This window comes from Idiomarina xiamenensis 10-D-4, assembly GCF_000299895.1.
GTDB classification, from domain to species: domain Bacteria; phylum Pseudomonadota; class Gammaproteobacteria; order Enterobacterales; family Alteromonadaceae; genus Idiomarina; species Idiomarina xiamenensis.
Genome location: NZ_AMRG01000003.1, coordinates 172,678 through 230,348, shown reverse-complemented (window position 1 = coordinate 230,348; position 57,671 = coordinate 172,678). Strand labels below are relative to the sequence as shown.

Annotated in this window: 59 protein-coding genes and 1 pseudogene (2 of these 60 only partly in view); 45 read left to right on the top strand and 15 right to left on the bottom strand. The window is 50.4% G+C overall.

Annotated features, from left to right (window positions below):
* The 27 genes from A10D4_RS03625 to tldD form a co-directional block, all read left to right on the top strand.
* Positions 1-491, top strand: partial view of a phospholipase A gene (locus tag A10D4_RS03625; RefSeq protein WP_008487806.1) — the 3' portion only. The gene continues 427 nt to the left of window position 1, outside the view; the window shows 491 of its 918 coding nt (coding positions 428-918); the start codon falls outside the window, past its left edge; it ends in the stop codon at positions 489-491.
* 257 nt (positions 492-748) lie between these two features.
* Entirely contained in the window at positions 749-1,636 is an 888-nt protein-coding gene (locus A10D4_RS03620) for a type IV pilus biogenesis protein PilM (protein ID WP_156812073.1), read from the top strand.
* Positions 1,633-2,238 (top strand): PilN domain-containing protein, encoded by a 606-nt coding sequence (locus A10D4_RS03615; RefSeq protein ID WP_008487804.1) that lies wholly within the window; start codon positions 1,633-1,635, stop codon positions 2,236-2,238. Before A10D4_RS03620 ends, A10D4_RS03615 begins: the two co-directional genes overlap by 4 nt.
* Entirely contained in the window at positions 2,238-2,888 is a 651-nt protein-coding gene (locus tag A10D4_RS03610) for a hypothetical protein (protein ID WP_008487802.1), read from the top strand. The genes A10D4_RS03615 and A10D4_RS03610 overlap by 1 nt, the downstream gene beginning before the upstream one ends.
* The gene (locus tag A10D4_RS03605; RefSeq protein ID WP_008487801.1) at positions 2,881-3,207 is read left to right on the top strand and encodes a thioredoxin domain-containing protein; all 327 of its coding nucleotides are present in this window, start codon (positions 2,881-2,883) and stop codon (positions 3,205-3,207) included. The genes A10D4_RS03610 and A10D4_RS03605 overlap by 8 nt, the downstream gene beginning before the upstream one ends.
* Positions 3,204-4,880: a pilus (MSHA type) biogenesis protein MshL gene (gene mshL, locus A10D4_RS03600; protein WP_008487800.1), complete on the top strand. Its 1,677-nt coding sequence runs from the start codon at positions 3,204-3,206 to the stop codon at positions 4,878-4,880. Before A10D4_RS03605 ends, mshL begins: the two co-directional genes overlap by 4 nt.
* Positions 4,880-5,785: an ExeA family protein gene (locus A10D4_RS03595; protein WP_008487799.1), complete on the top strand. Its 906-nt coding sequence runs from the start codon at positions 4,880-4,882 to the stop codon at positions 5,783-5,785. The genes mshL and A10D4_RS03595 overlap by 1 nt, the downstream gene beginning before the upstream one ends.
* Positions 5,782-6,918: a tetratricopeptide repeat protein gene (locus A10D4_RS03590; RefSeq protein WP_008487798.1), complete on the top strand. Its 1,137-nt coding sequence runs from the start codon at positions 5,782-5,784 to the stop codon at positions 6,916-6,918. The genes A10D4_RS03595 and A10D4_RS03590 overlap by 4 nt, the downstream gene beginning before the upstream one ends.
* A gap of 13 nt (positions 6,919-6,931) precedes the next feature.
* Positions 6,932-8,662, top strand: a complete 1,731-nt coding sequence (locus A10D4_RS03585; protein WP_272942927.1) for a GspE/PulE family protein — start codon at positions 6,932-6,934, stop codon at positions 8,660-8,662.
* Position 8,663: 1 nt separating this feature from the next.
* Positions 8,664-9,881 carry a type II secretion system F family protein gene (locus A10D4_RS03580; protein ID WP_008487796.1) on the top strand — a complete coding sequence of 406 codons (1,218 nt, stop codon included), beginning with the start codon at positions 8,664-8,666 and terminating at the stop codon, positions 9,879-9,881.
* Positions 9,882-9,883: 2 nt separating this feature from the next.
* Positions 9,884-10,339 carry a hypothetical protein gene (locus A10D4_RS03575; RefSeq protein WP_008487795.1) on the top strand — a complete coding sequence of 152 codons (456 nt, stop codon included), beginning with the start codon at positions 9,884-9,886 and terminating at the stop codon, positions 10,337-10,339.
* Positions 10,340-10,429: 90 nt separating this feature from the next.
* Positions 10,430-11,020 (top strand): type II secretion system protein, encoded by a 591-nt coding sequence (locus A10D4_RS03570; RefSeq protein WP_008487793.1) that lies wholly within the window; start codon positions 10,430-10,432, stop codon positions 11,018-11,020.
* A gap of 21 nt (positions 11,021-11,041) precedes the next feature.
* Positions 11,042-11,524: a prepilin-type N-terminal cleavage/methylation domain-containing protein gene (locus tag A10D4_RS14455; protein WP_008487792.1), complete on the top strand. Its 483-nt coding sequence runs from the start codon at positions 11,042-11,044 to the stop codon at positions 11,522-11,524.
* Between the two features lie 85 nt (positions 11,525-11,609).
* Positions 11,610-12,155, top strand: coding sequence for a prepilin-type N-terminal cleavage/methylation domain-containing protein (locus A10D4_RS14450; RefSeq protein ID WP_008487791.1), 546 nt, complete (start codon positions 11,610-11,612; stop codon positions 12,153-12,155).
* A complete protein-coding gene (locus tag A10D4_RS03555) occupies positions 12,149-12,649 on the top strand; it encodes a type IV pilus modification PilV family protein (RefSeq protein WP_008487790.1) in 501 nt (166 codons plus the stop codon). Before A10D4_RS14450 ends, A10D4_RS03555 begins: the two co-directional genes overlap by 7 nt.
* Complete coding sequence (locus A10D4_RS03550; RefSeq protein ID WP_008487788.1) at positions 12,649-13,491, top strand: prepilin-type N-terminal cleavage/methylation domain-containing protein; 843 nt, start codon at positions 12,649-12,651, stop codon at positions 13,489-13,491. Before A10D4_RS03555 ends, A10D4_RS03550 begins: the two co-directional genes overlap by 1 nt.
* The gene (locus tag A10D4_RS03545) at positions 13,481-13,945 is read left to right on the top strand and encodes a hypothetical protein (protein ID WP_008487787.1); all 465 of its coding nucleotides are present in this window, start codon (positions 13,481-13,483) and stop codon (positions 13,943-13,945) included. Before A10D4_RS03550 ends, A10D4_RS03545 begins: the two co-directional genes overlap by 11 nt.
* The gene (locus A10D4_RS03540; protein ID WP_008487786.1) at positions 13,942-18,798 is read left to right on the top strand and encodes a DUF6701 domain-containing protein; all 4,857 of its coding nucleotides are present in this window, start codon (positions 13,942-13,944) and stop codon (positions 18,796-18,798) included. Before A10D4_RS03545 ends, A10D4_RS03540 begins: the two co-directional genes overlap by 4 nt.
* Before the next feature lie 262 nt (positions 18,799-19,060).
* Positions 19,061-20,878 (top strand): SUMF1/EgtB/PvdO family nonheme iron enzyme, encoded by a 1,818-nt coding sequence (locus A10D4_RS03535; protein ID WP_237738522.1) that lies wholly within the window; start codon positions 19,061-19,063, stop codon positions 20,876-20,878.
* A gap of 162 nt (positions 20,879-21,040) precedes the next feature.
* Positions 21,041-22,084, top strand: coding sequence for a rod shape-determining protein (locus tag A10D4_RS03530; protein WP_008487784.1), 1,044 nt, complete (start codon positions 21,041-21,043; stop codon positions 22,082-22,084).
* A gap of 84 nt (positions 22,085-22,168) precedes the next feature.
* Entirely contained in the window at positions 22,169-23,104 is a 936-nt protein-coding gene (mreC, locus tag A10D4_RS03525) for a rod shape-determining protein MreC (RefSeq protein ID WP_008487783.1), read from the top strand.
* Positions 23,101-23,586 (top strand): rod shape-determining protein MreD, encoded by a 486-nt coding sequence (mreD, locus tag A10D4_RS03520; protein WP_008487782.1) that lies wholly within the window; start codon positions 23,101-23,103, stop codon positions 23,584-23,586. The genes mreC and mreD overlap by 4 nt, the downstream gene beginning before the upstream one ends.
* Complete coding sequence (locus A10D4_RS03515; protein WP_008487781.1) at positions 23,583-24,158, top strand: Maf family protein; 576 nt, start codon at positions 23,583-23,585, stop codon at positions 24,156-24,158. Before mreD ends, A10D4_RS03515 begins: the two co-directional genes overlap by 4 nt.
* Positions 24,159-24,207: 49 nt before the next feature.
* A complete protein-coding gene (gene rng, locus A10D4_RS03510) occupies positions 24,208-25,677 on the top strand; it encodes a ribonuclease G (protein ID WP_008487779.1) in 1,470 nt (489 codons plus the stop codon).
* On the top strand, positions 25,677-29,759 hold the full coding sequence (locus tag A10D4_RS03505; protein ID WP_156812072.1) for a YhdP family protein: 4,083 nt from the start codon (positions 25,677-25,679) through the stop codon (positions 29,757-29,759). Before rng ends, A10D4_RS03505 begins: the two co-directional genes overlap by 1 nt.
* Positions 29,677-30,501 (top strand): carbon-nitrogen hydrolase family protein, encoded by an 825-nt coding sequence (locus A10D4_RS03500; RefSeq protein ID WP_040502364.1) that lies wholly within the window; start codon positions 29,677-29,679, stop codon positions 30,499-30,501. Before A10D4_RS03505 ends, A10D4_RS03500 begins: the two co-directional genes overlap by 83 nt.
* Positions 30,494-31,945 (top strand): metalloprotease TldD, encoded by a 1,452-nt coding sequence (gene tldD, locus A10D4_RS03495; RefSeq protein WP_008487775.1) that lies wholly within the window; start codon positions 30,494-30,496, stop codon positions 31,943-31,945. The genes A10D4_RS03500 and tldD overlap by 8 nt, the downstream gene beginning before the upstream one ends.
* A gap of 59 nt (positions 31,946-32,004) precedes the next feature.
* Here the strand turns inward: tldD and yjgA are convergent, their stop codons facing one another.
* Entirely contained in the window at positions 32,005-32,535 is a 531-nt protein-coding gene (yjgA, locus tag A10D4_RS03490) for a ribosome biogenesis factor YjgA (RefSeq protein ID WP_008487774.1), read from the bottom strand.
* A gap of 173 nt (positions 32,536-32,708) precedes the next feature.
* On the opposite strand from yjgA, the gene pmbA reads away from it, so the two are divergent.
* On the top strand, positions 32,709-34,055 hold the full coding sequence (pmbA, locus tag A10D4_RS03485; protein WP_008487773.1) for a metalloprotease PmbA: 1,347 nt from the start codon (positions 32,709-32,711) through the stop codon (positions 34,053-34,055).
* Between the two features lie 51 nt (positions 34,056-34,106).
* Positions 34,107-34,745 (top strand): glutathione peroxidase, encoded by a 639-nt coding sequence (locus A10D4_RS03480; protein ID WP_008487771.1) that lies wholly within the window; start codon positions 34,107-34,109, stop codon positions 34,743-34,745.
* Between the two features lie 9 nt (positions 34,746-34,754).
* Here the strand turns inward: A10D4_RS03480 and mgtE are convergent, their stop codons facing one another.
* From mgtE to A10D4_RS03425, 11 genes are all read right to left on the bottom strand, one after another.
* The gene (mgtE, locus tag A10D4_RS03475) at positions 34,755-36,116 is read right to left on the bottom strand and encodes a magnesium transporter (RefSeq protein ID WP_008487770.1); all 1,362 of its coding nucleotides are present in this window, start codon (positions 36,114-36,116) and stop codon (positions 34,755-34,757) included.
* A gap of 100 nt (positions 36,117-36,216) precedes the next feature.
* Positions 36,217-36,492 carry an HPr family phosphocarrier protein gene (locus A10D4_RS03470; RefSeq protein WP_008487769.1) on the bottom strand — a complete coding sequence of 92 codons (276 nt, stop codon included), beginning with the start codon at positions 36,490-36,492 and terminating at the stop codon, positions 36,217-36,219.
* Positions 36,492-37,337: an RNase adapter RapZ gene (gene rapZ / locus A10D4_RS03465; protein WP_008487768.1), complete on the bottom strand. Its 846-nt coding sequence runs from the start codon at positions 37,335-37,337 to the stop codon at positions 36,492-36,494. The genes A10D4_RS03470 and rapZ overlap by 1 nt, the downstream gene beginning before the upstream one ends.
* The gene (ptsN, locus tag A10D4_RS03460; RefSeq protein ID WP_008487767.1) at positions 37,325-37,801 is read right to left on the bottom strand and encodes a PTS IIA-like nitrogen regulatory protein PtsN; all 477 of its coding nucleotides are present in this window, start codon (positions 37,799-37,801) and stop codon (positions 37,325-37,327) included. The genes rapZ and ptsN overlap by 13 nt, the downstream gene beginning before the upstream one ends.
* Before the next feature lie 3 nt (positions 37,802-37,804).
* On the bottom strand, positions 37,805-38,092 hold the full coding sequence (hpf, locus tag A10D4_RS03455; RefSeq protein ID WP_008487766.1) for a ribosome hibernation promoting factor: 288 nt from the start codon (positions 38,090-38,092) through the stop codon (positions 37,805-37,807).
* 26 nt (positions 38,093-38,118) lie between these two features.
* A complete protein-coding gene (locus A10D4_RS03450) occupies positions 38,119-39,567 on the bottom strand; it encodes an RNA polymerase factor sigma-54 (protein WP_008487765.1) in 1,449 nt (482 codons plus the stop codon).
* A gap of 21 nt (positions 39,568-39,588) precedes the next feature.
* Entirely contained in the window at positions 39,589-40,314 is a 726-nt protein-coding gene (gene lptB, locus A10D4_RS03445) for an LPS export ABC transporter ATP-binding protein (RefSeq protein WP_008487763.1), read from the bottom strand.
* Between the two features lie 16 nt (positions 40,315-40,330).
* Positions 40,331-40,882, bottom strand: a complete 552-nt coding sequence (gene lptA / locus A10D4_RS03440) for a lipopolysaccharide transport periplasmic protein LptA (protein WP_008487761.1) — start codon at positions 40,880-40,882, stop codon at positions 40,331-40,333.
* Complete coding sequence (lptC, locus tag A10D4_RS03435; RefSeq protein ID WP_008487759.1) at positions 40,851-41,414, bottom strand: LPS export ABC transporter periplasmic protein LptC; 564 nt, start codon at positions 41,412-41,414, stop codon at positions 40,851-40,853. Before lptC ends, lptA begins: the two co-directional genes overlap by 32 nt.
* Positions 41,411-41,989: a 3-deoxy-manno-octulosonate-8-phosphatase KdsC gene (gene kdsC / locus A10D4_RS03430; RefSeq protein WP_008487757.1), complete on the bottom strand. Its 579-nt coding sequence runs from the start codon at positions 41,987-41,989 to the stop codon at positions 41,411-41,413. Before kdsC ends, lptC begins: the two co-directional genes overlap by 4 nt.
* The gene (locus A10D4_RS03425; RefSeq protein WP_008487756.1) at positions 41,989-42,966 is read right to left on the bottom strand and encodes a KpsF/GutQ family sugar-phosphate isomerase; all 978 of its coding nucleotides are present in this window, start codon (positions 42,964-42,966) and stop codon (positions 41,989-41,991) included. Before A10D4_RS03425 ends, kdsC begins: the two co-directional genes overlap by 1 nt.
* Before the next feature lie 230 nt (positions 42,967-43,196).
* Here A10D4_RS03425 and A10D4_RS03420 point away from each other — a divergent pair, with 230 nt between their 5' ends.
* The 8 genes from A10D4_RS03420 to murA all read left to right on the top strand — a co-directional run bounded on the left by A10D4_RS03420 (position 43,197) and on the right by murA (position 48,505).
* Complete coding sequence (locus A10D4_RS03420) at positions 43,197-43,790, top strand: TetR/AcrR family transcriptional regulator (RefSeq protein WP_008487755.1); 594 nt, start codon at positions 43,197-43,199, stop codon at positions 43,788-43,790.
* Between the two features lie 117 nt (positions 43,791-43,907).
* Positions 43,908-44,729, top strand: coding sequence for a phospholipid ABC transporter ATP-binding protein MlaF (gene mlaF, locus A10D4_RS03415; RefSeq protein ID WP_008487754.1), 822 nt, complete (start codon positions 43,908-43,910; stop codon positions 44,727-44,729).
* Positions 44,729-45,508: a lipid asymmetry maintenance ABC transporter permease subunit MlaE gene (gene mlaE / locus A10D4_RS03410; RefSeq protein ID WP_008487753.1), complete on the top strand. Its 780-nt coding sequence runs from the start codon at positions 44,729-44,731 to the stop codon at positions 45,506-45,508. Before mlaF ends, mlaE begins: the two co-directional genes overlap by 1 nt.
* 2 nt (positions 45,509-45,510) lie before the next feature.
* The gene (gene mlaD, locus A10D4_RS03405) at positions 45,511-45,978 is read left to right on the top strand and encodes an outer membrane lipid asymmetry maintenance protein MlaD (RefSeq protein WP_008487752.1); all 468 of its coding nucleotides are present in this window, start codon (positions 45,511-45,513) and stop codon (positions 45,976-45,978) included.
* A gap of 11 nt (positions 45,979-45,989) precedes the next feature.
* Positions 45,990-46,652: an MlaC/ttg2D family ABC transporter substrate-binding protein gene (locus A10D4_RS03400; protein WP_008487751.1), complete on the top strand. Its 663-nt coding sequence runs from the start codon at positions 45,990-45,992 to the stop codon at positions 46,650-46,652.
* 2 nt (positions 46,653-46,654) lie between these two features.
* The gene (locus A10D4_RS03395) at positions 46,655-46,948 is read left to right on the top strand and encodes an STAS domain-containing protein (RefSeq protein WP_008487749.1); all 294 of its coding nucleotides are present in this window, start codon (positions 46,655-46,657) and stop codon (positions 46,946-46,948) included.
* 28 nt (positions 46,949-46,976) lie between these two features.
* Positions 46,977-47,234 (top strand): BolA family protein, encoded by a 258-nt coding sequence (locus tag A10D4_RS03390; protein ID WP_008487747.1) that lies wholly within the window; start codon positions 46,977-46,979, stop codon positions 47,232-47,234.
* 11 nt (positions 47,235-47,245) lie between these two features.
* The gene (murA, locus tag A10D4_RS03385) at positions 47,246-48,505 is read left to right on the top strand and encodes a UDP-N-acetylglucosamine 1-carboxyvinyltransferase (protein WP_008487745.1); all 1,260 of its coding nucleotides are present in this window, start codon (positions 47,246-47,248) and stop codon (positions 48,503-48,505) included.
* Between the two features lie 26 nt (positions 48,506-48,531).
* Here the strand turns inward: murA and A10D4_RS03380 are convergent, their stop codons facing one another.
* The 3 genes and pseudogenes from A10D4_RS03380 to A10D4_RS03370 form a co-directional block, all read right to left on the bottom strand.
* Positions 48,532-49,581 (bottom strand): trypsin-like peptidase domain-containing protein, encoded by a 1,050-nt coding sequence (locus A10D4_RS03380; RefSeq protein WP_008487744.1) that lies wholly within the window; start codon positions 49,579-49,581, stop codon positions 48,532-48,534.
* Positions 49,582-49,766: 185 nt separating this feature from the next.
* Positions 49,767-51,130 (bottom strand): annotated as a pseudogene (locus A10D4_RS03375) (DegQ family serine endoprotease).
* Between the two features lie 105 nt (positions 51,131-51,235).
* Positions 51,236-51,670: a Z-ring associated ZapG family protein gene (locus tag A10D4_RS03370; protein WP_008487742.1), complete on the bottom strand. Its 435-nt coding sequence runs from the start codon at positions 51,668-51,670 to the stop codon at positions 51,236-51,238.
* Between the two features lie 125 nt (positions 51,671-51,795).
* On the opposite strand from A10D4_RS03370, the gene zapE reads away from it, so the two are divergent.
* The 8 genes from zapE to sspB form a co-directional block, all read left to right on the top strand.
* Entirely contained in the window at positions 51,796-52,881 is a 1,086-nt protein-coding gene (gene zapE / locus A10D4_RS03365) for a cell division protein ZapE (protein ID WP_040502412.1), read from the top strand.
* Between the two features lie 197 nt (positions 52,882-53,078).
* Complete coding sequence (gene rplM, locus A10D4_RS03360; RefSeq protein ID WP_008487740.1) at positions 53,079-53,507, top strand: 50S ribosomal protein L13; 429 nt, start codon at positions 53,079-53,081, stop codon at positions 53,505-53,507.
* A 17-nt stretch (positions 53,508-53,524) separates the two neighbouring features.
* Entirely contained in the window at positions 53,525-53,917 is a 393-nt protein-coding gene (gene rpsI / locus A10D4_RS03355; protein WP_008487739.1) for a 30S ribosomal protein S9, read from the top strand.
* A 280-nt stretch (positions 53,918-54,197) separates the two neighbouring features.
* The gene (gene petA / locus A10D4_RS03350) at positions 54,198-54,791 is read left to right on the top strand and encodes a ubiquinol-cytochrome c reductase iron-sulfur subunit (RefSeq protein ID WP_008487738.1); all 594 of its coding nucleotides are present in this window, start codon (positions 54,198-54,200) and stop codon (positions 54,789-54,791) included.
* On the top strand, positions 54,791-56,056 hold the full coding sequence (locus A10D4_RS03345) for a cytochrome b (RefSeq protein WP_008487737.1): 1,266 nt from the start codon (positions 54,791-54,793) through the stop codon (positions 56,054-56,056). The genes petA and A10D4_RS03345 overlap by 1 nt, the downstream gene beginning before the upstream one ends.
* On the top strand, positions 56,056-56,790 hold the full coding sequence (locus A10D4_RS03340; RefSeq protein WP_008487735.1) for a cytochrome c1: 735 nt from the start codon (positions 56,056-56,058) through the stop codon (positions 56,788-56,790). Before A10D4_RS03345 ends, A10D4_RS03340 begins: the two co-directional genes overlap by 1 nt.
* An 85-nt stretch (positions 56,791-56,875) precedes the next feature.
* Positions 56,876-57,505 carry a stringent starvation protein SspA gene (gene sspA / locus A10D4_RS03335; RefSeq protein WP_008487733.1) on the top strand — a complete coding sequence of 210 codons (630 nt, stop codon included), beginning with the start codon at positions 56,876-56,878 and terminating at the stop codon, positions 57,503-57,505.
* Between the two features lie 36 nt (positions 57,506-57,541).
* Positions 57,542-57,671 carry the start of a ClpXP protease specificity-enhancing factor gene (sspB, locus tag A10D4_RS03330; RefSeq protein WP_008487732.1) on the top strand. It continues 350 nt past the right edge of the window, so the window shows 130 of its 480 coding nt (coding positions 1-130); the start codon lies at positions 57,542-57,544; the stop codon falls past the right edge of the window.

Genomic DNA, 57,671 nt, shown 5'->3' with positions numbered 1-57,671 from the left:
ATCGACCGAGCTTTTTTTTCGAGTTTGATAAAGTTAATGATGGCTGGTTACCCGATTTCTGGCGCACTGGCTACGAGCATGAATCTAACGGTCAGGCCGGTGAAGAATCACGCAGTATCGATATGTACTATATTCAACCGGCATGGACATGGGACGTGGGCGACCGTGAATTGATGTTTGCGCCGAAGTTCTACGGTTATTTAACCAAAGGTGATGAAAACGAAGATATCGATGATTATCGGGGTTACGTCGATATGCTGGTGCGTTATGGTCATGAAGATGGCGTGTTGGCATCTTTGACCGGGCGTTTAGGTAATGCTGGTAAAGGTAGCTTGCAATTAGATTTGTCGTATCCCATTCGCGAGAAAATTTTTAGCCGCGCTGGCGGTTATATTTATTTGCAGTTATTCCATGGTTATGGCGATAGTTTTTTAACGTACGACCAGAAACAAGATTTACAGGTGCGCATTGGTTTTGCCATCGTTCGTTAAGATAGCTTGTCGCGAGTCGTGGGCTGTTGCTATTTGTGTTAGATCATATCTTTAGCGGAAATATGACTAGCATCAGCCCTATACAATGGCATACAATAAATTAACAATAACTATGCTTTTGGCTTACTTTGGCAACCGGAAATAAGCGCCAATTTAAGCGATTAAGTAATCAACTTTAATGACTTGCTGCTGGGGTTAATATCGGCTTGGCTTTTTTTCTGCGAAATAAACAAAAAAGCAATTATCGTGTCTCGCTTGTGCTGCATCAGCACGAAGTCGCGTTAGTGATCGAGAAAGGTCAGGCGGATAACGTGCAAGTCGTGGTTAACGACAGTGAAGCCTACACAGGTGGTAGCGATGACTGGTTGGCGGCGTTTGCTCGTATTCGCCAACGCTACGCTCGGTTACCCCTCAAACAAGCGCAAGTACACGTGGTATTGGGTAGCGATTATTATCAAGCGGTCGCCATCGACCGGCCTAATGTTGCTGCTGACGAGTTGGCCGCTAGCTTACGTTGGTCGCTGCGTGACTTGGTCTCGTTAGCGCCTCAGCAGATGGTCGTTGATTATTACGAGCTGCCTTATCAACCGCTTAGTAGTAACAAAGTGGTCGCGGTGGTGGCCGATCGGCAGTTACTCATGAGCGTTATCGCTGCGGTTGCCGATGCCGATATGTTACTGCACAGTGTCGGTATCTTTGAGCACGCAGTGGCTGCACTGTTTTTAGACCAAGAACAACCCTTATTGCTGTTTACGCACAGCGCCCCGCAGCAACTGTTATGTCAGATCATTTATCAAGGCAAGTTAACCTTCTCGCGCCAGTTGCGAGCACCGGTTGACTGTCAGCGTTTAAGTGCCGAAGAAATCGAATTGGGTGCGTTGGACGCGCTCAGCATCGAATTGCAGCGATCGATGGATTACGTTGAGAGCCAACTTAAGCTGGCGCCGGTACAGCAAATTTTGGTGATGGTGAGTTGTCCCCAACAAGCACTATTGGTGGATAAGTTGCATCAATTGATCGGTGTAGCGACCCGCTATTGGTCTTATCCGGCCAGTGTTGATGAGTTAGCGGCGGGTGATTATAGCGACGTCGCTGGTTTAGGCGGCATGCGCCAACTACGTGAAATGCTGAGGGTTGAAGCATGAAGCTATGGGTCAACCTCTATCAAGCAGATTTGAAACCGGTAGTGCAGCGTTTAACGCTCACCCGAGTGCTGCTCGCGGCTGCTGCAATTTTACTGTTAGGCATCGTGATTAATACCGCGTTGTCGCAGTGGCTGGCGCATACGCAAGCTCAGGTCACCGAATTACAGCAGCAATTAAAGCGACAGACGCAACAACAGGCCGAGCTGCAACAGCAGTTGGCACAACACACCGGTGACGCCGAATTATTGGCGGCAGTTGCTGATTTACAAACGCGTTTGCAACATAAACAACAGCTATTAACGCAAGTACAGCAATTGCCACAGCAACAGCAATTAGCCTTGGCGCAACTGCTGACCGATTTGGCCAACTTACCGCGGCAGCCGCTATGGCTGACCGATATTCAAGTCAGCGCTGATCAGTTGATACTCATTGGGCGTGCCCAGCAAGCCGCCAGCTTACCGCGCTGGCTCGATAGTTTTGCGCAAGCGCCGAGTTTACAACAACGTCGTTTTGATGTGGTGTCGCTCGACCAAAATCAGCAAGGCGTGCTGCAATTCACGTTGCAAACGCAGCTATCGCAACCGACGTCGGAGGCACCCTAATGGCAACCGATTTACGTCAGCGCTTTGCTCAGTATCAAGCACGTTTCCAACAGTTAGACCGTCGTCAACGGCTGTTATATAGCTTAGTGGCGTTATTGCTAATCGCTGTACCGCTGTTCAGTCGTGGCAGCATACCGCTGTGGCAACAGCAGCAACAACAACAGCAACAACGGGCGCTGTTGCAGCAGCAATTACTCGAGCAGCAGCAAACCACGGCAGCGCTGCAGCAGGCGCTGCAAAAAGATCCTAATGAAGCCTTACAAGCACAACGACAGCAGTTACAGCAGCAGTTGCAAAGCATTGAGCAGCGCTTGCAGCAACAACCTGGCATGGTGCCAGCTAGCCAACGCCGCTTGTTGCTAGGCGCAGTGCTGGATGCCGCCGCGCCGTTAAGCATTAATCGAGTGAACGCTATGCCTGCGCAGGTGCAGATTCAAGCCGGTGACGATAGTGTATTGTATCAACATGGCTTACAGTTGACGGTGCGCGGCGATTACTTTCAAGTGCGAGACTTTTTACGGCAAGTCGAAGCACTGCCGTGGTCGACTCACTGGCGCTCCATCAATTATAAAGTCCTTGATTATCCGCAAGGAGAAGCCGTCATCGAACTTTATACCGTGAGTACGGATAAGGAGTTTGTCGGTGTTTAAACGACTTGCACTACTGTTGAGCATCGCCGCGAGCCTGATCGCGACGCCGTTAGCGGCGCAAGAGCACGATCCGACTCGGCCGCTCGATTTGCCCGCTAGTACGGCAGCTGAGCAACCATTAGAAGTACAGATTATCAAATCTGGGTCGCGGCCCAGTGCGGTGATTTCAGGACAGTTAGTCCGCCCCGGTGATACCATTCAAGGCTACACTGTGGTTGCTATTAATACGCAACAAGTCAGTTTAAGCCGTGCTGGTGAGCGCATAGAACTGAGTGTGTATTCGAGCGTAAAAAACAGCGTTAAGGGTAACGAGGAATGATGATGAAACGGTTGGCTTTATGGCCGGTGCTGGCGCTAGTAGCGTGTACGCAAGTACCCGAGCGACAGCCTAAAGAAGCGCAGCGGATGCTTAATGAAGCAGCCGCCACTGCACAAACTAACGCGCAACAGAAACCGGTTTTGCCCAATTCGGTGCAATCGCAGCTACAGTTGGATGCCGGCGGTTTGTCAAAAGATGCGGCAGTGATGTTAGCGGAACCACGTTTTAACGTGCAGGCGAAAGACGTCAGTGCGAACGCTTTCTTTAACAGCTTGGTGGCCGATACCGATTACAACATCGCTGTGCACCCTAAAGTCGACGGTAGTATTTCGTTGAGCCTAAAAGACGTGACACTGGACGAAACCTTGGCCGTGGTGGCTGACATTTACGGCTATGAAATCCGGCGTAACGGTCGCATGGTGCGCATATTCCCAGCCGGTATGCGTACCGAAACCATGACCTTAGATTATTTAGCCTTACAGCGCTTGGGCATTTCACAAATGCAAGTGTCGGCTGGCGGGGTACGTGACGAAGAACGCAATGGCTACGGTAACAACCGTAATAATAACAGTTCGGTCAGCCAAAACCGCAATAACAACAATTTCTCTAATCCCATGCTGGGCGGTGACAATGGTTCACAGTCCAACCAAGTAGGTAATAGCTTACAGGGCAACGGCTCTAGCATCGCCAGCCAGTCAGAAACCAATCTTTGGCAACAATTGCAGGAAACCCTCGAAGGAATTGTCGGTTCTGGCTCTGGTAGCCGCGTCGTGGTATCGCCGCAAGCGGGCCTAATATCGGTAACCGCCTACCCCGAACAATTACGTGCTGTACGCGAGTTTTTAAGTACTGCCGAGCGGCGTTTGCAGCGGCAAGTGATTTTAGAAACGCGGGTGATCGAAGTTACGCTTAATGACGAGTACCAACAGGGGATCAATTGGGCGCAAGCGATTCGTAATAACACCACCGTATCGTTCACCGGTGATACCACCGGTAACAGCATCTCGTCGGCCATTGGTGGCGTGTTTGGCATCACCTTCCAAGATCAGAATTTTGCTGGCGTGATCAACCTGCTACAAACTCAGGGTAACGTGCAGGTGCTGTCTAATCCGCGCGTGAGTGCTGCCAATAACCAAAAAGCGGTGATTAAAATCGGTGACGATGAGTACTTTGTTACCGATGTCTCAACCACTACCGTGACTGGCACCGCCACTACGACCTCTCCGAATATCGAACTGACGCCGTTCTTTTCGGGGATTGCGTTAGATGTCACGCCGCAAATCAGTGACAACGGTGATGTGGTATTGCACGTGCATCCGACGGTGGTCGAAACCACCGAGCAAGAAAAAGTGGTGCGCTTGAACAACGATGAGTTCGTGTTACCGCTGGCACAAAGTAACATTCGCGAGTCAGACACCATTATTCGAGCCCGTAATGGTGAAGTGGTGGTGATTGGCGGCTTAATGCAAAACAATGTGACCGAGCGCAAATCGAAAGTGCCATTGTTGGGTGACATTCCGGGGATTGGTGAATTGTTTACCAATCGTCAGCAAATTGAACAAAAGAAAGAGCTCATCATTTTGCTGCGCCCGGTAGTGGTTGGTGCCGACACTTGGCGCCAACAAATCGAGCGCTCGAGCGATATTCTGAAGCGTTGGTATCCAGATAATTAATGTATTTAGCACATTATGGGTTGCATGAACTACCGTTCACGTTAACGCCAAATACCAGCTTTTACTGCGATCTAGCGGGTCATCGGGACGCGCTAGAAGTGCTATTAACGGCGCTGAATAGCGGCGAGGGGTTTATTAAGGTGGTGGGTGAAGTGGGTACCGGTAAAACCCTCTTGTGCCGTCAATTGCTGAATGAAATTCCGCAGCACTACACCACTGCATACATTCCTAATCCTTATCTGTCACCTGTCGAGTTGCGGCAGGCGATTGCGCACGAGTTAGGAGTTCAGTTGCCAGACACTGATAACCAGCAACAACTAGCTCAAGCTTTGCAACAGCGCTTGCTGACGCTCAGTGGCGAAGGCCATCCGGTGGTGATTATTTTGGATGAGGCGCAAGCGTTACCGGACGATAGTTTGGAAGCGTTACGGCTGTTATCAAATTTGGAAACCGAGCGCCGCAAGTTGTTGCATGTGATTTTATTAGGGCAACCGGAATTGGATCAACGTTTAGCCTCACCGTCGTTAAGGCAGTTGCGGCAACGCATGAGCTTTTCCTATCAGCTAACGGCGCTCAACTTGCAGGAGACGGCAGGTTACATTTCACATCGCTTACAAGTTGCTGGCTATCGTGGGCCAGCGTTATTTTCGGCAACATTGGTGACGCAGTTACACCGTGCCAGCCGTGGTATTCCGCGATTAATTAATGTGCTGTGCCATAAAATGTTGATGTTAGGTTATGGCGCTGGTCGTTATCGTTTAGGTCATGAAGATCTGAGACTGGCGGTATTAGACACCGATGACGCTAGCTGGCAACGACGTTCGCGTTCGACGGTGCTGATTAGCCTGCTATCATTTTCTTTGATAGCCGCATTTGGCTACGTTTACTGGAGCCATTTGGCATGAGTGTGATCAATAAAATGCTGCGTGATTTAGACAAGCGCCAACAGCAGCCAGGCCAGCAACCGGCGGCAACGGCCGCTGCGCAAATGCCCTCGAGCGGTATCGGTTTATGGTGGCTGGTGATCATCATGGTGGCACTGTTGTTGGCCGTCATCGTCGCTTTTGCTTGGCAGTTAAACAGCGATAAGCCGGTACTGCAGCCGCAAGTTAATAGCGCGCAGCCTGCCTCGCCTGAGCTGGAGCCGACTGCTGCTGTGAATGACGGCACAGCAGCAACCGCGACAGCACTTTATAGTGTGACACCAGCCGTCAGCCCCCAGAATTCGCCGACTGTGCCGGCGGAAGTTGTCGATGATGACCGCCAGCTGCAGACTGAGCCGACGTCGACTAGCGCTGAACTCAATACCCTGGAAGTTCGATCTGAGGCCGAGCAACCGCCAATCATCGAGAAAACGACGACGCCTACGGTAGCTGCTGAGCAATCCCCTCAAGTGAGTCAGTCGACCGAATCACCTAAGTCCGAGCAGATGTCGGTCGAGCAGGTTCAGTTGAGCCCAAATGAGTTGGCCGAAAAGAAATACCAAGCGGCGCTCGATAGCTTACAAAAAGAGCGTCCCGATAGTGCCGAACAATTATTCAAAGATGCACTGGCACTCAACCCTGAGCATATTCAAGCGCGGTCGCGGCTAGCGGCACTCTGGTACGGACGCGGCAACGGTGGTGAAGCGCTGCAAGTGCTGGCGCGGGGGGTAGCGCTGCTGCCACAGCAACCTGACTGGCGTTTATTACAAGCGCGTATTCAGCGTGCGCTGAGCGACGACAATGCGGCGCTGGCTAGCTTGCAGCAGGTGTCGGTAGCGGTAGCACAAATGCCAGATGTGTTTATTTTACGGGCAACGCTGGCGCAGCAGCTAGGTCAGTATCAACAAGCGCTGCAGGACTACCAACGTTTACACCAATGGCAACCGGATGACGCACGCTGGTTGTTGGGAGCCGGGGTTGCCAGCGAATATTTAGAACAACCTGACAGTGCCCTGAGTTATTATCAGCGCGGTTTAGCCGCTCGCGAGTTAAGCCAGTCGTTACAGCAGTTTATGCAGCAGCGGGTGCAACAGTTGGAGGAGCAGGGTGAATAGACCACGCTTAAAAATGCGCTTGGGCGATTTACTGGTGCACGAGCACATCATTAGTGAAGCACAGCTGGGCGAGGCGCTTGCGGCGCAAAAGTCGACCGGCCGTAAGCTCGGTGCCACGCTGATTGAGCTCGGTATGATCAGCGAATCGCAGTTGCTTAACTTTTTGTCGCAACAGCTATCGATTCCGCTGGTTAGTTTACAAGACCGCCGTATTCCCGCCGAAGCAGCGAAACTGCTGCCGGAAGTGCAAGCGCGTCGGCACCGCGCCTTAGTGATTGACGTCAACGATGACAGCGTGCTGCTGGGGATGAGCGATCCGGCCGACTTAGCGGCGTTGGACGCGCTGACGCCATTATTAGCGCCGCGTACCGTTGAATTGGCTGTGGTACACGAGGCCGAGTTGCTGGAAGCCTTCGACCGCATCTATCGACGTACACGCGATATCGAACAATTCGCTAGCCAACTACAAGAAGAATATGACGACGTCAGCGAATTTGAACTGGGGGCGTTAACCTTAGAAGACGGCAGCAGCGAGGCGACCGTTGCCAAGCTGTTAAAATCGATTTTCGAAGACGCCATTCAAGTACGAGCCTCGGATATTCACATCGAACCCGACGACCGTTTGCTGCGCATCCGTACCCGCGTCGATGGTGTGCTGCAAGAGAATGTGCTGGACGAAAATAATATTGCCGCGGCCTTGGTGCTGCGCTTGAAGCTGATGGCGGGCTTGGATATTTCCGAAAAGCGCCTACCGCAAGATGGTCGTTTTGCCATGAAAGTACGCGGCCATCATGTCGATGTTCGTTTATCGACCATGCCGGTGCAGCACGGCGAAGCTTGTGTGATGCGGCTCTTGGATCAGTCGGCGGGCTTATTGACGCTGGATCAAACCGGTATGCCGGCCGATTTAGTCAAACGCGTGCGGCGCTTGATTCATCGGCCGCATGGCATGCTGGTGGTGACCGGTCCGACTGGCTCCGGTAAAACCACCACCTTATACGGTATTTTGAGCGAGCTGAACAAAGCGGAGAACAAAATTATTACCGTGGAAGACCCGGTCGAATACCGTTTGCCGCGCATTTCGCAAGTACAAGTTAACGCCCGCATAGGCTTGGACTTCGCACGCGTATTACGTTCAACCTTGCGGCAAGACCCGGATATTTTAATGGTGGGCGAGATGCGTGACCACGAAACCGTCGAGATCGGTTTGCGTGGCGCTATTACCGGACACTTAGTGTTATCGACACTGCATACCAACGATGCGATTACCAGTGCCATGCGCCTCATCGACATGGGCGCGGCGCCGTATTTGGTTGCCTCGGCATTACGCGGTGTATTAGCGCAGCGCTTGATTCGACGGGTTTGTGACAGTTGTAAAGAAGCGTACCAACCCGACGACGCAGAACGTCAGTGGCTGCACCACCTTGACCCCGGTACCGCCGACGCCAGTTTTTATCACGGCCGTGGTTGTGCGCGTTGTAATCATACCGGTTTTCGTGGCCGGGTCGGGGTATTTGAATTACTCGAATTAGATGAAGCGATGATGGATTGTTTGCGTAATAACGACGCTCATGGTTTCACTATCGCCGCGCGGCGCAATCGACATTATCGAAGTTTAGCGCAAGCCGCACTGACCTATGCTATGACCGGTGTCACCAGCGTTTCAGAGGTACTCTATTTAGCCGAAAGCGTTGAAGAAAGTGACTTGCCATCGGTACCGCAGCGCGTGCTAGAGGACGACTAAGTTGGCTCAGTTCCGTTACAGCGCTCGCGACGCGCAGGGAAAATTGCAACAGGGAACCATGGAGGCGACTGACGAACGCAGCGCCGCTGATAGTCTGTTGCGGCGCGGGATCATGCCATTGACGTTAGAGCCGGTCAGCGAGACAAAGGGATTAGCGCTGCCTAACTTTTTTGCACGACGGGTAAAGCTTGAGAAATTGATCATTTTTACCCGGCAAATGTACTCTTTGACCAAAGCTGGCATTCCTTTGCTTAAAGCCATCGACGGTTTGGCGGAAAATAGCCAAAACAAGCGTTTACGGGTGGTGTTACGCGATATTGTTGAACAGCTCGAGCGCGGGCGTAGCTTATCTTCCGCGATGGGAGCGCATAAGCGGGTTTTTCCGCGTTTGATGGTGGCTATTGTGCATGTTGGCGAGAACACTGGTCAGCTAGAAGAGTCATTTTTGCAATTGGCGACGTACCTAGAGCAAGAGCAAGATACACGCAAGCGCATTAAAGCCGCGAGTCGCTATCCGAGCTTTGTTTTGATCGCCTTGACCATTGCTATCTTTTTATTAAATCTGTTCGTTATTCCGACTTTCGCCAATATGTTTCAGCGGTTTAATGTCGAATTGCCGCTATCGACTCGTATTCTTATTGAAACGTCAACCTTCTTTGAGAACTATTGGGCGCTGATCCTGCTGGCTTTGTTCGCCATTGTGGTGGGTATCCGAAGATATATTGCGGACGGTCAAGGACGGGTGCAATGGGATTACCTTAAACTGCGTATACCGATTGTCGGTAGTATTATTTCGCGCTCCATGATGGCGCGATTTGCGCGCAGTTTTTCGGTCATGTTGTCGGCCGGTGTACCGCTGACACAGGCGTTATCATTGGTTGCTGAAGCAGTCGATAATGCTTGGATGGAAAAGCGTGTGTTAGACATGCGGCGGGGTATCGAACGCGGTGAAAGCCTGACCCGCGTGAGTCGACAAAGCGCACTTTTTACCGCACTGGTGCTACAAATGATCGCCGTCGGTGAAGAAACCGGTCGGGTCGATGACCTGTTAGAAGAAGTCGCGGATTATTATGAGCGCGAAGTCGATTACGACCTGAAAACGTTAACCGCACGTATTGAGCCGATATTGGTCGCGGTGGTGGCTGGCTTGGTGTTGATTGTGGCACAAGGCATTTTCACGCCAATGTGGGATATGATGCGGGCTTACCAAGGGGGCTAGGCGTGCGTACAGAACTAGAAGAACAGCGTCATATGCGCTGGTTGCAGCGCTTGCTGGTATTAACGTTGGTGTTGATCCTGATGGGTATTTTACTCGGTGATTGGTTTACTGATGAGCAGCCGGGTTGGGAAAAGACCGAAGCAGAGTTAAGCATCAATCGCCTACAGCAAAATGTGGCCTTGGTACACAGTGAGTGGATGCGAACCGGGCGTGCCGATAGCGTTGTCATTCAAACTCGCCCTGACGCTGCGGGTGAGCAATTGTCAGTGCAGGTGAACCGCTTTGGTTATCCCGACGCTAATGTCGGTTGCGCTGTGCTTTGGCAGCAGTTGGCTAACGCCGACGACAATTTAGCCATCAGCGCCAGCCTCAGTGATGGCGTCTGCGAATATCGCTTGGGACAAAAGCGTTTGTTTATCTACAAAGCGCGCAGTGGGCAGGTAATACGGCTGAATTAGTGGATAATGTTGTTTAACCTGTTAAGCTAACGTTATAATTGCGGTTTGTTGATGATTATCATCGGCTTTTTGGAAGAAGGATCGAAAACAGTGAGTAAGTATCGGCAACAGGGCTTTACCTTAATCGAACTGATCATTGTGGTGGTGATTTTGGGCTTATTAGCGGCGTCTGCATTGCCGCGTTTTACCAGTGTCACTGCCGATGCCGAGGATTCCGCGTTAGAGGGGGTTGCCGGCGGTTTTGCCAGTGCCGTAGGAATTGTGCGTGCGCGCTGGGAACTGGACGGACGCCCCAAAGGCGATGCCAATGGCGCTGGAGTAGCAGTAGATATTGACGGTGTCAGCGTCAATGTCGATGGTTCGGTAGGTTATCCCGTGAGTGGCAATGGTAATAACGCTGCACATGACGAAAACCTAACCAGCCAAGATTGTAGTACGGTCATGCAGGCTATCTTACAAGGTGCGCCGACGGTGACCGATAACTACGCGCAGTTGGGCGAAAATCGCTATTATGTCGCTCAAGAAAATAATGGTACTAACGACATCTGTGTGTATTATTTGGCGAATACCATTAAGAACTTAACATCGGCGCCCAGTGGCACCGATTATCAATCGGTTGGTAATGCGTTCGTTTACGACCCGCGTACCGGCAACATTCGTATTTTTAGTCATAACGAGTAATCGTTTTTTTGAGGTAATATCATGCGCAAACAACAAGGTTTCACGTTAATCGAACTGATCATCGTGATCGTCATTTTAGGTATTTTGGCGGTGACTGCAGCACCCCAGTTTATGAACTTCTCTAGCGATGCTCGTGCGTCGACGGTTAAGGGGCTGGAAGGTAGTACCAAGGCGGCATCACAAATGGTACATGCTAAGGCTCTGATTTCCGATGATCGCCCTGTCGAAATTGATGAAGAAAATACCACGGTCGAGATTACTGCTGATACCACCTACGCCGCAGCAACTGAAGCCGGTATTGTAGCTGCCTTAGATTTAGGCGGTGATTGGGATAACGTCGTCGCGACAGCCGACGAAGGTAACGTTGAAACCGGTGACCTGCTGATTTATCCAAACAGCGTCACTGAAACTGGTGATGCGACTAGTGCTTGCTTTGTTTATTACCGCGCAGCGACCGCGACGACCAAGCCGGTGATTAGTTCGGTAACCTCGGGTTGCGAATAAGCCTGTTGCGATAACGATTTCGCAAACAAGCTAGCTATCAGTACGCTCGTCACTCCCGTGGCGGGCGTTCAAGTTGGAGGGAGTGATGCGACAAATCAAACCGTATGACTTCTTCCGCTACTGCAAATTTATCCCAAGCGGCGTTAAAGTAACCGGCTTCACCTTGGTTGAGCTATTGCTGATCATCGTCATTTTGGGCATTTTGGCCGTCGGTGCGGCACCGCTGTTAGTCAGTGATCGCAACGTCGACCAGTTAACCCTGCGCGAACAAGCGTTGACCATTTTACGGCAACAGCAATTAGTCGCCATGCAGCAAACCCCCAATTGTGTGCAAGTGGTGATAACGGCCACAGCGCTTGGTGCTAACCAAGGTAATTGCAGCGCGCCGGTACTTACCAATCCAGCTAACGACAGCGTCAATCACGTGGTTATTGACAACCAGAGTCAATGGCAGTTAACACCATTAAACGGCGGAGCGGCGTTGGCGCTACCCGCCGCTTTTCGATTTGATCCGTTAGGACGTCCTCAGGATAGCTGCAGTAATGGCTGCCGGTTGGCTATTAGTCCGCTCGATGGGGCTAGCAGTTATAACCTGTGCGTCGAGGCTGAAGGGTATATTCACTCATGTTAGCGCGCGGCTTCACGCTCATCGAAATCATCGTCGGCATCGTCGTTATGGCGATCATCGGTACCGTGGTCACGGCTGGCATGATGCCGTTGTTTCGGCAAAGTGTTGACCCGTGGCAACAGGTGCGGGCGGCAGAATTAGGACAGAGCTTAATGAACGACATCATGGCACGCAGCTATGATGAAAACTCCGATCGCAGTGGCGGTCAATTGCGCTGCGGCGAAAACACGGCGCCCAGTTGCAGTGCCAGCATGGGACCAGAAGCTGGCGAGAGCCGTGCTGATTATAATGATGTCGACGACTACCACGGTTTGCAGGCTTGCGACGCCGCCATTGCCGATATTTTAGGCAACTCGTTAGCCAGCGACTTTAGCGGTTTTTGCGTCAATGTCAGCGTTGCCGAAACACAAAGTAATCGCTCAAAGTTAATCCAAATCGCGGTAACCACGCCGACAAATGAGATTATCCGTTTTGCCAGTTATCGAGGTAACTGGTGATGACTGGGTTAACAGACACAAGCCGTCAGCGCGGGTTCACCCTGATTGAATTGATTTTGGTGATCATCCTGTTGGGGATTGTGGCGACAGCGTCGTTTCGTTTTGTCGGTATCGGTACGCAAGCCTACGTCGATGCCAATGACCGTTTGCGTTTACTCAACCAAAGCCGCTTTGTCATGGAGCGCTTAACACGAGAACTGCGTAATAGTGTGCCTAACAGTATTCGCATTGCCGCGAACTGTTTAGAATTTTCGCCCATGCGCTATGCCGGCACCTACTTTCAAGCGCCCATTCAGAGCACTGGCGATAAGTTGGTGTTGGTCAGTTTGGACCGTGATATTGACGGTAATCTATTAACCGCCAGTGTCGGTGACCGTGTTGTCATCAATGCCACTCAAGCCGGTTACCTCTACGATCTGGAGCAAGATCGAGCCATTCAACTTGCTACTGGCTTTAGTGAACAAATGCCGGTTGGAGAACCGCAGGGTGTGCGTGAAATGACCCTGACCGACGATGTTAACTTTGCCCGCTCCTCGCCGCGCCAGCGTATTTATGTCGCGGCGCCGCCAGTGAGTTACTGTGTTAACCAAGGTCAGGTTTATCGCTTTAGTGATTATGGTTGGCTAACCACGCCGCAAAATTTTACCGCCTTAAGCGGCTTAGCGACGCCACAATTAATGGCGCAACAAGTCACCAATACTGCCTCGCAAGCGGCCTTTCGGTTTAACGATGAAAATGTGTTAACCCGTAACAACGTGGTGCTGATTTATTTGACGTTTACCAATCAGGCGGGTGAGTCGATGTATTTTAGTCGTGAGGTGCATATTGCCAATGTCCCCTAACTCACTCGCAACAGGTCAGCAGCAATCGCGACAACGTGGTAGCGCGTTGGTGGTGGCGATTTTTGTCATCGTGGTTATCGGTGCCTTAGTGGCGGCTTTAGCACGGGTGTTGGGTGGCAATAGCCAAAGCGTGGTTTATGAAGTGTTAGGGACGCGAACATTTTTTGCCGCACAAAGTGGATTGCAGCATGGTTTAACCGAGCTCTTTCCGTTAAATAGCAGTGTTGCGCCGAGCTGTTCTGCGGTCACCGCCGAGCCTGCGCTAAACGCTGCTAACGACGCTTTTGCCGGTTGTCAGGTCAGTGTTATTTGTCGTGATAGCAATATGGCCGATAGTACATTGACGGCGACCGACGATGTCATTTTTCAATTACAGGCGACAGCTACTTGCCAAGCTGATGAGGTCCAAACTCAGCGCCGTTTAGTCACCGAAGCTAGGGTGTTGCAACCATGATGCGTCTATTGCTCGCCAGTCTACTGCTGTTGCTGAGCGTTGCCGCTGAGGCGGCAACTTATTCGTTACCAAATGGTGCGTTACCCTTTGGTTGCATACGCAGTGGCAGCACCGTGACTTGTACCAGTTTGACGCTGAATTTTAATGACCGGGTTAATATCAATAGCGCCACTACCTGGGTCATTAACGGTAACTTTACCAGTCGTGACCGCGTTTATATTAATAGTGGCGGCAACCCTGCGAACCTAACCATGCGAGTCAGCGGCAACGCTAATTTTGGCCGTGATAATAGCCTAGCGGGCAACCTAACCGTCGGTGGCACGGCAACGCTGAATGACCGGTTTATCCACAGCGGTAGTTTAAGCGCTGGCACATTGCAATCTTATTACGACGTGCGCATTACCGGTAATGTAGCGGTAAGCAACGGCTTTACCGCGTTCGACCGTGTTCGGGTCGACGGCAACATCAACGCGCGCAGCTTAACATTGGGCTACGATGCGCAAGTCACCGGCAACAATATTACCGTAACCGATCGTGTTTACATGAACGAGCGCGCCATTATCAAAGCCAACATTAAAGCTAGCGACATTGATATTGGGCGAGACTCGCAAATAACCGGCAGTTTAGAGAGTGGTAATGTGCTCATTCGTGAGCGCGCGAAAGTCGATGGCAACGTCAACGCGACCGGACGGGTGGACAATTACGGCACCATTACTGGCTACGTCAATTCGCCGATTATTAACGATGGTAGCGGTGGTATTCAGGGACAGACCTGCGACTACAACGAAAACATCGGGCCTTGCGTATTTGGCGCCAGTGCGTTGGGTTATTGGCGAATGAATCAGTTAGCTTGGAGTGGTGCCAATAATGAAGTCATCGACAGTAGCAGCAATGCTTTTCATGGCCGCGCTATCGGCGCTGCTAATACCGCCATTACGGCGCCGGCTCGAGTTGGCAACCCGGGTACCTGTCGTTACGGTGTGTTCAATGGCAGTAATCGTTTTGAAGTTGCGAACAACAGCGCTATCAATAACGCCAGCTCGGTATCGGTCGGCGTTTGGGTCAAGGCGCAAGCTAGCCAGCAGAGTAATGAAAGTTATCAAACGTTAGTGATTTATGGTTCCGGCCCAACCCAAGGCAGTAACGGTCGTTTTGAGTTTTACCGCCGTACCGCCGATGGCCGTTTATATTTTGAAATTCGCACTCGCTTTGGCAGCGTACGCGCAGTTTCGGTGTCCGGCAGCAGTGTATTCGATGGACAGTGGCACCACTTGGTGGGTGTTTTCGATAGTGCCAATAATCGTTTGCGCTTGTATGTCGATGGCAATCAGGTGAGTAGCAATAGTTATTTTAGCGACAATACGCTGAACTCTGTATCCGGGCCTTTGGCGGTTGGCTCGCAGGCATTTGGCAGTAACGGTATTAACGGCAACTTGGATGAACTCTATCTGGCCGGTCGTGCAATGAGTGCGAGCGAAGTGCAGACGCTCTATCAGCAAGTGAGTGAATGTGTAGCCGAACCCGAGCCTACCCCGCAGGCTTGTGTCGACATCTGGCCAAGTCGCGTGCAAAGTGGTTTTGGTTTTCCAAAGCCGCTTAATGAGTTGCTACCGGCTACCGGCTTGGCGCCAAATCCGTTACCGAATACGATGCAAGCTACCGATTATCGTTATAACGGCACGCAGACCATCGGCTCAGGCAGTAAACAAACCTCTGGCGCTAGCACCCGGCTATTTTTTAACGGTGACTTAACCATCGATAATAATATTACCCTGAACTCCAATGGCCCGAGTAGCAACTTGTTGCTGGTGGTGACCGGTAACTTAATCATCAATGATGGTGTGACCATTAATGGCTTTGTTGCGGTGGGCGGCAATATCACCATTAACAATGGTTTTTTTAGTGCTGCCAATGCCACCATTAACGGTGCTCTGAGTTTAGCGGGGCAAGCCAATGCCGCGTGCTCGGGATTGTTTTGTGGTAGCGCTAACTTGAACGTTAACGACCGCTTGTCGCAATTGGTTAATTTAGATGGTGGTAGTTTCTGCTACAACGGCGCTAACCAGTGTTTTACCGACATGTTTAACGATACCAATAGTTTTAATAACGAGTGGCAAGTTAACAGCAGTTCGGGAGGTTTTACACCGCAGCTGGTGGGAGACCGCTTACGTTTAACGCAAGATAGCCCGCGGCAGGCGACTCTAGCTATGTTAAAACAGGTATTCCCTGCCGCTAACAATTTGATTCAGATTGAGTTTGATTACTTTGGTTGGTCGCCAAACGGTGGTTCCGGTGCCGATGGTATTGCGTTAGTGCTTTCCGACGCCAATGTGGTGCCAATGCCGGGCAGTTACGGTGGTTCGCTAGGCTACGCACAACGCAATAATGGCGATAATGGTTTTGCTGGTGGTTGGTTAGGTATTGGCTTTGACGAGTTTGGTAATTTTTCTAATTCGACCGAGGGCCGTATTGGTCCGCAAGCTGGCCCTGAGCCAGGCTTCCGCGCCGACGCTGTGGCGATTCGTGGCGCAGGTTCGGGGCAAAGCGGCTATCGCTATTTGCGTGGTACCAATAGTTTAAGTCCGGCCATTGATACGCGTAATAGCAGTAACCCGGCGCCGGGCCATCGCTATCGAGTAACCGTCGATTCGCGCATCAGCAATCAAACCATTGTCAGTGTTGAACGCAATACCGGCAACGGCTTCGAAACCATCATTGCACCTTTTAATGTGTTCGATTACAACGGTCAGCAACCGACCGTCCCGGACAACTTTTTATTAAGCTTTACCGGCAGCACCGGCGACAATAGCAATATTCATGATATCGATAACATTCGTGTCTGCGCGGCGGAATCCTTCCCTTATGATGGCACTGTGGTTGACCATTATCGACTGCGTTTTAACAGCGACGCGCTCACCTGTACGCCCGCGACCATTAGCGTCGATGCCTGTACCAGTCCCAGTTGTGACCAAACCTACAGCGGCGCTAGTAGCGTTACGTTAACGCCGAGCGGTGCCAGTTGGACGGCTAATCCACTGGTATTTAATGGCGGTAGCGGCAGCGTTGAATTAGCACAAACTAGCGCCGCGACCTTGACCTTAGGCGTGAATACGGCGCAGTCGTCGCCGACCGCGATCACCACCACGCAATGTTACGCCAATGGAAGCAATACCCCGACCAGTTGCGATATCACCTTTGCCGACGCCGGTTTTGTGTTTACACCGATAGCGACACAGGTATCGGGTCTACCATTCCAGACGCAAATACAGGCGGTGCGGCGCAATACTCAAACCGGTGCCTGCCAAGCGTTTTTAACCGGCAACAATAACCTTGATTTAAGTATGCGCTGCGATGATCCGGGTAGTTGCAGTAATCTGAATAGCTATGCCTGGGCCGAATTAACCGCTAAAGGCGTTGGCCAGAGCAGTTATCAGCGTATTCCAGCCTTACCTAACTATCAAAACATCGCGGTCACCTTTGACAACCAGTCGCGTACCAGCTTGGATGTGAATTACGGTGATGCTGGCGCAATTAGCCTGCATGCACGCAAGCAATTACCAAATGGTGCAGTCTTAACCGGTAGCTCGGAGCGTTTTGTGGTGCGCCCAGCCTCGGCGCGTTTAACCGCTAACGCAAATCACAGCTATAGCAATGGCATTATTGCCCGCGCCGGTGAAGATTTTAGTGGGGTACTGGAAGCCCTTAATGCACAAGGCAATATCACCCCCAACTTTGGCAATGAAGCACAGCCTCATCGGCTGACGCTGGCAAGCACCGCCGATGCTGTCGAAAGTTTTGATGGTGACTTGGCGGGCATTAGCTTTAGCAAAACCGGCGCGGCGCAGTTTACTGCTAACGCTCTTGAGTATAGCGAGGTAGGCCATGCGCAATTTACCATTCAGTTTGCTAACGGCGGCAACAGCAACGATTATCTTGCTGCGGGTTCGCTTAACCAAATGAGTGCGGTGGTGGGGCGCTTTGTGCCGTATCACTTTAAGCAAGCCTCAGCCAGTGTCACGCCTGCTTGCGCAGTCGGTGATTTTACCTATATGGGACAAGCTTTTAGTGGTGTTGTTGATGCCGTTAGAGCCGAGAACCGTTACGGTAATGTGACGCGCAATTATCAGGCCGGGCTAGCTAAGGCGAAAGCGCTCTTGGTCGCCGAAGCCGGCAGCAGTAACTTGAGCAGCCGTATTAGTCCTAGCGCCGCGGTGCCGATTAGCTGGTCTGAGGGTGTCGGTCAGTTCAGCGTGAATGCAACGTTGGCGCGCGCAGCACAAGCCGATGGTCCCTACGATAATTTTCAATTGGGTTGGTATGCCGAAGACAATGACGGCAATTATAGCCACTTAATGGCAACTGGGCTTAGCGTACCGGCGGCATGTAATGGCGCGCGCTGTGCGGCTATCGGGAACACATTTAAACAACGCTACGGTCGCTTAGTGCTACCTGATGTCAATGGTTCAGATATTGAAAACATCGGTGTCGAGGCCTTCGTCGAATATTGGAACGGTGAGCGTTTTGTTTTAAATCAAGATGATAGTTGCAGTACTTTAACGGCTGCTAACTTTAGCGCCGTAACCGATGCCGATGGCTTATTTCAAACACCAGTTGGCGATAGTCCACTAGCGTTAGCAAACGGCCAGCTACCCTTTAACCGGTTACAGTGGCCGCACGATAATCGCGCCGGTGAATTCGAGTTCGAATACGCGGTGCCGGATTATTTAAGGTTTGGTTGGTTTAATGACGAAGCGGGTTACGGCGATAATAATCAGCCGCCTCGAGCGTCTGTGATCTTTGGCCAATACCGGGGTAATGACCGTTTAATTTACTGGCGCGAAGTGGGTTGGTAAGGTAAAAATACAATTTAGGTCGAAACTAGCTTGCGCTTTTGTCGGCAAGCAAATAGCATAAAGCTGTATTTTTGTAGCAATTGTCGTTGGATCTCATAGCGATTTGACGAACACACATAACGTTGACGAACGTTTGTTTTATTACAATAACGAAGGCGTAGCCGTTCATCAGAAATAGAGCACGCCCGGTTATTTTCAAGCTTGGAATGGAACAATGATGCGATTGGCTCGACTGGCACTGCTCGTGACCACGACTTTGACGATGGCGAATGCAGCTTTAGCTGCTGAACCCACCGTTGAAGAAATCTCGAATCAAATCAGTACTTTACAGTCTCAGTATGAGAACTTTTCGGATAATGTCGATAGTTTAGTACGAGAAGAACAGCAGTTGCGTGAGCAGTTGCAGTCGTTACGTAAACGTAGTGATGAACTAGAAGCAGCGCGTAAAGCGGCGCTTGAAGAAATGAACAACCGGTATCAATTGCTGATTGAAGACCCGAGCGTAGATATCAGCTCTGCTCAACAAAGCTATCAACAAGCGGTTGCCGCGCACCAGCAAAATAAAGAAGATATTAAAACTCAGGTGCAATTGGTTAACGCCAAGAAAGCCGAGGTTGAGCGTGTACGACTAAGTAAGCACAGCTTAATCAACGAAATTGAGATCCTTAAAGAAAAGCGTACCACCGCTCGTATCGATCGCTTACGTGATGAATTTAACCAGACTGGTACCTTAGAAGTTAGCCAGTCTATTGTTTGTGACCGTCAGGAAACACTTAGCCAGTGTGAAACGCGTGGCAAACTATTGGCTAAACAAAAAGCCTCAAAAGATTATCTAAACCAGCTGTTTGACAGCCTCTCCGAAGCCGAAGTCGCTCGTAAGAACCAAGAAAAAGCCAGTCCGAATGTGCAAATCTTGGGCTCAAAAGTGGTCAGTAACGGTTTTAGTGGGCAAGGTAACTATGGCGTAAAATTGGCGGTTGAGCTGCGTGGTCAGTTACAAGAAACTCAAGCTTGTAGCTTATTAGACGTTGATTTGCGCTACTGTGCTGAGGGCTCGCTGGGAAAGGCTGAAGCCACTGGTGACCAGAACCAACCGATAGATTCGTCGGTTATGCATCGTCTGACGGTGCGTTCTAACGTATACGACGACGAAGTCTTCATCGACGGCGTTAGCTATGGCTCGACGCCGTTAGAAGTGATGTTACCAGCTGGCGAACACGAAGTAGAAATCGGCAAGTTTGGCTATGAGAGCTATGTCGACCAATTACTATTGAAAGACGCCACATCGGTACGCGCTGAACTAAGCCGTTCGTCTTATTCGTTTACCAAGGGCGAGAAGATTCAAGATATTTTATTTCGCGATGTACGTGGTCCTGAATTAGTCGTTGTGCCGTCGGGCAAATTTAAGATGGGCGATTTAACCGGTAATGGCCTGCCTAACGAACGCCCTGCCGAAACGCGCAGCATCGATGCATCGTTCGGTATTAGCGACACCGAAATCACCGTCGATGCTTTTCGACAGTTTGTCAATCAGACCGCTTACGTGACTGACGCCGAAAAGGGCAACGGTTGTGCCGTATTTGAGGGCGGTGAACCGATTTTTAAGGCCAAGCTTAACTGGCGCGAGCCGGGTTTTACCCAAGCCGATAACGCACCGGTGGTCTGTGTCAGTTATGCTGACGCACAAGCTTATGTGACCTGGTTGACCGAGACTAGTGGTTATAAATACCGTTTACCGACCGAAGTACAGTGGGAATATGCCGCTCGAGCAGGTACCGAAAGCGATTTTTGGTGGGGTGATAACGTCGGTATCGACAAAGCTAACTGTCGCGCTTGTGGTAGTGCTTGGTCTGGTCGCTCGACCGCTCCGGTAGGCGCTTTCAAACGTAACCCATGGGGCTTATTTGATACCGTCGGTAACGCTTGGGAGTGGACCACCGATAGTGAGCGTGACGCTGCTGTAGTACGTGGTGGTGCCTGGAATTTCGCACCGAGTTTAGCGCGCGTGTCAACGCGCATGGAACTTCCTAAAGATTTTCGCTCTAACTACGTAGGTTTCCGCGTGATTCGAGCTCAATAAGTCTCACGCGTCAGGTGCGCACGGTTAATAAGGCTGTGACAGAGTTCACAGCCTTTTTTGTAAAAGGCGGCAGTATCGGCGCTGCCTAGCTTGCCGCTAGCGCAGTAGATTGGTAAAGTTACACGGTTTTCTAAGAATTATTACAGTAGGATCTACCTGCCCATGTTTAAAAAGCTCCGCGGTCTGTTTTCAAACGACCTGTCTATCGATTTAGGAACAGCTAACACCCTGATTTATGTGAAGGATGAAGGCATTGTATTGAATGAGCCTTCAGTGGTGGCGATTCGTCAGGAGCGCTCAGGTGGACCCAAAAGCGTGGCCGCGGTGGGTACCGCAGCCAAGCAAATGTTAGGCCGTACACCAGGTAACATTAAGGCTATCCGTCCGATGAAAGACGGTGTTATCGCCGACTTTTATGTGACCGAAAAAATGTTACAGCACTTTATTAAGCAAGTGCATGATAGCCATTACTTTCGCCCTAGTCCGCGTGTGTTAGTTTGTGTGCCTTGTGGCTCGACTCAGGTTGAGCGACGTGCCATCCGTGAATCGGCGCTAGGTGCTGGTGCGCGCGAAGTGCATTTGATTGATGAACCGATGGCGGCGGCCATTGGTGCTGGGCTACCGGTTTCTGAAGCAACCGGCTCCATGGTGGTCGATATCGGTGGCGGTACCACAGAGGTTGCCATTATTTCATTGAACGGCGTGGTGTACTCGTCATCGGTACGTATTGGTGGCGATAAGTTTGACGAAGCCATCATTAATTATATTCGCCGTAACTTTGGTGCGTTGATTGGTGAAGCCACTGCCGAGCGTATTAAACATGAAATAGGTTCGGCTTTCCCGGGCGACGAAGTGAAAGAAATTGAAGTGCGTGGTCGTAATTTGGCTGAAGGGGTGCCGCGCTCATTTACGCTCAACAGCAACGAGATTTTAGAAGCCCTGCAAGAGCCGCTGATGGGCATCGTCAGCGCGGTTATGGTGGCGCTAGAACAGTCACCGCCAGAACTGGCGTCGGACATCTCCGAACGCGGTATGGTGTTAACCGGTGGTGGCGCGTTGTTGAAAGATTTAGATCGATTATTGATGGAAGAAACCGGTATCCCAGTCATTATCGCCGACGATCCACTGACCTGCGTTGCTCGTGGTGGTGGTAAGGCACTGGAAATGATCGATATGCACGGTGGTGACCTTTTTAGCTACGAATAAAGCGTTCGGGTAGCTCAACAAGTTCACCGCAAACGATAATGGGCAAGCGATGGTTAATGATTTTCAGGTAATTTTACAAACGGCATGAATTCACTGTTTGGTCGTGGCCCATCATTACGTATCAGGCTAGTGCTCGCACTGGCCTGTTCCTTTCTTCTCGCTTTTATTGACCACCGCTTAAATGCACTGCAACCGGCGCGTCTATTCTTGAATTCGTTAGTGACACCGATTCAATATCTGGCCATCATGCCCGAGCAATTGCTTGATAACGTCGCTGAATCATTACAAAGCCGTACTGCCTTGCAACAAGAGAACGCCGAGTTGCGAGAACAAATGCTGGTGCTGCAAGGCCGCTTACAACGCTTTCATTTTCTGCAAAACGAAAATAGCCGCTTACGTGAGTTACTCGACTCTGAACCGCGCCAAGAAAGTCGGCGCATGGTCGCCGAGGTGATTGCGGTTGCTTCCGATCCCTTTAGTCATCAGCTGGTAATCAATAAGGGCACACTCAATGGTGTTTACCAGTCGCAGCCGGTATTGGATAGTCGCGGCATCATCGGTCAAGTGGTGTCAGTGGGTACCAATACCTCGCGTATCATTTTAATTTCTGACCAAAGCCATGCCATTCCGTTACGCGCGGAACGTAATGATTTACGCGTTTTGGCGCAGGGTATCGGAGATATGCAGCAGTTAGAGCTGATGTTCGTGCCGCACAGCACCGATCTTGAGGTTGGCGATATGCTAGTCTCATCAGGATTGGGCGGAGTTTTTCCTGAGGGCTACCCGGTGGCTGCGGTAACGCGTATTTTACGAGATGAGTCGTTGCCGTTTGCGCGTGTTTATGCGCAACCGGTAGCCGCACTTGACCGAGTGCGCGCGGTATTGCTGTTATGGCCAGAGAACGCTGGCGAAGCACCTATTTATGAGCCCAACGACGGTAGTGATTTACCCTTGTTGCCAATAGCAGAGGGCGATACCGCCACGGCGCCAACGCCAGCCAACCAGGAGGGCGGCCAATGAGGTGGTTTAAGCGTGGCGTCGGGGTGCTGCTGTGTACCTACTTACTGGCATTGATTTTTATGGTCATGCCGATGCCTGGCAGTTTTGATGCTTACCGCCCTGATTGGTTAGCCATCGTCATGCTGTATTGGGTAATCGCGTTACCACACCGGGTTAATATTGGTACCGCTTGGCTACTTGGCTTATTAGCCGATGTTCTATTGGGTTCAACACTAGGCATTCATGCCGCCGCGATGGCGATTATGGTTTATTTTGCGGCACGCCACTTTCAGAAGATCAGAAACTTTTCGTTGTCGCAGCAAATGCTCATTGTACTGATTCTGGTATTGCTAAAACGTGCGCTGGTATTCGAAATAGAGCACTTTATTAACAACGCACCTTTCGTCTGGAGTTATTTCTTACCAGCACTGACATCGGCTATTATTTGGCCTTGGCTGTTTTTATTATTACGTAAACTCAGACGACAATTTGGCGTTTCATGAAAACATTGTATTTAGCCTCGGCGTCGCCGCGTCGTCAGCAATTGCTAAGCTTGTTGCGTCCGCAATTTCACCAACGCCCCAGTCATATTGTCGAGCAACGTCAGCCGCATGAAGCGGCGTTGCCTTATGTGCAGCGTTTGGCAGCAGAAAAAGCGGCAGCCAGCTGGACGGAGTTAACCGCTGCGGAGCAGCAGCAAGGGTTGGTGCTGGGCGCCGATACGATAATCGTTTGTGACCAGCAAGTGCTCGAAAAGCCGCGCGATAAAGCGCATTTTATGAGCATGATGTCGATGCTGAGCGATCGAACGCATCAAGTTGTTACTGCCATTTATGGGCAAACCGCCAATGCCATCGCACAGCAACAGGTGGTGACCGACGTCAGCTTTGCCAGCATCAGCGAAGCACAAGCTGAGGCTTATTGGGCCAGCGGTGAGCCACAAGACAAAGCCGCAGGCTACGCCATTCAAGGTGGAGCTGGGCGCTTTGTGACGCAATTATCGGGCAGCTATTTTGCGGTAGTCGGGCTACCCTTATATGAAACCGAACAACTTTTGCTCACGCTAGGTGGTTAATGCCTATCAGGTCTGCTCAGCGAATGACTGCAAGCGATAAGGAGTGCCGATGAGCGCTGAAATTTTAATGAATGTGACGCCCACCGAAAGCCGTGTTGTTCTTATTGAAAATGGCATTTTACAAGAAGTGCATATCGAACGTCAGGCTAAACGCGGCTTAGTGGGTAACATCTATGTCGGCAAAGTGTCACGGGTGTTGCCGGGTATGCAAGCGGCGTTTGTCGATATTGGTTTAGAAAAAGCGGCTTTCTTACACGCGTCCGACATCATTACCCACATCGAAAATGTCGAAGAATTGGATCATCAACAGTTGCCAGCAAAAGACATTGCCGAGCTGGTACGAGCTGGGCAGCATATTTTGGTGCAGGTGGTGAAAGACCCGCTGGGCACCAAAGGCGCACGACTGACCACCGATATTACCATTCCCTCGCGCTATTTAGTGTTGATGCCGCAATCTCATCATGTCGGTGTGTCGCAACGTATTGAGGGCGAAGAAGAACGAGAACGATTAAAACGTATTGCTGCTGAATACTGTGATGAGCACGGTGGTTTTATCGTGCGCACGGCGGGTGAGGGCGTTTCCGACGAGGAGTTGATTCACGATGCGCAGTTTCTACGGCGGCTATGGACGACCATCCAGAAGCGTCGTAAAGGTCTACGTCGAGTCGGTATGATTTATGAAGACTTAAGTCTTGCTTGTCGTGTATTACGCGACTTTGTTGGTGAAGAAATAGAACGAATTAGAGTCGACTCGCGCGTTACCTATGAAATGCTGCTGGAGTTTATCGACGAGTTTATTCCTGAATTGCATTCAAAGTTGGAGTATTACGCCGGTGAACGGCCCATTTTTGACTTATTCGATGTCGAAAATGAAATCCAGCGTGCGCTCGACCGTAAGGTTGAACTGAAATCTGGCGGCTATCTGATCATCGACCAAACCGAGGCGATGACGACCATCGACATCAACACTGGTGGCTTTGTCGGACATCGTAATCTTGAGCAAACCATTTTTAATACCAATACCGAGGCGACTCAAGCGATAGCCCGCCAACTGCGCTTACGCAATTTGGGTGGCATTATCATCATTGATTTTATCGATATGCAGAATGCTGACCATCGTCGCCGTGTGCAGCAAAGCCTTGAGCAAGCTTTAGCTCGCGACCGGGCAAAAATTTCGGTCAACGGCTTCACCACCTTAGGTTTGATGGAACTAACCCGCAAGCGTACGCGGGAAAGCTTAGAGCATGTGCTTTGCGGCGAGTGTTCGGTGTGTCAGGGGCGAGGAACCATTAAGACCGTAGAAACGGTTTGTTACGAAATCATGCGTGAAATTGTCAGAGTGAATCGCGCATATGCGGCGGATAAATTTGTCGTATATGCATCGGCGGTTGTTGCAGAAGCGCTACTAAACGAAGAGTCGCACGCCTTGGCAGAGCTTGAAGTCTTTGTCGGCAAGCAAGTCAAAGTACAAGTAGAGCCGTTATACAGCCAAGAACAATTTGACGTGGTAATGATGTAGTGACACTGACAGCAGCAGTAAAATACACCCTCAGAAAAATGTGGTTGGCGCTGGCTATTTTGCTGGTGCTAGCGGCTTTGTTATTGAGTTTACTGCGCTATAGCTTACCGTACTTACCGGATTTAACCGCACAACTGCAGAGCTTGGTACAACAACGTTACGGCGACAATATAAGCTTTGACCACGTCAGCATGGACTGGGCCGAGCAGGGCATATCGCTGGTACTGAACGACATGCGTTTTAGTGCGCAAGAGGACGCGGCGTTGGCGGTTGACGTCAAACGGACGCTGGTGGTGTTAGATGTATGGCAGTCGCTATTGAGTAGGCAGATTAGAGCGTCAAGTTTCGTCTTAGACGGCGTCACCGTTAACTACGACATGCGTGCGGCCAACCAAAGCACATCGAAAAGCCAGTTAGTTGATAATTTAGCAACCCTATTTTTAGAACAATTACGTCAGTTCTCGGTCATCAACAGCGAAATCCGCATCACTAATTTATTAGGCGAACGTAATGATATTCGGGTCGAGCGTCTATCGTGGTTAAATCAACAACAGCGCCACCAAGGTGTCGGTCAATTACGGATTGAGCAACTGGCATCCAACGGTTTCGATTTCAACATTGAGCTACAGGGTAATGAGCCCGATGAACTCGTCGGCCAACTCTATGCCAGCGCCAACAACTTAGATGTATCGCCGTGGTTAGAAGAGGTGGTGACAGGGCTTGATGTAGAACATGCCGAAACCAATTTTACCGGTTGGTTGACCATCGAAAATGGCGAGATAAATCATGGTTTGCTGCAGTTAGGGCAAAATAATGTGCAGTGGCGTAGCCAAGGCAATTTGCATCGGCTACAACTTGCGCCAGCCAACGTAGTATTGCAAGCAACGGCTGATGGCTGGTTGCTCGGCAGCGATACGCTGCAATTTAAAACCGAGCAAGGTCAGTGGCAGCTCGCGCCGGTGGCACTGATGCAACAACATGGCCTGTATCAATTGCAAATCGAAGCCATGCCGGTCAGTGCGGTGGCGCAACTATCGGCTTTATTTGGCGATAACGCGGCGCAGGTTCAGCAATGGCTGCAGCAGGCGCAACCGCAGGGCTGGGTCGATGTGAATTGGCAGCAACGGCGGCAACAAGCTGATTTGTGGTATTTGCGTGGTACGCAACTCGGCTGGCAAAGTGTTGACGATATTCCGGGCGCGGACGAACTCCAGAGTGAGATCTGGTTTCAGAACCCGAATTCGGAGCAGGGCGCTGCTAGCGATGATTTGCGCATGGGCTACGGTAGCTGGCGATTACAGGCCACTAATAGTGCGCTGACGAGTCGTTACCTAGATAGCGAAGTACCGGTGATTGTTGACCGCTTGGCGCTGACGGGGCAGTTGGAACTGAATGCCGAGCAATGGCTGCTACGGGTGACTCGCGGTGAACTGGCGATAGCCGATGCTCAAGCGCAGTTCGCTGGTCGCTTGTGGCAACAACCACAGCAACCGCTGCAACTGGCATTACGACTGCAGAATGAACGACCGCTGAGTGTAGCGACTGCACGCCAATTATTGCCGGTGATCATGGGGCAGGATACTCGCCAGTATTTGCGCCAGTCGTTGCAAGCCGGTGATATTCAGACGGTTAATTTGAGTTGGCGTGGGCCGGTTGACGAGTTTCCTTACGCGCAACATCAAGGCGTTTTTAACGGTCAAGTACGCGTTGATAATCTGACCTTCAAATTTCAGCCTGACTGGCCTGCGTTAATCGACACCACGGTCTTGCTTGATTTTTACAACGAACGCTTGAGTATTTATTCCGATAGCGGTGATTTGGTCGGCATACCGGTAGGGCAGGCCAGCGCTGTTATTGCGGACCTCGGTGATAGTCAGGGGGCGGTTGAAATCACTGCTGAAACCACAGCGCAAGCTAGCGCTATTCGTGACTTAATGCAGCAAAGTAGTCTTGCCGATAGCGTTGGCGCTGCATTGGACGAAGTGGTGCCAGAGGGACCGGTTAGCGGTCAGGTAAAATTACACATTCCTTTTTCAGCAGGGGCTGATGTGGCTGTCAGCGGATCGGCGCAACTGCGCGATAACCGCTTATACGTGAGTGCGATAGATACTCAGTTTGAACAAGTCAGCGGGCGCTTAAGTTTTGCGCAAGAGCAGTTTATTGTCGATGACTTAGTTCTACATTGGCAGGGCATGCCAATTCAAGCCAAGGTTAACGGTAAGCCGACGCAGCCAGCCGCCGAGCAGAACACGCTAACGAAAAACGACGTATACCAAGTCAGTGTGGTTAGCGATGCTGATTGGCAAACCGAACCCTTGTATAAACGTGTGCCGGAATTACCCTTGCAGCCATGGCTTTATGGCGCAGTTAACTGGCACGGTGAGTTGCAGCTGATGTTGCAGACGAGTTCACGGTATCGCTTTAACTGGGATATGCAAACCGATTTAACCGGTTTGCAATCGACTCTGCCGGCGCCGCTAAACAAAGAGTTTGGTGACAGCGACCAACTGCGGCTAACGGTAGAGGGGGATGAAGAACACGTCGATATACGCAGCGATATTACCAACCGCTTGCGTTTTAGTGCTCAGTTGAAGCCGCAGCAGGGTAAGCTGGCGATGACACAAGGACGGTTACATTTGGGGGTGCCGTTAACAGGCCAAGACCGTGATAGTCGCGCGCGATTTTTGGTCACCGCAGGTCTGGTACAGGCCGATGTCAGTGACTGGTATCAATTGTTAGACAATATCATTGCCCCACAACGAGAACCGTCAGCAAACGATAAAGCATCGATGCGGCAACAGCCCTCGTGGTTACTGTTACCCGATGCCATTCATGTGCAGACTCCGCGTTTGAGTTGGCTGGGGCAACAGTTAACAAAGGTCGATGTGCGTGCTTGGCCTGTCTTGGCAAACCCCTCAACCAGCAACAGTCGTCAGCAAAGCGATAATAGCCAAGCTAGCCCGAGTGCCGCTAGCGATGGCGGTTGGCAAATTGAATTGCACGCCGAACAAACGGACGTTGATGTCAGTTTGGCGTCGGACTTTTTTGCCGATGGCATTACCATCAACGCCAATTATTTGAACTTAAGCGAATGGCCTGAAAGCTTTTCTGCTCAGGCCGAGCAAGTCGACACTAGCATCTTCAAACGTTTACCGCCGGTACAAGTATTCTGTCGGCAATGCGCTTTTCAAGCCCATGATTTAGGACAGATACGGCTGCGTTTAACGCCGATTCAACAGGGTGTTCGGATCCAGCAGTTAAGTGTCGAAAAAGACCGTGACAGTTTACAAGCTGAAGGGCTTTGGTATGCCACCGAAGAAGGCGGCTTTCAAACCTATTTCAAAGGGCAACTAGACAGCGCCGATATCGGCGATTTATTCAGTGAATATGATTTGACCTCGGTGGTGCGCGACAGTCCTGCAACGATTAGCTTCGACTTAAATTGGGCTGGCTTACCGCATCAGGTTAGTTTAGGAGCCTTGGAGGGAACCGCCAGCTTTAAGTTTGGTAATGGTTACTTGGCCGAAGTGAATGATGGCGCCCGTATTTTCTCTATTCTTAGCCTTGATAGCATTTTGCGTAAATTGACCTTAGATTTCCGCGATATTTTCTCGCAAGGCATGTTCTACACCGATTTTAGCGGTGATTTGAGCTTTGCCGGTGGCGTGGTGAGTACTGATAATACTCGTATGCAAGGTGCGGCTGGCGATATGTCGGTGCAAGGTACGACCAACCTCAATAATAACCAATTGAACTACAGCTTGAGTTATGTTCCCAAGGTAACCTCGAGTTTACCGATTATTGTGGCGTGGATGGTTAATCCGCCGTCAGGACTTGCTGCACTGTTTTTAGATAAAGTCTTGCATGATGCGCAGGTCATCTCCAAACTGGAGTATCGTGTGACCGGAACCATCGAAAAGCCGGTGGTTGAGGAAGTAGCGCGAGATAGCAAAAAAGTGGAACTTCCAGCACAAGCCAAGGAGGCTGGTGATGACACAGATGACGCAAATAACGGCGCTGCAAATGAGCAGCCGAGTGCAGCCGCAGGAAAATCTACAACGGGTCAGGACGCTATGCGCTAAATTGCCGCAAGCGCGGCCACAACTGGTGGTCTTGCCAGAAGCTTTTAGTTGCTTTGGTGGTGGCGACAAGCAGCAACTAGCCGTCGCCGAGGCGCTCGGTGACGGTCCCATCCAACAAGCACTTAGCGAGATTGCACAAGAGTTCGATATTTGGCTTTGTGCGGGCACCGTACCGATCAAGACCGGTGATAAGTTCTATGCCGCAAGCCTATTGTATAATGCCGCTGGCGAGCAGGTTGCGCAATACAATAAAATCCACCTGTTTGATGTAGAAGTGGCTGACAACACTAAGCGCTACTTAGAGTCTGCGGTGACCGAACCCGGTCAGCAACTGGTGGTGGTCGACTCACCCTTTGGTCAGCTGGGTATGGCCGTATGCTATGATGTACGCTTTCCCGAGTTGTTTCGTGCGCTGCGTGAACGAGGCGCGGAAATTATTTTGTTACCCTCTGCGTTCACGCGCGTTACTGGTGCCGCTCATTGGCACGTGTTAACTCGCGCTCGCGCTATTGAACAGCAGTGCTACGTGATTGCGGCGGGGCAGTATGGTGTACACGAAAATGGCCGCGAAACTTACGGCCACAGCTTAATCGTTAGCCCTTGGGGACAGGTGTTGGCAGAACAAGCGCATGGCGAAGGCGTGATCAGCACCGCGGTTGATAGCGACGAACTCGCCAGTATCCGGCGGCGAATGCCGGTTAATTCTCATAATCGTTTTAAGGTAACGCAACAGCATGAGTAATTCTCAGCAGGTCATGCAATCGCTTTTGACCCAGCATCAACTCAGTACCGAACAACTGCAGCAATCATTAGCCAAGGTTTATAGTGGCGCTATCGACTTTGCTGATATTTATTTACAAAGTAGTCGTAACGAATCCTGGGTACTCGAGGATGGTATTGTTAAAGACGGCAGTTTTCATATTGAAACCGGCTTAGGCGTGCGCGCTGTTTACGGTGATAAAACCGGCTTTGCTTATGCCGATGAAATTTCGTTGGCGGCGTTGGAGACTGCGGCAAAGGCGGCTCGTGGCATCACTCAGCAAGGCCAGCAAGGTAAGTTGAAAGTGCTGCAGTCGGTTACGGCCGAGGCGCGTTATGGCGCAATCGATCCGCTACAGACCTTAACCGAAGCCGAGAAAATTCAACTATTACGTGATGCTGACCAATTTGCACGCCAGTTAGATGCTCGGGTGAGTCAGGTCATTGTTAGTTTATCAGGTAGTTACGACGACGTTTTGGTCGCTGCTAGCGATGGCACCTTAGCGACCGATAGCCGCCCGTTAGTAAGAATGAACTGTAGCGTCTTGGTTGAGCATAACGGCCGCCGTGAGCGCGGTAGTTCAGGCGGCGGTGCTCGTTTGGGTTATCGGTTTTTCTTGCAACAGGATAGCAAGCAGCAGCCACGTTGGCAGCATTACGTGAAAGAAGCGGTACGTATGGCATTAGTCAATCTTGAGGCTCGCCCTGCGCCAGCAGGGACTATGCCTGTGGTATTAGGCGCTGGTTGGCCCGGGGTATTGTTACACGAAGCTGTCGGTCATGGCCTTGAAGGTGATTTTAACCGCAAGGAATCGTCAGCTTATTCTGGCAAGATTGGTGAGAAAGTGGCTTCATCACTGTGCACTATTGTTGATGATGGCACGCTCAACGACAGACGTGGATCGTTATCGATAGACGATGAGGGTACCGCTGCAGGCTACAACGTGTTGATCGAAAATGGTGTGCTAAAGGGTTATATGCAAGATAAGTTGAATGCACGCTTGATGGGCATGGCGGCAACCGGTAATGGCCGCCGTGAATCTTATGCGCATTTACCCATGCCGCGTATGACCAATACTTATATGCTGGCGGGCGAGAGTGACCCGGAAGAGATCATTGGCTCGGTTAAACGTGGTATTTATGCACCGCAGTTTGCTGGTGGGCAAGTAGACATTACCTCGGGTAAATTCGTGTTTTCGGCCTCCGAAGCCTATTTGATTGAGGACGGCAAATTAACGGTGCCATTAAAAGGAGCCACGTTAATTGGTAATGGCCCCCAAGCCATGTCCCAAGTGTCGATGGTAGGCAACGATTTAGCCTTAGACGAAGGGGTCGGTGTGTGCGGCAAAGACGGTCAAAGCGTGCCGGTTGGGGTGGGGCAGCCGACCTTAAAACTGGATGCGATGACGGTGGGCGGCACCGAATAAGCATCGACAGTTAGCGGTTAGTTGTCACTAACCGCTAACTGTCATGAAGGCCAAGCGGACTACGCTGATGTTTGCAAATCACGCAAATAAATAAACAATTCGCGCGCGGCTCGCGGCGGTTTCTGTGCTTCGCGCTGCTGCTTAGCTTGGCGTTGTAGCTGTCGCAGTTTTTGACGTTCGGCAAGAGGAAACTCAGCAAGCACGCTATCGACACCGGCTTCGCCGTCAAATAATACTTGATCACGTAGTTGCTCCAACGCATGAAAACGCTCATTGGCTTGTTGTTGCGGTTGCTCGATTTGCTGTAATGCTTGATTGATGGCATCGGCGTCCTGTTTGCGCATCAGCTTTCCGATCAACTGTAATTGGCGGCGAAAACCTTCGCGTTTATTACGAATGCGTTGGCCTAAATGGAGCGCCTCGCGTAAGTCATCGGTGATGGGGAGCTCGTCAATTTGTGCTGGTCTTAATGATAGTAAGCGCTCGCCCAATTGCTGCAATGCAGCCATTTCACGTTTTTTCTGTGATTTACTGACAAAATCATCATCGTCGTCGTGGGCGTCAGTAAAATGGTCATCCTGGTTACGCATGGGGGTAAGGCTCCTGTCAACTGCAATGCGAATGGCTTAGTTTACATCATTGTCAGCGCGAAGCCGATCTGAATGCGAGCGATCTATGCTATGCTGGCAGAAAATTTATCGCTAAAAATATCGTAATAACCGATGCGGGTATCGGTCAGTGGCGAATCGACTTAGGAGTTTTTGTGAGCAGCCAACAAGCGCAATTACAACGTCAAATGGAACAAGTAAAAACCGCTGTCGCGGACGCGTTGGCGCAAGCCGATAAAGCAGGTGCTAGCGCTGCAGAGTGTGCGATTAGTCGCAGTAGTGGGATTTCCGTAGGCACACGCTTAGGTGAGGTTGAAACGGTTGAGTTCAACCAAGATGGGGCGTTGGGAATTACCGTTTACCGCGATCAGTGCAAGGGGTCGGCATCAACCACCGACTTAGCACCTCAGGCGATTAAAGCGGCGGTCAGTAAAGCGTGTGAGATTGCTCGTTATACCTCCAGTGATCCGGCGGCGGGTTTAGCACCTGCTGAGATGATGGCGTATGACTACCCTGATCTAAATTTGTATTTTGATGCCGACCAAAGTGCTGATTACGCACTGCAGCAAGCACTGGCTTGCGAACGCCACGCGTTAGGCCTGGATGCGCGTATCGTGAATTCGGATGGAGCCAGCTATAGCAGCCACGCAGGCTTTCGCGTATATGGAAATAGCCATGGCTTCATCGGTGGTTATTTACAGTCTAGGCAGTCATTGAGTTGTGTCTTAATTGCAAAACAAGAAGAACAGATGCAACGCGATTTTAGCTACAGCGTCGCTCGTGACCAGCAACAACTGCTATCGCCTGCCGTGGTGGCCGAACAAGCTGCAAAAGAAACCTTGGCGCGCTTAAACGCACGTAAAATTGATACCGCTAAGGTGCCCGTCATCTTTCGTGCCGATGTCGCCAACAGCCTGTTTGGTCATCTAGTCGGCGCTATCAGTGGTGGCAACCTTTATCGTAAATCAAGCTTCCTGTTGGATAGCATCGGCCAGCAAATATTGCCCGATTGGTTGACTATTGAAGAACAGCCGCACTTGTCAGGTGCGTTGGCGAGCAGCCCGTTTGATAATGAAGGGGTGCGTACCAAAACACAAACCATCATTGACAAAGGTCAGTTGCAGACCTATTTAATTACTAGCTACGCGGCCCGCAAGTTGGACTTACCGGTAACCGGCCATGCCGGTGGTATCCACAACTGGCGTGTCAGTCATGGTGAGCAAGATTTAGCGGCGTTATGTAAGCAGATGGGGCGTGGTTTATTGGTGACTGAATTAATGGGGCAAGGCGTTAATTTGGTCAACGGTGATTACTCCCGAGGAGCCGCAGGTTTTTGGGTCGAGCACGGCGAAATTCAGTATGCCGTTGAAGAAATTACCATCGCCGGCAACTTGGCCGACATGTTTAAACAGATTGTGGCTGTCGGTAACGATGTCGACCATCGCCATGGCGTACTGACCGGTTCAGTGTTGATCGAGCAAATGCGGATAGCCGGTAATTAATCGCGCTAGCGACTCAATAATGCAGCGTGTCTCGGATTTAATGAGGTGTTTATGAAAAATCTCTTAACAAGTGTGGTGGTTGCTGGATTTGTCGGTATGGCGGGGGTAAGTGGCGCAAGCGCTTATCCAATACAGGCTGAAACAGCCTCGGCTAGCACTAGCGAGGAATCAGCGCCGCAGCAATGTGGGGCGATTTTGCAGCATCAAGTGCAGCAGTTGCGTAGCGACCAGTCGACCGACTTGTGTCAGGCTTTTCACGGTAAGGTGGTGTTATTTGTGAATACTGCCAGTGAGTGCGGTTTTACGCCGCAATTTGAAGGCTTAGAGGCGCTTTATCAGCGCTATAAAGATCAGGGCTTGGTTATCGCTGGGTTTCCTTCTGACTCATTTAATCAAGAATTTGCCGAGGCCGATAAAACGGCAGAGGTCTGCTTTGTCAATTATGGTGTGACCTTTCCCATGTTTAGTGCCAGTAAAGTCACTGGTGAGCAAGCCAACCCAGTGTTTAAGGCGTTGATTGCGGCATCGGGCACCAAGCCAAAGTGGAATTTTTATAAGTACTTGGTAGGCCGTGATGAGCAAGTTATCGATAGCTATTCAAGCTTTACCGCGCCTGACGACGACGATTTGATCGAAGCGATCGAACAGGCGTTAGCGGCTAATACGGGTAGCGCTAAGACAACGCCTTAGCGCCTGCGGTCAGGTAAGCAGTAGCGTCGCCGTTCCCAGAAAGGCAAAAATTCCAACCACGTCGGTAACGGTGGTCAGTATGACACCGCCGGCGAGTGCCGGATCGATGTTAAAACGCTTCAGTATTAAAGGAATGGTAACGCCGGCCAAACCCGCCGCTAGTAGGTTCATCATCATGGCAAAGGCGATAATGCCGCCGATAACCCAATCTTGCTTCCACAGCGCCACCACAGCGGCAATCAGTATTGCCCAGATCGCACCATTAATCGCGCCGATAGCCAGTTCCTTACCGATCAGCCAACGCGAGTTACTTTGACTGATATGACCCATGGCCATGGCGCGGATAACCAATGTCAGCGTTTGGCTACCGGCAATCCCACCCATGCTAGGAACAATGGTATTTAAAATGGCAAGAATCGCCATTTGCGCCAAAATGTCCTCGAACATCGAGCTAACGGCTGCGGCTAATAACGCCGTCACCAAGTTAACGGCCAACCAAACCGACCGGCGCCGTGCCGAAGTCACCACTGGCGCAAAGGTATCCTCGTCATCCTCTAAACCGGCCATACTGAGCATCGAGTGCTGAGCTTCTTCACGAATGATGTCGACCACGTCATCAATGGTAATACGGCCTAGTAGTCGGTTGTCGTCGTCAATAACCGGCGCCGAGACCCAGTCGTGGCGTTCAAACAACTTAGCGACTTCGGTGTCTTCCAAGTTAGCGGGGATGCCCTGTACGTCCGCTTGCATGACTTCGCTAACTAATAGGCTAGGCTCAACGGTGAGTAGCGAGGCTAACGAAATTTCGCCGATAAAACGGTCGTCACGATTGACCACATAAAGCTTATCGGTTGCTTCTGGTAGCTCACCCTTTAGTCTTAGGTAACGCAACACCACATCAATACTCACCTCGGGGCGCAGGGTGATGGTATCGGTGTTCATCATGCCGCCGGCACTGTCTTCGTCGTAGGATAAGGCCATTTCTGCGCGTTGCCGGTCTTGGCTATCCATCGATTTGAGGACTTCTTGGTAAACCGGATCAGGCAAGCCGCGCAATACGTAAGCCAAATCATCGGTATCCATACCCTCGGTAGCGGCCGCCAGCTTCTCCGGTGCCATTTGTCGGATGATGGACTTTTGTACTTCTTCGGAAAGCTCTTCGAGGATATCGCCATGCTCATCGGCATCGACCAGTTGCCAAATCACGGCCCGAGTTTTTGGGGGGGATGATTCTAACAGCAGGGCGACGTCGCAGGCAGGGGTATTGTGCAGCATACGCCGCGCTAGCACATACATGCCGCTGGCTAAGGCATCATTAACCTCTTGAATTCGCTGAATAGCAAACTCTTTGTCCGAAAGTTCTGCGACCATCGACATCCCCTGCATGAGTCCGGCACTGCGCCACATTAATCGCTAAATGGTACAGGATTATCAGTCGCTTAGGCAAACGTCAACCGTTGTTTGCGCGGCTTTATTCAGCTTCTTCGAAGCGCTGTTCGATGAGGTCGGTGATGGCATCAAGTGCTTGCTCGGCGTCGTCGCCGTCGGCAATCACTTCGATTTGCTTGCCTTGCTGGCTGGCTAGTAACAGCAGACACATCACGCTGGCAGCGTCGACCTCTTGTTCTGCCTGGCGAATGCGAACGGCGGCCTGAAAGCGTTGGCTAAGCTGAGCCAGTTTAGTCGCGGCACGGGCATGTAGGCCCAACTTATTGCGAATAGTCAGAGTACGGCTAACACGCGGCATTACTTATCCAGCTCCCGGTGACGTAATTGAATGCTTAAACCCTGCTGACGGAAATGTTCGGCCAGCTGTTCGGCAATGTAAACCGAGCGGTGCTGGCCGCCGGTACAACCGATAGCGATGGTTAAATAACTGCGATTACTGCGCTGAAAGTGAGGTAGCCAAGTCGATAAGAAATTTTCGACCTGATAAATGTATTTGGTGACCAACGGTTGTTGACCAAAGTATCGCTTAACGTCATTGTCACGGCCGGTTAACGGCTTCAACTCCGGTTGCCAATGCGGATTGGGTAATATGCGTGCGTCGAAGACAAAATCGGCCGACTTGGGTGGGCCATGTTTAAAACCAAACGATTCACACACCACGATCAGTTTTTGCGCGGCGCGACCGAGCACGCGCTCGGTCACTTGCTCACTTAATTGATGCACGCTGAGGTTGCTACTATCAATGCGCCAAGTCGCTCGTTCCATCAATGGTTCAAGCAGCTGGTACTCTAAGCGTAGCGCCTCGGGCAACGGTAATTCACTGCGTGATAATGGGTGTAAGCGGCGGGTTTCGCCAAAGCGTTGTAGTAACACACTGTCATCGGAATCGATAAACAATACGTCGGGTTTGACCTGTTGCGGTAAAAAATCGAGTGACTCTAACAGTTCGTCGGGCTGTTCTGGCAAATTGCGTACATCAATGCTGACCGCGATGGCTTCACACTGGCTCAGCACCGCATGCACCAGCGTTGGCAATAGGCTGATCGGTAAGTTATCGACGCAGTAAAAACCAAGGTCTTCCAAGACTCTGAGTGCGATAGTTTTTCCTGAGCCAGAACGGCCGCTGACGACTATAAGCTGCATGAACCGTTATCACCGCCTTGGCCAGTGAAAATGTCGTACAACTGTTGGTCGCTCTCGGCCTTGCGCATGGCTTGGCAGCAACCTTGCTCGTTCATCCGCTTGGCAACTTGCGCTAGCGTCTGTAAGTGGTCATCGTGTTGGTCTTCTGGCACCAACAAAGCAAAGATGATATCCACGGGTTGGTTATCGATGGCATCGAAATCAATGGGCTCCGAGGTGGTCAATAAGACCGCCACCGGCTGTGTTGCCGAGGCTAATCGGCCGTGTGGGATGGCAATGCCTAAGCCAATACCTGTGCTGCCTAAACGTTCGCGGTTAAGTAGGCTCTCAAAAACATCTTGGCGAGTGGTGCCGGAGAGTTTTGGTGCGGCCAATTGGCTAATGGTTTCAAGCAGCTTCTTTTTACTTGCGCCCTGAACTGCACAGCGTGTGCAGTCCGGGCTCAACAGCGTGGATAGATCCATGATTTAGTGACGTTTCATCTTTTCTTTGTGTTTAATAATCTGGCGATCTAATTTATCGATTAGACCATCAATCGCCGCGTACATATCGTCATGTTCGGCGTTGGCAAAAATTTCACCACCGCTAACGTGGAGCGTAGCTTCCGCTTTTTGCGTATTTTTTTCAACATTCAAAATCACATGAACGTTACTAATGTGATCAAAATGTCGCTCTAACTTGGCAAATTTTGTGTCCACGTAGTCCCGTAGTGGCTCAGTAATGTCAATGTGATGACCGCTCAGATTGATTTGCATAGTGCCTGTCCTTCTTTTGCCAGTGGTTAAATAAGACGCTTGCGCTGACTCGATGAGGCGATATTTAACGACTCACGATACTTCGCAATTGTCCTTCTTGCTACTTGGATTCCTTGTTCTGCCATGAGTTCAGCAATTTTGTTATCGCTTAATGGTTTAGCGGGGTTTTCCGCCGCAACCAATTTTTTGATCAAGGCACGAATGGCAGTTGATGAACACTCGCCACCATTTTCGGTGCTAACGTGGCTGGAGAAAAAGTACTTCAGCTCAAAAATACCGCGTGGCGTATGCATATATTTTTGCGTGGTGACACGAGAAATCGTCGATTCATGCATATCAACAGCTTCGGCAACATCGTTTAACACCATCGGCTTCATCGCCTCCTCGCCGTACTCAAAAAAGGCTTGCTGCTTGGCAACAATACAGTTGGCAACTTTTAACAGCGTTTCATTACGACTTTCGATGCTCTTAATGAACCAACGCGCTTCTTGTGTATGATTGCGGATGTATTGCATATCGGCACTATTGCGTGCCGTTTTACTCATTGCCGCATAGGTTTCATTAACACGAATCTTCGGCATGCTATCGGGGTTTAGCTCAACCACCCAGCGCATACCTTTTTTATTTACCGTTACATCAGGTATGACATAATCTGGCTCGGATTGCACGATATTATCGCCCGGACGAGGATTGAGCTGCTGAATCAGGCCGACGATGTCTTTTAGTTCATCTTCTTTAACGCGTAACTTGCGCGCTAATCCTCGATAGTCGCGGTTTGCTAGTAACGGCATGTAATGCTGAACGACCGTGCAAGCGTGCGATTTAGCGGCAACTTCATCGGGTATTTGTCGTAATTGCAGCAACAGGCATTCAGCGACGTCGCGTGCGCCTACACCGATGGGGTCGAATAACTGCACGCGCTTTAACACCATGCAGACTTCTTCCAATTCGACCTCGGGCAAGTTGACGGCCTCGACCAGCTCTTCTATCGATAGCGTTAGATAACCCGCGTCGTTTATCGCTTCAATGATAGCGGTGGCGATAGTTTCGTCTTCTTCGCTAAAGTGCGATAGACGCATTTGCCATAGCAAATAATCTTGCAGTGACTCCGATGTTGCACCTTGATAAACCTCGTCGTCAGCGCTGCTAACCGCCTGACTGACGATACCGTTGCCGGCACTGTAGGTATCATCCCAACTGCTGTCGATGGGTAAGTCGTCGGGCAAATCCTGCTTTTTCATCGCTTCAGAAGCTTCTACCGCACTGTCATCTTTATGCGAGTCGGACCTTTCGTGTTCGCTACTATCGGCGGTATCGCTATCGGCATCGATTTCTAGCAGTGGGTTAGCGTCGAGTGCTTCTTGAATTTCTTGTTGCAGCTCTAACGACGATAATTGCAACAAACGGATCGCCTGCTGCAACTGCGGTGTCATGGTGAGTTGTTGGCCAATTTTAAGCTGCAGGCTTTGCTTCATAGAAAAAGGTTTCCGTACCGCTTATAAGGTGAACTGCTCACCTAAATAGACGTCTTTGACATGTTGATTATTAAGGATACTCTGTGCATCGCCTTGGGCGATCATTTCTCCATGACTGACAATGTAAGCGTGCTCACAAACCGACAAGGTTTCGCGAACGTTATGATCGGTGATCAACACGCCAATGCCGCGATTTTTTAAATGCTCAATGATTTTTTTTATATCAAGCACCGATATCGGGTCAACACCTGCGAACGGTTCGTCCAACAAAATAAAGGCTGGATCGGCGGCCAGTGCCCGCGCTATCTCAACCCGACGGCGTTCACCACCGGATAAACTCATACCTAAGCTGTTGGCGATATGACCGATATGAAACTCTTCTAATAAGTTGTCGACGCGATCTTCACGCTCGGCCGTGCTCAGCTCTTTACGTGTTTCTAGAATTGCCATCAAGTTCTCGCGTACCGTTAACTTGCGGAAGATCGACGATTCTTGCGGTAAATAGCCGATACCACGCCGTGCCCGTTCATGCATGGGCAGCAGAGTAATGTCGTCTTGATCCAAGGTAATACTGCCGTGGTCATTATTAACTAAGCCCACAATCATATAAAACGTGGTCGTTTTACCGGCACCATTGGGGCCTAGTAAGCCAATGACCTGACCACTAGCTACGCTAAGGCTCACGTCTTTAACGACTTGCCGCCGTTTGTAGCTTTTTGCTAGGTGTTCTGCTTTAAGTATAGCCATCCAGCGTCAGTCCTGCTTAACGGTTATTGCCGTTATTCTGTTGTTGCTTGTTTTCATCGTTTTGTTTGCGCGGTTCAAAAATAGTGGTAACCCGATTACCGCTTTTCTCGTCCAGTTCAGCCAACAATTCTTGCTTGGTCAAGTCGTAGGTTATTCGGTCACCTTTGATCAGGCTACCACGTTGCGAGACTTGAGCGTTACCGATCATGGTCAGGGTTTGCTGTTGCTTGTCGTAATCGATCTGATTGGCTTGTGCGGTGATCGATGAGCCATCTTCTAATTGTTGTTCATAGGTCGCCGGTGAACCACTAGCCATGAATGTCTCGGCGTCGTTTTCTTGGTCGTCGCGTTTGACCTTAACACTCTCAGCATGGATGAGCAGCGTGCCTTGGCGAATGATCACATGACCATCAAAAATCACCGTGCCAGCTTGAATATCAATGTGTTCGCGATCGGCGTCGATTTTAATCGGCTGTTGGAAGTCATCGCGTCCTTGTGCTTGCGCTGGCACGCTGAGTAAAGCCAGCAGTGCGGCACTAGTTAGATTGATAGTAAATAGTTTCAGCATGTCGCTTAAGCTCCACTTGTTCGGCATATAAGTCCGCGACCATGCCCTCACCACGGGCTTGGAAACGTTTGCCGGTGATGGTCACCGGGTGGTCGGTAGTCATACTCTCGGCGACCATATCAACCACTAAATAGCTGGTCACAATATTATCAAGAACGCTACTGTCATCCATATCGACTATGTTGACATTACGCTCTAGGATCAAGGTTTTGTCATCGTAATAAGTCCCAATATCGGCACTCACTCGCCACGTTGCCTGACCGTCTTTGGCGTAAACAATATAAACAGGGCGCTCAAGTTCGGTTAAACCGATAGGGCTATAATGTTTCATCGCATCGGCGTCAATTCGGTGCGCTAGTTTACCGTCCGGTTGATAAAGCCGGGTGACTAAGCCGCGTGCAATAAAGTCCGGTTTCAGGCTGGCTGGGCGTTGCTGAGTACCTTGTTCACGGTCATCAACAAAGGGGCGCCAAAATAACAGCGCTCCAAAGCTGAACAAGAGAAACAAAATAAACAGCACGCGTCGGCTCACACGCTCGCTCCTTGTGCATCGTGCAATTTGCCTTGCGCCAGCAAAATCAAATCACTGATTTCGCGCACGGCGCCACGGCCACCGGCAATATTGGTGACGTAACTGGCTTGTTGTTGCACCCATGGGTGTGCATCGTAAACGGCAACACCCAAACCACAATCGGCGATCATCGGTGCGTCGGGTATATCGTCGCCAATACAAGCGACTTGTTGCGATTGTAAGCCAAATTGCTGCTGTAATTGCTGATAAACCGGAAATTTATCGTCGCAACCCTGCACAATGTGCGTCACACCCAAGGCTTGCATGCGGTTTTCGACGATGCGCGAGCGTCTGCCGGTGATCACCGCCACTTCAATGCCTGCATTTAACAGTGCTTTAACACCAAAGCCATCGCGAGTGTGAAAGGCCTTCAATTCTTCGCCATCGTTACCTAGATATACCTGACCGTCAGAGAACACGCCATCGACGTCACATACCAGCAACTTAATTTGTTCGGCGGCTTGCATCACGCGCCGAGGTACTTCGCCGTACCAAGTGCTGATACTGGCGTCACCGCTAGTTTGCCAGTGTTGCATTAAATGACTCCCGCCTTGAGCAAGTCGTGCATATTGAGGGCACCAGTGGGTAAGCCCTCTTCCGACACTACGATCAAGCCACTGATTTTTCGATCTTGCATAATTTTAAGCGCTTGTGCGGCCAGCATATCTGCGGGCGCGGTGATACATTGACGTGTCATTACGTCGGCAATGGCCGTTTGATGGATATCAATACGGCTATCGAGGATACGGCGTAAATCGCCATCGGTGAAAATACCCAGTAAGCGTTGCTGTTGGTCGACGATGGCGGTCATGCCTAAGCCTTTGCGTGACATTTCTAACAAGGCCTCGCTAATAATCGCTTGCTCGCTAACCAACGGAATACGGTCACCGGTATGCATGATATCTTGTAACCTGAGTAATAAACGCTTACCCAGACTGCCACCTGGATGAGATAGGGCAAAGTCGTCGGCAGTAAAGCCTCGAGCGTTAAGTAAGGCCACCGCGATGGCATCGCCCATGACTAAGGTTGCGGTCGTTGATGCGGTGGGGGCTAAGCCTAACGGACAAGCCTCTTGCTCAACGGCAATGTTGACGTGTACATCAGCGTGCTGGGCGAGGGTTGATTGCGGATTACCGGTCATACCGACTAAACCCACACCTAAGCGCTTGATCACGGGTAAAATATTGAGTACTTCAGCGGTTTCGCCACTGTTCGAAATGGCAAGTACGACATCGTTGGCGGTGATCATGCCTAAATCGCCATGACTGGCCTCGCCCGGATGCACGAAGAATGCCGGTGTGCCGGTCGACGCTAAAGTGGCAGCAATTTTGCCGCCAATGTGACCAGACTTCCCCATACCAATAACAATAACTCGACCACTGCAATCAAAAATTAATTGGCAAGCTCGATTAAAACTGCTGTCTAAAAACTGATATAAGCCTTCAATCGCTGCTTTTTCAATATCCAGCACTTGGCGTCCGAGTGGAATAAAGTCCTGAGTCGTTTGCCGCATCATGCCATTACCTTTCTCGATCTGAGTTATTTATAGCCGCTAATGATACGTCATCAGCTCGCCAAATACAGTGCCGATTAGGCGATTTCGCTTGAGATCTGATGACATTTTGAATTACTATACCAACTGGACGGTTAATAAAGCCAGTCATGGCAATCGACTAAAGCAATGCCTGAACGGCTCAATGTCGACCATAACGCGCAGTAAAGTGGTAGTAGAGCGAGTAGATAGTGCAAACAGCAAAGCGTCAGACAAACGAAGCCAAGAAGTGCGCTGGACGACCAAGTAATCGCGACGTCATTCTCGACGCTGCCGAACAATTGGTGGGCGAGCAAGGCGCGGCACACCTGACTTTTGATGCCTTGTGCCAAGCAACGGGTATCAGTAAGGGCGGATTGCTCTATCATTTTGCCAGCAAAGATATGTTGTTGGCGGCCATGTTAACGCGTCAGGTTGAACGCAATCAGCAGCTGAGAAAGCAGCTACAAGCGCAGCAGCAGGGACAGCGTGATAGCTATTTACGCGGCGTGTTGCTGGCCGCTTTAAATTGCCAAGAAGAGTCGCCGACGCTGAATAGCGCGATGTTGGCGGTGGCAGCCAACAGTCCAGAGCTATTGCAACCGTTGCAGCAAGATTTGAATCAAGTGTTCGAGCGATTAGCACAAAGTGATATCGGTAAAGATAAAGCGTTATTGTTGTTTTTTGCCGCTAAGGGTGTGCGAATGTTCGAAATGTTAGGCTTATGTGACGCCTCTTGTGAACAGCGAGAAGCCTTTGCTGATGCGCTGCTGAAGCTTGTTGATGAATGGCAGCCAGGTGCCTGATAACGACGGTTATGGATTATTTTGACAACGTTTTGACACAAATTTTACAGCGTCAGTGCTAAGCAAAGTACTGAGCTGTCGGGTAAACTGAAACAAACTAACGAGTGGGATTAAAGCGTGGAAGCTTTAGTTGATATTAAGCAGGTCGATTTTGCGCACGGTCAGCGTCAAATTTATCGACAATTATCGTTACAGGTGCCGCGCGGCAAAATTGTCGCCGTGATGGGGCCTAGTGGCATCGGCAAAACCACCTTATTACGCTTGATTGGTGGGCAGCTGCGTCCGCAGCAAGGGCAGATCGAGTTTGCCGGTCATAACATCCCCACCTTATCGCGGTCGGCACTTTATCAGGTACGCCAGCGTATGAGCATGCTGTTCCAAAGCGGTGCGCTGTTCACCGACATGTCGGTTTACGAGAACGTCGCCTTTCCGTTGCGCGAGCATAGCAATTTACCCGAGTCGATGATCCGCAGTATTGTCTTAATGAAGCTGCAAGCGGTGGGCTTACGTGGTGCCCGTGACTTGATGCCGGCCGAGCTATCGGGTGGCATGGCACGTCGTGCAGCGTTAGCGCGCGCCATTGCTTTAGACCCTGAATTGATCATGTATGACGAACCCTTTGCTGGGCAAGACCCGATTTCAATGGGCGTGTTGGTTAAACTGATTAAAGATCTCAACGATTCACTGGGTTTAACCAGCATTATCGTTACTCATGACGTCGACGAAGTCATGAGCATCGCCGATTATGCTTATATCATTGCCGACCAGCAGGTTGTCGCCAAAGGAACCCCGGCTGAATTGGCGCAAGTCGATAACGCCTTAGTTAAACAGTTTATGGGCGGCGAAGCCGATGGTCCGGTTGCTTTTCATTATCCTGCCGACGATTATGCGCAAGATCTGTTAGCGCGTGGAGCCGCAGTGACAGGGAGCAGCAAATAATGTTAGATGCGATTGCAAGTGTGGGTCGGCAAACGCTAGATAGCTTGGCCGGTATGGGCAAAGCGTTACTGGTGCTGCTCAATGCCATCATCGGCAAGCCGACGCCAAAGAAGTCGGCCCCGCTGTTGTTACAGCAAATGCATGTCGTTGGGGTTAAGTCTTTACTGATTATTATCGTCAGTGGTCTGTTTATTGGCATGGTCTTAGCGCTGCAAGGCTATACCATTTTGGTCGACTATGGCGCTGAACAGAGTTTAGGGCCAATGGTCGCGCTGTCATTGTTACGCGAACTTGGACCGGTGGTGACGGCATTGTTATTTGCCGGTCGCGCGGGTTCTGCGCTGACCGCAGAAATTGGTTTGATGAAAGCGACCGAGCAGCTATCGAGCTTAGAAATGATGGCGGTCGACCCACTACGGCGAGTCATTGCGCCGCGCTTTTGGGCCGGTTTAATTAGTATGCCGATGCTCGCGCTGATTTTCTCGGCGGTGGGTATTTACGGTGGTTATATGGTTGGCGTGCAGTGGCTAGGCGTCGACGACGGTGCATTCTGGTCGGTGATGCAGTCGAGTGTGGATTGGTATGACGACTTACTCAACGGCATCATAAAAAGTGTGGTGTTTGCTTTTGTGGTGACTTGGATTGCGCTTTATAAAGGCTATAACTCAACACCCACGTCGGCAGGTATTAGTAGCGCGACAACTTCAACCGTCGTTACTGCGTCGCTTGCCGTATTAGGTCTCGACTTTGTTCTTACAGCTCTGATGTTTGGTGGTTAACCATGGAATCAAGAAAAACCCAATTAACAGTCGGTATTTTTGTCATTATCGCCGCCTTGGCGCTGGCCTTTTTAGCATTCAAAGCAGCCAGCAATAGCGCCACCACCAGTGGTGAAACCTATCGTATTTATGCCAAGTTCGACAACATTGGCAGCTTGAAAGTACGCTCACCGGTCAAAGTGGGTGGTGTCGTCGTCGGTCGTGTCACGAGCATCAGCTTAGACGGCGAATATTACGAACCGCTGGTGGAGATGACCATTAGCAGCCAGTTTGATGAATTTTCTGAAACCAGTTCGGTCTCAGTGTTAACGTCGGGGCTATTGGGCGAACAGTATTTAGGATTACAGCCTGGTTTTATTGACGACAGCGTCGGCATGCTGAAAGACGGTGATTACATTACCGATACGAAATCAGCGTTAGTGCTAGAGCAGTTGATCGGTCAGTTTTTGTTTAGCCAGGGCAACGAATAAAGGAGAAGGGAATGAAACGCTTATTATTGGCTTGTATCGCCGTACTGATGTCGGCGTCGGTTTCGCTGTCGGCTACGGCTGACGTGATCAAAAACGACAACCCTTATGAGTTGGTCGAATTGGTTGCCAATAAAACTTTTGAGCGCATGGCCAACGAGCGCGCGAAAATCGACAACGACCCAAATTATTTACGTGAGATTGTTGAAGATGAGTTGATGCCTTATGTGGATGCGCTGTTTGCCACTAAAAAAGTACTTGGCCGTAATCTAAAAGATGTTTCAAAAGACCAGTTTCGCGATTTCTATAAAGTTTTCCGTGATTACTTAGTGGCTACCTATGCGCGTGCTTTTACACAGTATGATGAAAGCAAACATAAAGTGGTATTTGAGCCTGCCAACAAGCTGAGTCCAGACGATCGTGTGGCAGTGGTACGGGCGCGTATTCAAGAGCCTGGGCGTCCCGATGATATCCGTTTAGATTTCAAAATGCGTTTAGACAATAACGATAAGATTTGGAAAGCCTATGACTTAGTGGTGGAAGGCGTGAGTTTACTCAATAGTAAACAAGCCGAAATTGCTGCGGTCATTCGTCAAAATGGTATTGATGGCACCATTGAGATGCTGAAAGATAAGGCTTATCAGCCGATCAAAAAAGACGACGAAGTGGACTTTTAACGATGACGCTGGCTTGGCAACAACAACAGCAGCAAGTGTCGTTTGATGGCGAACTGACACGGCAAACTGTCGCTTCGGCTTGGCAGCAGCGGCGACAGTGGTTACCGCAACGTGGTGACGTCGTTGTCGACTTGGCGCAGGTCAGCAAAGTCGATAGCGCTGGCGTTGCTTTTTTAATTGAAGTTATGGCGGAACTAAAGCCCGAACAACGTCGTCTGACCCTGCAACAAGCTAATCAGCAATTGCGTGAAATTGTTGCGCTCAGTGGCGTTAACGACTTGCTTTCGTTAAGCTAACGCTTTTGCGATCGACAGTTAGGGAATTATGGAAGCTAAAGACATTGAAGCGTTATTACAAGCCGAGCTTGATTTAAGCGAAGTGCATGTAAAAAGCGAAGGCAGTCATGCCGAAATTATTGCCGTTGGTGATATTTTTGAGGCGCTCAGCCGAGTCAAAAAACAACAGTTGATTTATAAACCGCTGAATCAAGTCATTGCCGATGGTAGTTTGCACGCGGTGTCGATTAAAGCCTTCACGCCGTCAGAGTGGCAGCGTGAGAAAAAGCTGATTATGCCATCTTAGGACGCCGACGTATGGAAAAGCTTCTGGTCCGTGGTGGCCGAAAACTCAGCGGTGATGTCACCATTTCGGGCGCTAAAAATGCGGCCCTACCTATTCTCATGGCCGCGCTACTCCCTAGCGATATTGTTACCGTTGATAATGTGCCGTTATTGCACGACGTTAAAACCACATTGTCGTTACTGCAACAGCTGGGTTTAAAAACCGAGCAGTTGTCAGATAATCGGGTCAGCATTGATCCGCGCTCGCTCAATAATCACAAAGCGCCTTACGAGTTGGTCAAAACCATGCGCGCGTCGGTATTGGTACTGGGGCCGTTGTTGGCCAAGTATGGTAAGGCGCAAGTGGCTTTACCCGGCGGCTGCGCGATTGGTGCTCGCCCGGTTAACTTGCACATTGAAGGGCTACGCGCCATGGGTGCCGACATTAGTGTCGAAAACGGCTATATCAATGCTGCCGTCGATGGCCGCTTACATGGCGCCGATATCTTATTGGATACGGTCAGCGTTACTGGCACCGAAAACTTGATGATGGCGGCGGTGTTGGCCGAAGGACGCACCACTATCGAAAACGCCGCGCGGGAACCGGAAGTCATTGATGTCGCGAACTTTTTAAAGCGCTTAGGTGCTAATATTGAGGGTGCGGGAACCGATACCATTACCATTGACGGGGTCGAGTCTTTAAGCGGTGGCGCTTATGCAGTGATGCCCGATCGCATCGAAACCGGCACATTCTTAGTTGCTGCCTTAGCGACCGGTGGTGAGGTGCGCTGCTTAAATGCTGATCCCGATAGTTTGGATGCGGTGATCAAGAAGTTGCAAGAAGCGGGCGCTAGCGTGACTAAGGGCAACGATTGGATTGCCTTGCAAAGTCATGGCCGAGTGCAGCCGGTAAATGTTATTACCGCTCCGCATCCGGCTTTTCCTACCGATATGCAGGCGCAATTTACCGCCTTGAATAGTATTGCCGATGGCACTGGCTGGATCCGCGAAACCATTTTTGAAAACCGTTTTATGCACGTGCCTGAGTTACGTCGCATGGGCGCGGTGATCGAGCTGGAGGGTAACACCGCTATTTGCCGCGGAGTTGAACGCTTAACCGGCGCCGAAGTCAAGTGCACCGATCTGCGTGCATCGGCATCGTTAGTCATCGCTGGATTAGTGGCTGAAGGCGAAACCGCCATCGAGCAAATTTATCACATTGACCGCGGCTATCAGGCCATCGAGAAAAAGCTGCAAGCCTTAGGCGCCGATATTCAGCGCGTATCAGTATAAAGGCTAGGGTTGTTATGGTGGGCGAGTTACTGCGGTAGCTCGCCGATAACGACGGTGGTGGTTTTGCGTTGGTTGTTACGGTAAAACACCACCGGCATACGGGTGCCAGGGGCGGCTTCGGCCACTAAATCGAGGCCGTCGGCACCGGTAGTAATGGCCTGACCGGCCATTTCCACAATGTAATCGCCGACGCGTAAGCCAGCTTTATCGGCCGGCCCACCCGCGTCAATACCGTTAACGATGACACCGTCGATGGAGCGCTTAGTATCATAGCTCGGATCGACTTTAATCCCCATGTAACCGCGTACCACTGCACCATCCGAGATGATTTTTTTCATCACCTTGGCGGCAATTGGGTAGGGCACAGCGAAGTAAATACCCTCTCCCCCTTCGCCGGTTAAGGATTGATAGCTGGCATTATTGATGCCAATCAGTTCACCTAAACTATTGACCAATGCGCCGCCAGAGGCGCCTTCGTTGATGGATGCGTCCATCTGAATCAAATCGGAATAAGAATTGCTGATACCCATGCGGCCACCAGTAGCACTGATGATACCCTGAGTCACGGTTTGCCCTAAGTTATAAGGATTGCCGATAGCCAACACCACGTCGCCAACGCGCGGGTTGCGCTCTGGATTAACGGTAATGGTGGGTAAGTTTTCCGCCTGAATACGTAACACGGCAATGTCGGTATAACGGTCACTGCCAATCAGTTGCGCCGCGTAGGCTCGGCCATCTTGCAACGCCACCTCAATTTGGTCAACGTCGGCAACCACATGGTAAGCGGTTAAAATGTACCCCCGCTGATCCATGATCACGCCAGAGCCCAAGCGCCAAATGGTCGACGGGCTGGGGTTATAAAACGAACCGCGGATTTCTCCGGCGCTGTATATATTGACCACCGCCGGTGCAGCACGATTAACGGCCTGCGCGTAAGTTGCTGGGGTTTGTTCGCTCAATGCGGGTTTGCTATCGAATAGGTCGATGCCTGGTACTAGCCATAGAACCACCGCGGCTGCCAACAATCCTAACAGGATAGATTGGGCGAGAAAGTTGAAAATCGGCTTTAGCTGCATGGCGGTGTCTAGGGTGAGCGATTGTTGTTAGTTGGTATTCCAGAGAATAGCATCATGTGCTAACCAAAAGAACCATAAACCGCAAAACTAAAATGAGCGGGTAGCAAGGCGATTAAAAAGCGGACGCTGGCTGATTTAACAGCGTCCGCAATAGCATCTGGCGTGATCGCCATTGTCGCTAGTGACTACGAACGATTACGTAGCACCAAGTATAGCGTTGAATTACCGCGACGGATATTCAAAGCGATGACATCGCTGCTGCTATCCATGATCTCACGTAATTGACTGACACTGGTTACGCGCTGGCGATTAACACCAATGATAACGTCACTCTTACGTAAGCCGGGGCAGCCGCCGCCGGTGAGTCGGGCGCGATCTCGGTAATGGCGATACCGCTGCCGTCTTCGCTAGGCGCTAAGGTGGCGCCTTCTAAGGCCGGATGCAAGCCGGCTGCCGCGACTGCTGATTCAGCATTACCTAGCACCACATTGATATCCATTTTGTCGCCGTCACGTAACACGCTTAGGTCGACTTCCTTGCCTGCGCCTAGGGTACCAACGCGCGCACTCAACTCGGTGATCGATAGCACTGGCTTACCATCCACCGCGGTGATCACATCACCGGATTTCAGGCCGGCTTGTTCTGCGGCACTCTCTTCTACCACCTCGTTGATAAATACCCCTTGCGTGACGTCGATGTTTAACGCTTTAGCGATGTCGTGCGTCAAGCTTTGACCACGCACGCCCAATACACCGCGGCGTACCTCGCCAAACTCCAGCAGCTGCGACACTAGGTTATTCATCATATCGGAAGGGATCGCGAAGCCGATACCGATGTTGCCGCCATTGGGGCCTAGTATCGCGGTATTGATACCAATCAGCTTACCGTCCAGCGTGACTAGCGCGCCACCGGAGTTACCGCTGTTAATCGCAGCGTCGGTTTGGATAAAGTTTTCTAATTCTTCAATACCCAGGCCACTACGACCTAAAGCACTGACGATACCTGAAGTGACGGTTTGACCCAGCCCGAAGGGATTACCGATGGCGACCACAAAGTCACCAACGCGTAGGTCTGAGGAACTGCCTAATTTGATCTCGGTAAGGTTTTTACCATCCTTGACCTTCAGCAGGGCGATATCGCTTTGTTCGTCGCTACCGATCACGCTGGCGTCAAATTGGCGGCCGTCTTTGAGGGTGACGACGATTTCATTAGCTCCGTCAATGACGTGATTATTGGTGATCACGTAACCCTCTTTGGCATTGATGATAACGCCCGAGCCTAAGCCTTGGAACGGTCGTTCTTGTACTTGCTCTCGGGGGGCATTAGGGCCAAAGAAGAAGCGTAAAGCGTCGGGTAGGCGCTGGCGTACTTCGCGCTTGCCCTTCACTGAAATATTAACCACAGCAGGCGTCACCTGTTCTAGCATTGGCGCTAGGGTCGGGGTTTCGTCGCTATCGCTTTGAAAAAACGGAATACCAGCCTGTGCTGGCAGGGTTGAGAGCGTGGCGGATAACGCCACGGCAGTCACTAAAGCAGTTAATTTCTTCATGCTGCATCGAACTCCTACTCGTTAATCGATACGGGCCTGTTAATGGCTCAATGCAACAGACCCTGAAATCTTTACATAAGTTCGGCAGTGAAATGTTTCAAGATATTACTTACGCTTTTGTTCGCCTTTCAGCAACCCACTAGCAGAACCGGCGTAATCACGTGGGGCATGCTCACCCGCATCATGCTTATCGCTGCGGCTATCGCGGTTAACGGTATTGGCGACGCGCAGTTGCCGAATAGTATCCTCCGAAAAGAATGGCAATGGCTTATCGTCATCACTCCGCTGCAGGATATCGGCACTATGATTTAAATAGCTTTGCAATTTAGCCTGAGTATCAGCCAACTGTTTTACCAACGCATTAGCGGTAGCAAAGTGCTCTGCCACTTCGCGTTGATATTGTGCCAACTGCTCTTTACTTTGCGTAACCTCGTCATTAAGACGCGAGCTGTCCGAGTGATTTTGCAACCAGTAGCGAGCCAAAAAGAAGCCCAGTACCATGCCGGCAACCACTAATAACGATCCGACAATCCAACTCATATTCTCTCCTTGCGCAAGCGGATAACATTCTGTGCGCTGTTATCGCTTCGTGTTAATATAGGCACCCCCATAGGATAATGCAGAAACAGGGTGAATTGGTAGTGTCGAACGTCGTAAAGACACCAATGCAGAAATACCATGCCGATTTAGCACGTGGTGATTTCCATAAAGACGCGGCTCAGGCAGAAGCTGTGGCGCATTTGCAACGCTTGTACGACCAGTTGCTAGCGCGTCATCAATGGCACCAACGTCCCGCTTGGCAGCGCTGGTTTAAACAACGCCCGAAAACCCCTCAAGGTCTTTATTTTTGGGGTGGTGTTGGGCGCGGTAAAACCTATCTAGTGGATACTTTTTACGAGGCGCTACCGATTGAGCGCAAGTGGCGTATCCACTTTCACCGATTTATGCATCGCGTGCATGAAGAGTTGAAAACGTTAGCCAACAAGTCTGATCCATTAGTCATCGTTGCCGAACGCATAGCGGCTGAAGCTGAGATCATCTGTTTCGACGAGTTTTTTGTGCAAGATATTACCGATGCCATGATACTTGGAACGCTTATGCAGCAGTTGTTCGCTCGCGGTGTGGTACTCGTGGCAACGTCCAATATCGTGCCTGATGATTTATATAAAAATGGCTTACAGCGGGCGCGTTTTTTACCAGCGATTGCGTTGATAAAGCAGCACTGTGATGTGGTTAACGTCGATAGCGGCGTGGATTATCGCTTACGCACCCTGACACAGGCGGCGATTTATCACACCCCAGCCAATGAGAAAGCCGACCAGCAGCTGTTCGAAGCGTTTTTTAAACTGGCGCCCGACCATCAATCGCAATGTGAAAACGGTGACATTAAAATAGCGGGCCGCAAAATAGCCGTTCGCTGTTTGGCCGACGATGTCATCTTTTTCACTTTTCAAGCGATTTGCGGCGGTCCCCGTAGCCAACTTGATTACATGGAAATTGCGCGTCTCTACTCGGCGGTGCTAATCAGTGATGTAGTCTCGATGGGCGCTCACAACGACGATACTGCACGTCGTTTTATCGCCTTGGTGGATGAATTTTACGAACGTAAAGTCAAATTGGTGATGTCTGCTGCTGTGCCGCTAGAGCAACTCTACGGTGAGGGTCAGTTGAGCTTTGAGTTTCGACGTTGTGTCAGCCGCTTGAAAGAAATGCAAAGTCACGAGTATTTAGCGCAGCCTCACCTGCCATAAAATTTGAAAAAGTGCGTGATCTTTGAGCACGATTTTCCTATAATCCGCGCAGCCCACGTTACAGTCCGTTGTGTTAACTCTGGTTAATGCAACGGTTGCAGCAAGTAATTGACTGATTTTTCAGGCAATTGTTGTTGTGATTCGCGGGGAAGCCCGGAATTACTGTCCGTGAACTTTTACTAGTAGGTCTATTAAACATGAAAACCTTTGTAGCAAAACCAGAAAGCGTAAAACGTGACTGGTACGTCATTGACGCTGAAGGTAAAACTTTAGGTCGTCTGGCTACTGAAGTTGCTCGCCGCCTGCGCGGTAAGCATAAGCCTGAGTATACACCTCACGTTGACACTGGCGATTACATCGTCATCGTTAATGCCGAGAAAGTGGCTGTAACTGGCCGCAAAACTCAGGACAAAATGTACTATTCGCACACTGGGTTCCCAGGCGGAATCAAAGAAATTAACTTTGAAAAGTTAATTGCTAAGAAGCCGGAAATGGTAATTCAGAAAGCGGTTAAAGGTATGCTGCCTCGTGGTCCGTTAGGTCGTGCCATGTTCCGTAAGCTGAAAGTGTACGCAGGTGCTGAGCACAACCATGTTGCTCAACAGCCTAAACAACTGGATATTTAACTCGGAGCATGACAACTATGGCAGATAATCAATACTACGGTACTGGTCGTCGCAAAAGCTCAACTGCGCGCGTATTTTTACGCCCAGGTAAAGGCGCTGTTTCGATCAACAACCGCACCTTAGAAGAATATTTCGGTCGCGAAACTGCACGCATGGTCGTGCGTCAGCCGTTAGAACTGGTAGAAATGTTGGATAAATTCGACATGCACATCACCGTTAGCGGTGGTGGTATCAGTGGTCAGGCTGGTGCTGTTCGTCACGGTATTACCCGTGCCTTAATGCAGTACGACGAAACTTTACGCAGCGATTTACGCAAAGCTGGCTACGTCACTCGTGACGCGCGTCAAGTTGAGCGTAAGAAAATCGGTCTGCATAAAGCACGTAAGCGTCCACAGTTCTCAAAACGTTAATCGTTCTGTACGGGTTTTACGAAAACCACAGCTCGATCAGCCCAACGTTAATCCAAACCCACGCTTCGGCGTGGGTTTTTTTATGCCTGCAAATCGTGATAAAACGCCGATAATAGGCGATTAGTGTGCTTATCATTGGGCTTTCGTCCTTGTAAAAACTAAGGCTTTTCTTTATCATCTGTGAGAATTTTATCACCAGCCGTAAGCTGGTGTTTGCAGCAGCTAATATCCTGACCTTGTACGCACGTTGTACAAGGCGTCCAAACTGGAGATTGAGTGGATGAGCAATGCGCCTGTAGATAAAGGCCGCCGTCGGTTTCTGACCGTTGCTACTTCGGTAGTCGGTGGTGCGGGAGCGGTTGGCGTCGCCGTTCCTTTCATTGCGTCATGGAACCCTAGTTTACGCGCGAAAAACGCGGGTGCCCCGGTTGAAGTGACTGGGCTGAGTAAACTGGAAGACGGCGGTATCATTCGTGTTGAATGGCGTGGCCAACCGGTCTGGGTGGTACGTCGTAGCCCGGAAATGTTAGAAGCCCTGCCGGAACATGATGACCGCCTGCGTGACCCCAAATCAGAAGAACCCCAACAACCCGAATATGCCACTAACGAATATCGTTCAATCAAAAAAGAAATTTTCGTTGCGGTGGGGATTTGTACACACTTAGGTTGTTCTCCGCAGTATTTACCGGAAGAAATGGGTGACCATGTGAATGGCGTACAGGCAGGTTTCTTCTGTCCTTGCCATGGTTCAACATATGATATCGCTGGTCGAGTGTTCGAGGGCGTTCCTGCGCCGTTGAACTTGGTGGTGCCACCTCACTATTACGTGGATGACAACACTATCTTAGTCGGCGAGGATAAGGGGCAAGCCTAATGTTTAAGCGATTTGTCGAATGGATGGATGCGCGTATTCCAATGACCAAAACTTGGAATATTCACTTAGCGCAGTATCCAGCTCCAAAAAACTTTAACTTCTGGTACGTATTTGGCGTACTGGCAATGTTGGTCTTAGTTAACCAAATCCTCACTGGTGTTTGGCTGACCATGAACTATGTACCCAGCTCAGAGGGTGCTTTCGCCTCAGTCGAATATATCATGCGTGATATCGAGTACGGTTGGTTGCTACGCTACATGCACTCAACCGGTGCCTCGGCCTTTTTCGTGGTGGTCTACCTGCACATGTTCCGAGGCATGATGTACGGTTCATACCAAAAGCCGCGTGAACTGTTGTGGATCTTCGGTATGCTGATCTTCCTAGTGCTGATGGCCGAAGCTTTCATGGGGTATTTATTACCTTGGGGGCAAATGTCGTACTGGGGGGCACAGGTTATTATTTCGTTGTTCGGCGCTATTCCGTTCGTTGGCGACGATTTAACGCTATGGATTCGCGGTGATTACGTGATTTCCGGCGCTACCTTGAACCGCTTCTTCGCGCTACACGTTATCGCGCTGCCATTGGTGTTGGTGATTTTGGTATTCCTACATATTATCGCCTTGCATGAAGTCGGTTCGAATAACCCTGACGGCATCGAAGTGAAGAAGAAAAAGGGTACCGTGGACGACGCTGAGAAACCGAAGTTTAAGTTCCACGAACGCTTCACCAAGAAGTACGATATCGTCGATGCGATTCCTTTCTATCCGTACTACATCGTGAAAGATTTAGTGGCTATCGGCATCTTCTTGTTTGCTTTCTGCTACGTCATTTTCTTCAATCCAGAGATGGGCGGTTTCTTCTTAGAGCCACCAAACTTTGAACCGGCTAACCCGTTGAAAACCCCTGAGCACATTGCGCCAGTGTGGTATTTCACACCGTTCTACGCCATTTTGCGAGCGGTACCGGATAAGCTATTCGGGGTTATTTTGATGTTCGCCGCCATTGTCATGCTAGCGCTACTACCTTGGCTGGATCGCTGTAAAGTTCGCTCAGTACGTTTCCGTAGCGCGCTGCACAAAGTTAACCTGACGGTATTTGCTATCAGCTTCATCGTCTTGGGTTACTTGGGTACGCAACCGGCAACGCCAACAGCAACACGTATCGCGCAGATCTTTACACTCTTGTACTTTGGCTTCTTTATCTTGCTGTGGTTCTACAGTAAGCGAGAGAAGACTAAGCCGCTGCCAGAAAGGTTGACATCATAATGAAAAAATTACTTGTCGCTCTGGTAACCTTGTTACCGACCCTTGTGTTTGCTGCAGGTCCTTCGGTACATCTGGACAAAGCAAACATTGACTTGACCGATAAAGCGTCGTTACAGCGCGGTGCGCAACTGTTTATGAACTATTGTCTGGGTTGTCACCAGATGCAGTACCAGCGCTATAACAGTACTTTTGAAGACATCGGCGTGCCGTTAGAACTGGGACAAGAAAACTTGCAGTTCACCGGCGATAAAGCGGGTGATTTGATTACCAATAACATGCCAGCCGAAAAAGCGGCATCGTGGTTTGGTAATCCGCCTCCCGATTTAACGATGGTCTCGCGTGTACGCGGCAAAGATTGGATATATACCTATCTACGTTCGTTCTATCGCGACGATAGCCGTCCGTTTGGCGTAAACAACGTAGTTTTCCCAAATGTAGGCATGCCGCACGTGTTGCAAGAACTGCAGGGATTACCTGAACGTACTCACGAAGAGCGTATGATCGACGGTGAGATGAAAGACGTTTACGTTGGTCTAAAATCTGATGGCACGGGTGCATTAAGCGCTGGTGAATATGATCAGGCGGTACTCGATTTGACCAACTTCTTGGTATACACCGGCGAACCGATGAAACTAGAGCGTACCCGCATTGGCTGGTTCGTATTCGGTTTCTTATTAGTGTTTACACTGTTAGCGTGGTTCCTGAAGAAAGAGTTCTGGAAAGACGTTAAGTAACGTATTGAGGATAACTTAATACGTGACTGATTCAGGGGCAGATCCGCATCTGCCCCTTTGCTATTTGATATTTCTGGAGAAATAAATGGCCGTTGCTGCAAATAAACGTTCTGTTATGACCTTGTACGCAGGCAAGGACGACTTAGCCAGTCATCAGGTACGTATCGTTTTGGCTGAAAAAGGCGTCGGCGTAGAAATTAATTATGTCGATAGCGACAACAAACCGGAAGATTTGATGCAACTCAATCCCTATCCGGAAACCATGCCGACCTTAGTCGACCGTGAGTTGGTGCTTTATAACGGCCATATCATCATGGAATACTTGGATGAGCGTTTTCCGCATCCGCCATTAATGCCTGTGTATCCGGTAGCGCGCGGCACCAGCCGTTTAATGATGTATCGTATTGAACGTGATTGGTACAGCTTGGCGCAGCGTATTACCGAGGGTGGTAGTGGTGCTGAACAAGCGCGTCAGGAACTGAAAGAGGGTTTACTGGCCTTAGCACCAGTATTTGCCGATGCGCCTTACTTTATGAGCGAAGAGTTTAGCTTAGTCGATTGTTACTTAGCGCCGTTGTTGTGGCGTTTACCGGCCTACGGTATTGACCTACAAGGTAGCGGAGCGAAAGAAATTAAGAGCTACATGCTACGCTTATTCGAACGCGATGCATTCCAGCAATCGCTAACCGATGTAGAACGAGACATGGCGCGCTAAGCGCCATTTCTTTTGCTGATTGACATGAGTACGACGATGACACCCAAACGCCCTTATTTATTACGTGCGATTTATCAATGGTTATTGGATAACCAATTGACCCCTCATTTGGTGGTCGACGCGACCATTCCTGGAGTGGTTGTGCCGCGTGACTTTGTCAACGAAG

Bases quoted from the DNA above. Each gene is read 5' to 3' on its own strand.
- A10D4_RS03615 (WP_008487804.1), top strand. From the start codon at position 1,633: ATGAAGCTATGGGTCAACCTCTATCAAGCAGATTTGAAACCGGTAGTG.
- A10D4_RS03610 (WP_008487802.1), top strand. From the start codon at position 2,238: ATGGCAACCGATTTACGTCAGCGCTTTGCTCAGTATCAAGCACGTTTC.
- mshL (WP_008487800.1), top strand. From the start codon at position 3,204: ATGATGATGAAACGGTTGGCTTTATGGCCGGTGCTGGCGCTAGTAGCG.
- A10D4_RS03595 (WP_008487799.1), top strand. From the start codon at position 4,880: ATGTATTTAGCACATTATGGGTTGCATGAACTACCGTTCACGTTAACG.
- A10D4_RS03590 (WP_008487798.1), top strand. From the start codon at position 5,782: ATGAGTGTGATCAATAAAATGCTGCGTGATTTAGACAAGCGCCAACAG.
- A10D4_RS03585 (WP_272942927.1), top strand. From the start codon at position 6,932: ATGCGCTTGGGCGATTTACTGGTGCACGAGCACATCATTAGTGAAGCA.
- A10D4_RS14455 (WP_008487792.1), top strand. From the start codon at position 11,042: ATGCGCAAACAACAAGGTTTCACGTTAATCGAACTGATCATCGTGATC.
- A10D4_RS14450 (WP_008487791.1), top strand. From the start codon at position 11,610: ATGCGACAAATCAAACCGTATGACTTCTTCCGCTACTGCAAATTTATC.
- A10D4_RS03555 (WP_008487790.1), top strand. From the start codon at position 12,149: ATGTTAGCGCGCGGCTTCACGCTCATCGAAATCATCGTCGGCATCGTC.
- A10D4_RS03550 (WP_008487788.1), top strand. From the start codon at position 12,649: ATGACTGGGTTAACAGACACAAGCCGTCAGCGCGGGTTCACCCTGATT.
- A10D4_RS03545 (WP_008487787.1), top strand. From the start codon at position 13,481: ATGTCCCCTAACTCACTCGCAACAGGTCAGCAGCAATCGCGACAACGT.
- A10D4_RS03540 (WP_008487786.1), top strand. From the start codon at position 13,942: ATGATGCGTCTATTGCTCGCCAGTCTACTGCTGTTGCTGAGCGTTGCC.
- A10D4_RS03535 (WP_237738522.1), top strand. From the start codon at position 19,061: ATGGCGAATGCAGCTTTAGCTGCTGAACCCACCGTTGAAGAAATCTCG.
- A10D4_RS03530 (WP_008487784.1), top strand. From the start codon at position 21,041: ATGTTTAAAAAGCTCCGCGGTCTGTTTTCAAACGACCTGTCTATCGAT.
- mreC (WP_008487783.1), top strand. From the start codon at position 22,169: ATGAATTCACTGTTTGGTCGTGGCCCATCATTACGTATCAGGCTAGTG.
- mreD (WP_008487782.1), top strand. From the start codon at position 23,101: ATGAGGTGGTTTAAGCGTGGCGTCGGGGTGCTGCTGTGTACCTACTTA.
- A10D4_RS03515 (WP_008487781.1), top strand. From the start codon at position 23,583: ATGAAAACATTGTATTTAGCCTCGGCGTCGCCGCGTCGTCAGCAATTG.
- rng (WP_008487779.1), top strand. From the start codon at position 24,208: ATGAGCGCTGAAATTTTAATGAATGTGACGCCCACCGAAAGCCGTGTT.
- A10D4_RS03500 (WP_040502364.1), top strand. From the start codon at position 29,677: ATGACGCAAATAACGGCGCTGCAAATGAGCAGCCGAGTGCAGCCGCAG.
- tldD (WP_008487775.1), top strand. From the start codon at position 30,494: ATGAGTAATTCTCAGCAGGTCATGCAATCGCTTTTGACCCAGCATCAA.
- yjgA (WP_008487774.1), bottom strand. From the start codon at position 32,535: ATGCGTAACCAGGATGACCATTTTACTGACGCCCACGACGACGATGAT.
- A10D4_RS03480 (WP_008487771.1), top strand. From the start codon at position 34,107: ATGAAAAATCTCTTAACAAGTGTGGTGGTTGCTGGATTTGTCGGTATG.
- mgtE (WP_008487770.1), bottom strand. From the start codon at position 36,116: ATGGTCGCAGAACTTTCGGACAAAGAGTTTGCTATTCAGCGAATTCAA.
- A10D4_RS03470 (WP_008487769.1), bottom strand. From the start codon at position 36,492: ATGCCGCGTGTTAGCCGTACTCTGACTATTCGCAATAAGTTGGGCCTA.
- rapZ (WP_008487768.1), bottom strand. From the start codon at position 37,337: ATGCAGCTTATAGTCGTCAGCGGCCGTTCTGGCTCAGGAAAAACTATC.
- ptsN (WP_008487767.1), bottom strand. From the start codon at position 37,801: ATGGATCTATCCACGCTGTTGAGCCCGGACTGCACACGCTGTGCAGTT.
- hpf (WP_008487766.1), bottom strand. From the start codon at position 38,092: ATGCAAATCAATCTGAGCGGTCATCACATTGACATTACTGAGCCACTA.
- A10D4_RS03450 (WP_008487765.1), bottom strand. From the start codon at position 39,567: ATGAAGCAAAGCCTGCAGCTTAAAATTGGCCAACAACTCACCATGACA.
- lptB (WP_008487763.1), bottom strand. From the start codon at position 40,314: ATGGCTATACTTAAAGCAGAACACCTAGCAAAAAGCTACAAACGGCGG.
- lptA (WP_008487761.1), bottom strand. From the start codon at position 40,882: ATGCTGAAACTATTTACTATCAATCTAACTAGTGCCGCACTGCTGGCT.
- kdsC (WP_008487757.1), bottom strand. From the start codon at position 41,989: ATGCAACACTGGCAAACTAGCGGTGACGCCAGTATCAGCACTTGGTAC.
- A10D4_RS03425 (WP_008487756.1), bottom strand. From the start codon at position 42,966: ATGCGGCAAACGACTCAGGACTTTATTCCACTCGGACGCCAAGTGCTG.
- mlaE (WP_008487753.1), top strand. From the start codon at position 44,729: ATGTTAGATGCGATTGCAAGTGTGGGTCGGCAAACGCTAGATAGCTTG.
- mlaD (WP_008487752.1), top strand. From the start codon at position 45,511: ATGGAATCAAGAAAAACCCAATTAACAGTCGGTATTTTTGTCATTATC.
- A10D4_RS03400 (WP_008487751.1), top strand. From the start codon at position 45,990: ATGAAACGCTTATTATTGGCTTGTATCGCCGTACTGATGTCGGCGTCG.
- A10D4_RS03395 (WP_008487749.1), top strand. From the start codon at position 46,655: ATGACGCTGGCTTGGCAACAACAACAGCAGCAAGTGTCGTTTGATGGC.
- A10D4_RS03390 (WP_008487747.1), top strand. From the start codon at position 46,977: ATGGAAGCTAAAGACATTGAAGCGTTATTACAAGCCGAGCTTGATTTA.
- murA (WP_008487745.1), top strand. From the start codon at position 47,246: ATGGAAAAGCTTCTGGTCCGTGGTGGCCGAAAACTCAGCGGTGATGTC.
- A10D4_RS03380 (WP_008487744.1), bottom strand. From the start codon at position 49,581: ATGCAGCTAAAGCCGATTTTCAACTTTCTCGCCCAATCTATCCTGTTA.
- A10D4_RS03370 (WP_008487742.1), bottom strand. From the start codon at position 51,670: ATGAGTTGGATTGTCGGATCGTTATTAGTGGTTGCCGGCATGGTACTG.
- zapE (WP_040502412.1), top strand. From the start codon at position 51,796: ATGCAGAAATACCATGCCGATTTAGCACGTGGTGATTTCCATAAAGAC.
- rplM (WP_008487740.1), top strand. From the start codon at position 53,079: ATGAAAACCTTTGTAGCAAAACCAGAAAGCGTAAAACGTGACTGGTAC.
- rpsI (WP_008487739.1), top strand. From the start codon at position 53,525: ATGGCAGATAATCAATACTACGGTACTGGTCGTCGCAAAAGCTCAACT.
- petA (WP_008487738.1), top strand. From the start codon at position 54,198: ATGAGCAATGCGCCTGTAGATAAAGGCCGCCGTCGGTTTCTGACCGTT.
- A10D4_RS03345 (WP_008487737.1), top strand. From the start codon at position 54,791: ATGTTTAAGCGATTTGTCGAATGGATGGATGCGCGTATTCCAATGACC.
- A10D4_RS03340 (WP_008487735.1), top strand. From the start codon at position 56,056: ATGAAAAAATTACTTGTCGCTCTGGTAACCTTGTTACCGACCCTTGTG.
- sspA (WP_008487733.1), top strand. From the start codon at position 56,876: ATGGCCGTTGCTGCAAATAAACGTTCTGTTATGACCTTGTACGCAGGC.